The organism is Azospirillum sp. TSH64, assembly GCF_003116035.1.
Lineage (GTDB): Bacteria > Pseudomonadota > Alphaproteobacteria > Azospirillales > Azospirillaceae > Azospirillum.
Genome location: NZ_LGQW01000015.1, coordinates 4,487,596 through 4,545,266 on the forward strand (window position 1 = coordinate 4,487,596; position 57,671 = coordinate 4,545,266).

Annotated in this window: 49 protein-coding genes (1 of these 49 running past the window's edge); 42 read left to right on the top strand and 7 right to left on the bottom strand. The window is 68.4% G+C overall.

Annotated features, from left to right (window positions below; translation table 11 throughout):
• Positions 1-349 carry the 5' end (the start) of a glucose 1-dehydrogenase gene (locus TSH64_RS21715; protein WP_109448171.1) on the bottom strand. Its footprint begins 419 nt before the window's first position, so the window shows 349 of its 768 coding nt (coding positions 1-349); the start codon lies at positions 347-349; its stop codon lies off the left edge, out of view.
• A 149-nt stretch (positions 350-498) separates the two neighbouring features.
• Between TSH64_RS21715 and TSH64_RS21720 the strand changes: the two genes are divergently transcribed.
• Positions 499-1,194 (top strand): TetR/AcrR family transcriptional regulator, encoded by a 696-nt coding sequence (locus tag TSH64_RS21720; protein ID WP_109448173.1) that lies wholly within the window; start codon positions 499-501, stop codon positions 1,192-1,194.
• On the opposite strand, the gene TSH64_RS21725 is transcribed toward TSH64_RS21720, so the two are convergent.
• Positions 1,191-2,798 carry a class I adenylate-forming enzyme family protein gene (locus tag TSH64_RS21725; protein WP_109448175.1) on the bottom strand — a complete coding sequence of 536 codons (1,608 nt, stop codon included), beginning with the start codon at positions 2,796-2,798 and terminating at the stop codon, positions 1,191-1,193. The two genes, TSH64_RS21720 and TSH64_RS21725, sit on opposite strands and share 4 nt — an antisense overlap.
• Before the next feature lie 264 nt (positions 2,799-3,062).
• Here TSH64_RS21725 and TSH64_RS21730 point away from each other — a divergent pair, with 264 nt between their 5' ends.
• Positions 3,063-4,679 carry an alpha/beta hydrolase gene (locus tag TSH64_RS21730; protein ID WP_109448177.1) on the top strand — a complete coding sequence of 539 codons (1,617 nt, stop codon included), beginning with the start codon at positions 3,063-3,065 and terminating at the stop codon, positions 4,677-4,679.
• Between the two features lie 47 nt (positions 4,680-4,726).
• Here the strand turns inward: TSH64_RS21730 and TSH64_RS21735 are convergent, their stop codons facing one another.
• Complete coding sequence (locus tag TSH64_RS21735) at positions 4,727-5,602, bottom strand: IclR family transcriptional regulator (RefSeq protein WP_109448179.1); 876 nt, start codon at positions 5,600-5,602, stop codon at positions 4,727-4,729.
• Positions 5,603-5,968: 366 nt separating this feature from the next.
• On the opposite strand from TSH64_RS21735, the gene TSH64_RS21740 reads away from it, so the two are divergent.
• The 11 genes from TSH64_RS21740 to TSH64_RS21790 all read left to right on the top strand — a co-directional run bounded on the left by TSH64_RS21740 (position 5,969) and on the right by TSH64_RS21790 (position 17,260).
• Complete coding sequence (locus TSH64_RS21740) at positions 5,969-6,859, top strand: MBL fold metallo-hydrolase (protein WP_109448181.1); 891 nt, start codon at positions 5,969-5,971, stop codon at positions 6,857-6,859.
• Positions 6,860-6,896: 37 nt separating this feature from the next.
• On the top strand, positions 6,897-8,486 hold the full coding sequence (locus tag TSH64_RS21745) for an FAD-binding oxidoreductase (protein WP_109448183.1): 1,590 nt from the start codon (positions 6,897-6,899) through the stop codon (positions 8,484-8,486).
• A gap of 26 nt (positions 8,487-8,512) precedes the next feature.
• Complete coding sequence (locus TSH64_RS21750; protein ID WP_109448185.1) at positions 8,513-9,769, top strand: aconitase family protein; 1,257 nt, start codon at positions 8,513-8,515, stop codon at positions 9,767-9,769.
• An 8-nt stretch (positions 9,770-9,777) separates the two neighbouring features.
• Complete coding sequence (locus TSH64_RS21755) at positions 9,778-10,326, top strand: 3-isopropylmalate dehydratase (RefSeq protein WP_247873080.1); 549 nt, start codon at positions 9,778-9,780, stop codon at positions 10,324-10,326.
• Positions 10,310-11,170 (top strand): isocitrate lyase/PEP mutase family protein, encoded by an 861-nt coding sequence (locus TSH64_RS21760; RefSeq protein WP_236783811.1) that lies wholly within the window; start codon positions 10,310-10,312, stop codon positions 11,168-11,170. The genes TSH64_RS21755 and TSH64_RS21760 overlap by 17 nt, the downstream gene beginning before the upstream one ends.
• A 75-nt stretch (positions 11,171-11,245) precedes the next feature.
• Positions 11,246-12,379 carry an ABC transporter substrate-binding protein gene (locus TSH64_RS21765; protein WP_109448187.1) on the top strand — a complete coding sequence of 378 codons (1,134 nt, stop codon included), beginning with the start codon at positions 11,246-11,248 and terminating at the stop codon, positions 12,377-12,379.
• Positions 12,380-12,444: 65 nt separating this feature from the next.
• Complete coding sequence (locus TSH64_RS21770; RefSeq protein ID WP_109050985.1) at positions 12,445-13,323, top strand: branched-chain amino acid ABC transporter permease; 879 nt, start codon at positions 12,445-12,447, stop codon at positions 13,321-13,323.
• Complete coding sequence (locus TSH64_RS21775) at positions 13,320-14,336, top strand: branched-chain amino acid ABC transporter permease (protein WP_109448189.1); 1,017 nt, start codon at positions 13,320-13,322, stop codon at positions 14,334-14,336. Before TSH64_RS21770 ends, TSH64_RS21775 begins: the two co-directional genes overlap by 4 nt.
• Positions 14,333-15,124, top strand: coding sequence for an ABC transporter ATP-binding protein (locus TSH64_RS21780; RefSeq protein ID WP_109448191.1), 792 nt, complete (start codon positions 14,333-14,335; stop codon positions 15,122-15,124). Before TSH64_RS21775 ends, TSH64_RS21780 begins: the two co-directional genes overlap by 4 nt.
• The gene (locus TSH64_RS21785; protein ID WP_098736498.1) at positions 15,117-15,824 is read left to right on the top strand and encodes an ABC transporter ATP-binding protein; all 708 of its coding nucleotides are present in this window, start codon (positions 15,117-15,119) and stop codon (positions 15,822-15,824) included. Before TSH64_RS21780 ends, TSH64_RS21785 begins: the two co-directional genes overlap by 8 nt.
• Before the next feature lie 5 nt (positions 15,825-15,829).
• Entirely contained in the window at positions 15,830-17,260 is a 1,431-nt protein-coding gene (locus tag TSH64_RS21790; protein ID WP_109448193.1) for an FAD-binding oxidoreductase, read from the top strand.
• 16 nt (positions 17,261-17,276) lie between these two features.
• Here the strand turns inward: TSH64_RS21790 and TSH64_RS21795 are convergent, their stop codons facing one another.
• Both TSH64_RS21795 and TSH64_RS21800 read right to left on the bottom strand, forming a co-directional pair.
• Positions 17,277-18,083: a methyltransferase domain-containing protein gene (locus tag TSH64_RS21795; RefSeq protein WP_109452918.1), complete on the bottom strand. Its 807-nt coding sequence runs from the start codon at positions 18,081-18,083 to the stop codon at positions 17,277-17,279.
• Positions 18,084-18,273: 190 nt separating this feature from the next.
• Positions 18,274-19,470, bottom strand: a complete 1,197-nt coding sequence (locus TSH64_RS21800) for an MFS transporter (RefSeq protein WP_247873081.1) — start codon at positions 19,468-19,470, stop codon at positions 18,274-18,276.
• A gap of 153 nt (positions 19,471-19,623) precedes the next feature.
• Here TSH64_RS21800 and TSH64_RS21805 point away from each other — a divergent pair, with 153 nt between their 5' ends.
• From TSH64_RS21805 to TSH64_RS21865, 13 genes are all read left to right on the top strand, one after another.
• Positions 19,624-20,562: a LysR family transcriptional regulator gene (locus TSH64_RS21805; protein ID WP_109448197.1), complete on the top strand. Its 939-nt coding sequence runs from the start codon at positions 19,624-19,626 to the stop codon at positions 20,560-20,562.
• Between the two features lie 70 nt (positions 20,563-20,632).
• A complete protein-coding gene (gene ilvA / locus TSH64_RS21810) occupies positions 20,633-22,156 on the top strand; it encodes a threonine ammonia-lyase, biosynthetic (protein WP_109452920.1) in 1,524 nt (507 codons plus the stop codon).
• A 91-nt stretch (positions 22,157-22,247) separates the two neighbouring features.
• Positions 22,248-23,024, top strand: coding sequence for a FadR/GntR family transcriptional regulator (locus TSH64_RS21815; protein ID WP_109448199.1), 777 nt, complete (start codon positions 22,248-22,250; stop codon positions 23,022-23,024).
• Positions 23,025-23,299: 275 nt separating this feature from the next.
• The gene (locus tag TSH64_RS21820) at positions 23,300-24,499 is read left to right on the top strand and encodes a four-carbon acid sugar kinase family protein (protein ID WP_247873082.1); all 1,200 of its coding nucleotides are present in this window, start codon (positions 23,300-23,302) and stop codon (positions 24,497-24,499) included.
• Positions 24,496-25,530: a 4-hydroxythreonine-4-phosphate dehydrogenase PdxA gene (gene pdxA, locus TSH64_RS21825; protein WP_109448201.1), complete on the top strand. Its 1,035-nt coding sequence runs from the start codon at positions 24,496-24,498 to the stop codon at positions 25,528-25,530. Before TSH64_RS21820 ends, pdxA begins: the two co-directional genes overlap by 4 nt.
• An 11-nt stretch (positions 25,531-25,541) precedes the next feature.
• Positions 25,542-26,678 carry an iron-containing alcohol dehydrogenase gene (locus TSH64_RS21830; protein ID WP_109448203.1) on the top strand — a complete coding sequence of 379 codons (1,137 nt, stop codon included), beginning with the start codon at positions 25,542-25,544 and terminating at the stop codon, positions 26,676-26,678.
• A gap of 45 nt (positions 26,679-26,723) precedes the next feature.
• Positions 26,724-27,623: a dihydrodipicolinate synthase family protein gene (locus TSH64_RS21835; protein ID WP_109448205.1), complete on the top strand. Its 900-nt coding sequence runs from the start codon at positions 26,724-26,726 to the stop codon at positions 27,621-27,623.
• Positions 27,624-27,724: 101 nt separating this feature from the next.
• The gene (locus tag TSH64_RS21840; RefSeq protein WP_109448207.1) at positions 27,725-29,140 is read left to right on the top strand and encodes a sodium:solute symporter family protein; all 1,416 of its coding nucleotides are present in this window, start codon (positions 27,725-27,727) and stop codon (positions 29,138-29,140) included.
• 58 nt (positions 29,141-29,198) lie between these two features.
• A complete protein-coding gene (locus TSH64_RS21845; protein WP_109452924.1) occupies positions 29,199-30,416 on the top strand; it encodes an exo-alpha-sialidase in 1,218 nt (405 codons plus the stop codon).
• Positions 30,417-30,482: 66 nt separating this feature from the next.
• A complete protein-coding gene (locus TSH64_RS21850) occupies positions 30,483-31,247 on the top strand; it encodes a fumarylacetoacetate hydrolase family protein (RefSeq protein WP_109448209.1) in 765 nt (254 codons plus the stop codon).
• 14 nt (positions 31,248-31,261) lie between these two features.
• Positions 31,262-31,957 carry an SDR family oxidoreductase gene (locus TSH64_RS21855; RefSeq protein ID WP_199237630.1) on the top strand — a complete coding sequence of 232 codons (696 nt, stop codon included), beginning with the start codon at positions 31,262-31,264 and terminating at the stop codon, positions 31,955-31,957.
• 83 nt (positions 31,958-32,040) lie between these two features.
• A complete protein-coding gene (locus TSH64_RS21860; RefSeq protein ID WP_109448213.1) occupies positions 32,041-32,814 on the top strand; it encodes an SDR family NAD(P)-dependent oxidoreductase in 774 nt (257 codons plus the stop codon).
• Between the two features lie 141 nt (positions 32,815-32,955).
• Positions 32,956-34,428: an L-lactate permease gene (locus tag TSH64_RS21865; RefSeq protein ID WP_109448215.1), complete on the top strand. Its 1,473-nt coding sequence runs from the start codon at positions 32,956-32,958 to the stop codon at positions 34,426-34,428.
• A 4-nt stretch (positions 34,429-34,432) separates the two neighbouring features.
• On the opposite strand, the gene TSH64_RS21870 is transcribed toward TSH64_RS21865, so the two are convergent.
• On the bottom strand, positions 34,433-35,293 hold the full coding sequence (locus TSH64_RS21870; RefSeq protein ID WP_109448217.1) for a DMT family transporter: 861 nt from the start codon (positions 35,291-35,293) through the stop codon (positions 34,433-34,435).
• A 138-nt stretch (positions 35,294-35,431) separates the two neighbouring features.
• Between TSH64_RS21870 and TSH64_RS21875 the strand changes: the two genes are divergently transcribed.
• Positions 35,432-36,850: a PLP-dependent aminotransferase family protein gene (locus TSH64_RS21875; RefSeq protein ID WP_109448219.1), complete on the top strand. Its 1,419-nt coding sequence runs from the start codon at positions 35,432-35,434 to the stop codon at positions 36,848-36,850.
• On the opposite strand, the gene TSH64_RS21880 is transcribed toward TSH64_RS21875, so the two are convergent.
• Entirely contained in the window at positions 36,799-37,839 is a 1,041-nt protein-coding gene (locus TSH64_RS21880; protein ID WP_247873083.1) for a LysR family transcriptional regulator, read from the bottom strand. The genes TSH64_RS21875 and TSH64_RS21880 overlap by 52 nt on opposite strands.
• Positions 37,840-38,162: 323 nt before the next feature.
• Between TSH64_RS21880 and TSH64_RS21885 the strand changes: the two genes are divergently transcribed.
• The 15 genes from TSH64_RS21885 to TSH64_RS21955 all read left to right on the top strand — a co-directional run bounded on the left by TSH64_RS21885 (position 38,163) and on the right by TSH64_RS21955 (position 57,650).
• Positions 38,163-39,485 (top strand): ArgE/DapE family deacylase, encoded by a 1,323-nt coding sequence (locus TSH64_RS21885; RefSeq protein ID WP_109448221.1) that lies wholly within the window; start codon positions 38,163-38,165, stop codon positions 39,483-39,485.
• Positions 39,486-39,511: 26 nt separating this feature from the next.
• Positions 39,512-40,303 (top strand): class II aldolase/adducin family protein, encoded by a 792-nt coding sequence (locus TSH64_RS21890; protein WP_109452926.1) that lies wholly within the window; start codon positions 39,512-39,514, stop codon positions 40,301-40,303.
• 82 nt (positions 40,304-40,385) lie between these two features.
• Positions 40,386-42,041: an ABC transporter substrate-binding protein gene (locus TSH64_RS21895; RefSeq protein ID WP_109448223.1), complete on the top strand. Its 1,656-nt coding sequence runs from the start codon at positions 40,386-40,388 to the stop codon at positions 42,039-42,041.
• A 199-nt stretch (positions 42,042-42,240) separates the two neighbouring features.
• Positions 42,241-43,221 (top strand): ABC transporter permease, encoded by a 981-nt coding sequence (locus TSH64_RS21900; protein WP_109448225.1) that lies wholly within the window; start codon positions 42,241-42,243, stop codon positions 43,219-43,221.
• Positions 43,218-44,060, top strand: a complete 843-nt coding sequence (locus TSH64_RS21905) for an ABC transporter permease (RefSeq protein WP_109448228.1) — start codon at positions 43,218-43,220, stop codon at positions 44,058-44,060. The genes TSH64_RS21900 and TSH64_RS21905 overlap by 4 nt, the downstream gene beginning before the upstream one ends.
• Positions 44,061-44,064: 4 nt before the next feature.
• The gene (locus tag TSH64_RS21910) at positions 44,065-45,756 is read left to right on the top strand and encodes an ABC transporter ATP-binding protein (RefSeq protein WP_247873084.1); all 1,692 of its coding nucleotides are present in this window, start codon (positions 44,065-44,067) and stop codon (positions 45,754-45,756) included.
• Positions 45,757-46,749, top strand: coding sequence for a 2-dehydropantoate 2-reductase (locus TSH64_RS21915; RefSeq protein WP_109448230.1), 993 nt, complete (start codon positions 45,757-45,759; stop codon positions 46,747-46,749). It abuts the gene before it with no gap.
• Positions 46,750-46,802: 53 nt separating this feature from the next.
• On the top strand, positions 46,803-48,044 hold the full coding sequence (locus TSH64_RS21920; RefSeq protein WP_109448232.1) for a Zn-dependent hydrolase: 1,242 nt from the start codon (positions 46,803-46,805) through the stop codon (positions 48,042-48,044).
• A gap of 28 nt (positions 48,045-48,072) precedes the next feature.
• Positions 48,073-49,125 (top strand): histone deacetylase family protein, encoded by a 1,053-nt coding sequence (locus TSH64_RS21925; protein ID WP_109448234.1) that lies wholly within the window; start codon positions 48,073-48,075, stop codon positions 49,123-49,125.
• The gene (locus tag TSH64_RS21930) at positions 49,122-50,030 is read left to right on the top strand and encodes a DMT family transporter (RefSeq protein WP_109448236.1); all 909 of its coding nucleotides are present in this window, start codon (positions 49,122-49,124) and stop codon (positions 50,028-50,030) included. The genes TSH64_RS21925 and TSH64_RS21930 overlap by 4 nt, the downstream gene beginning before the upstream one ends.
• Positions 50,031-50,496: 466 nt before the next feature.
• Complete coding sequence (locus TSH64_RS21935; protein WP_247873085.1) at positions 50,497-51,981, top strand: sensor domain-containing diguanylate cyclase; 1,485 nt, start codon at positions 50,497-50,499, stop codon at positions 51,979-51,981.
• A gap of 293 nt (positions 51,982-52,274) precedes the next feature.
• The gene (locus tag TSH64_RS21940) at positions 52,275-53,156 is read left to right on the top strand and encodes a formate/nitrite transporter family protein (protein WP_109048921.1); all 882 of its coding nucleotides are present in this window, start codon (positions 52,275-52,277) and stop codon (positions 53,154-53,156) included.
• A gap of 75 nt (positions 53,157-53,231) precedes the next feature.
• Entirely contained in the window at positions 53,232-54,509 is a 1,278-nt protein-coding gene (gene eno, locus TSH64_RS21945; protein WP_109448240.1) for a phosphopyruvate hydratase, read from the top strand.
• 459 nt (positions 54,510-54,968) lie between these two features.
• Positions 54,969-56,411: a bifunctional enoyl-CoA hydratase/phosphate acetyltransferase gene (locus TSH64_RS21950; RefSeq protein ID WP_109448242.1), complete on the top strand. Its 1,443-nt coding sequence runs from the start codon at positions 54,969-54,971 to the stop codon at positions 56,409-56,411.
• Positions 56,412-56,423: 12 nt separating this feature from the next.
• Positions 56,424-57,650 (top strand): acetate/propionate family kinase, encoded by a 1,227-nt coding sequence (locus tag TSH64_RS21955; RefSeq protein ID WP_109448244.1) that lies wholly within the window; start codon positions 56,424-56,426, stop codon positions 57,648-57,650.
• Positions 57,651-57,671 lie beyond the last annotated feature (21 nt).

Genomic DNA, 57,671 nt, shown 5'->3' on the forward strand with positions numbered 1-57,671 from the left:
TGGTGTCGATCACCCGGTCCCACTCCTCCTCGCCCATGTCGAGGAAGGGGCGGGTGGCGGTGACGCCGGCATTGTTGACGAGGATGTCGATGCGGCCAAGCGCGCCCCATGCCTCCCCCACCGCGGCGGTGACGGAAGCGGGGTCGGTGACGTCCATGGCGACGACGACGGCGCTGCCGCCGGCAGCCTCGATGGCGGACCGCGTTTCGGCCAGCGCCTCGGTCCGCCGCGCGGCCAGCGCCACGCGGGCGCCCGCCTTCGCCAGCACACCGGCGAAGTGGCGGCCCAGGCCGCTGGAGGCTCCGGTGACCAGTGCCGTCCTGCCGGTCAGATCGATGGTGACGCTCATGCTTCCTCCCATGGTCGGGATCGTTTGGCGAGGCGGCGGGGCATGGCCCCTAACAGCACTCTTGAAAAATCGAGCGAGCGCTCGCTTTATATCCTTGGCGCCGACGATGTGCAAGAACGATCAGCATCGCAAACGATAGGACAGCCGGTATGAACAGCTTGCGCGACTTCCAGGCACGGCACGATCTGTCGATGGAGGCGCTGTGCGCCCGCATCCTGGAGCGGCACGCCGCGACCATCCGGGTGAAGAAGCCGGCGGTCGCCATCGGCAATCTGGCGCGCATCGTCGAAACCACGCTGATGCTGGCGAACCGCAAGGGCTTCCACTCCACCAGCCTGCGCGATCTGACCGAGCAGTCGGGGCTCAGCATGGGGGCGCTCTACGCCTATTTCGACAGCAAGGACACGCTGCTGATGATGATTCTGGGCCAGGTCGTCAGCGTGGTGGAGGAGGTGCTGGGCCACCCGCCCGACGGGCTGGCGAACGACCCGGCCGCCCGGCTGCGCTGGCTGCTCAGCACCCACCTGTTCCTGACCGAGACCATGTATCCCTGGTTCGTCTTCGCCTATATGGAGGCGAAATCCTTTCCCAAGGAGGGCCGAGACCTTGCCGTAACCAGCGAGATGCTGACGGAGAGCATGATCGCCGACGCGCTGGCCGACGGCGTCGCCCGCGGCCTGTTCGCCATGCCCGACGTGACAATGACGGCGGCGCTGATCAAACCGATGCTGCAGGACTGGTACGTGAAGCGCCCCAAGCACCGCCGCCGCGGCATCACGCCCGACCTCTATGCCGAGCAGTTGATCGCCTTCGTCGAGGCGGCGGTGGGGCTGAGGCGCTCTTAGGTCGTGGACACCTGATCGCGCAGCACCCGCTTGGTCACCTTGCCGTTGGCGTTGCGCGGCAGCGCATCGCCCAGCAGCGTGACGTAGTCGGGGACCTTATACTCGGCGAGGCTGGCGCGGCAGAAGTCGCGCACGTCCTCTTCGGTCAGGCTGCCCGACTTTGAAATGACGAAGACGTGGATCTTCTCGCCCAGCACCGGATCGGGATGGGCGACCACCGCCGCCTCCACCACGTCCGGATGGCGGACCAGCAGGTTTTCGACCTCCACGCTGTAGATCTTGTGGCCGCCGCGGTTGATGACATCGTTCTTGCGGTCATGGAGCCGCAGATAGCCGCGCCCGTCCAGCGTGCCGATGTCGCCGGACCGCCAATAGCCGTCGACGAAGCTGTCGCGGGTGGCGTCCTCGCGGTTCCAATAGCCGCGGATGGTCATGGGGCCGCGGATCCACACCTCCCCGCTCACCCCCGGCGGGCATTCGCGGCCCTGATCGTCGACGATGCGCAGGTCGCCGCAGGGCACGCACAGGCCGACCGAATCCAGGCAGGCGCGGGTATGGCCGATAGGGACGACGCTGATGATGGTGGCGCATTCCGTCGAACCGTAGGCGTTCAGCAGATGCAGGTCGGGCAGCCGCTCCGCCATCGCCTCCACCGTCGCTTCCGGCATCGGGGCGCCGCCGAAGCCGCCGATCCGCCAGGACGACAGGTCGTAGCGGCTGAAATCGGCGCGCAGCAGGCAGAGATTGTACATGGCCGGCACCAGCACGGTGGTGGTCATGCGCTCCCGGCTCGCCAGTTCCAGGAACCCGGCGACGTCGAAGGCGGGCATCATCACGGTGCAGCCGGCGACCCGGATCATCGCCATGACGACGGCGACCAGACCGGTGACGTGGGAGGCCGGAACCGCCAGCACCGCCCGCTCGCCCTCGCGATAGTCCCAGCATTCCTCGAAATGCATGGCGGAGTGGATGATGTTCACATGGGACAGCAACGCGCCCTTCGGCTTTCCGGTGGTGCCGGAGGTGTAGAGGATGACGGCGGTGTCCTCCTCCCGCTGCGGTTCCGCGGACCGTGGAAGGTCGGCGTCGGCTTCCAGCAGGACCTCGAAGGGCCGGCAGCCTTCCACCGCTCCGCCGGCGGAGAAGCGCGAGACGAGCGACGGCACCTCCACGGCGTCGGGCATCCGGTCGGCGAGGCCCGAGTCATGGATCAGGATGGAGGCGCCGCAGTCGTTCAGGATGCCGGCGATGCCCGGCCGCTGTTCCCGCGCGCTGACCGGCACCGCGACGATGCCGGCGCGGGCCGCCGCCAGCAGGGCGATGAGGAACTCCGCGCGGTTGGACAGGACCAATGCCATGCGGTCGCCTGGATTGGCGCCTTGCGCAAGCAGGGACGTGGCGGCGCGCGTCACCAGCCCGTCCAGCTGCCCATAGCTGTAACGCCGCTCCCCATCCACCAGCGCCTCGCCGTCCGGCCGGCGCAGGACAGCGGCGCGGAACATGGCATCGATGGTGGTAGGACGCTCACCGTAGCACGGTACGAGGCGCGTGCCGAAAAGCAGCTCGCGCCGTTTGGAAACGCCCATCCCGTCCGGCCAGGCCATGCCGTTCCTCCCTGACGATTCGATTGGATTTTCTGGATTCAGGCGGTGCCGAGGGCACGATGCTTTGCAGCCCCGTCGGCACCGCACTTGTCGGTGTTACGGAAATTATGTCATCCTGTGAACTGAGTGTCAAATAGCGACACCGTCAGTGCAGCGAACAGAAGGCCCGGCGCGAGCGGAGCCGACGCATTGCGCAGCAATCCCCCATTTCCCGCACATCATCGAAGAGCAGGCGCTGGACGCCGGCCAATCGGGAGGAAACCGATGTCGACACCCCATTACGTGACCCTCGCCGACAGCCAGATGCGCGTCTGGCGCAGCGGGTCCGGCCCGGACCTGTTGGTTCTTCCCGGCCTGATCGAAGCGGCCTCCGTCTGTGCGGACCGGCTGGCGGGGGCCCTGCCGGACTGGACCGTCACCGCGCTCGACCTGCCGGGAACCGGCGGATCGGTCACAAGCTGGGCGGACGACGTCACCGGATTGGCCCGCCTGATCGCCGATGCTGCCGGCCGTCTCGGCCTGACCGGCTGTCCGTTGCTGGCCTTCGACCTTGCCGCCCCCCTGGCGCGCGCCCTGCCCGCAACGGGGTGGCAGCCGGACGGCGTGTTGCTGGTCGACACCGCCGTGGCGGAGGGGTGGAGTGAGCGGGACTTGCGCCCCGCCCCACTGTCTCCCCGCGCGGATGGCACCCATCTGGCGGTGCTGTGGGCGCATCTGCGCGATGCCCATGTCCTGGAACCGCATGACGCCAGCCATCCGGCCAAAAGCGGCACTCCCTTGCCCGCTCCGCCTGAGCTGGATGCGATGCTGCGCAGCGCCGCCGTCGCACCGGACCGGTATGGGGCGCTGTGGTCGCTGTGCCTGGACGCCATGCGCGCGGAGACCGGCTCTGCCGCCGGGGAGAACCATGTCGATGGGCTGGCGGCGCTCGCCAACCGTCTGGCACCGATGGCCGCCAGCCGGAAAGCCGCCGCAACGTTGCCGGCCACCCGGCCTTTCACCGATCCGCTGCGGGTCTGGCACGATTATGCCGACACGCCCCATGGACGTGTCCATCTGCGCCGCGCCGGGCGCGGCCGGCCGATGCTGGCCTTCCAGTCGGCGCCGGGTTCGTCGGCCCCGCTGCTGCCGCTGCTGCACGGGCTGGCGGCGGAACGGGAGGTCATCGCCCCCGACTATCTCGGCAACGGCGAGTCCGGCAAGCCGGAGCGTGCAGTGGACATCGGCGTGCTGGCCGACGACATGCTGGCGCTGGCCGACGCATTGGGGCTGGACGGGTTCGACCTGTGGGGGACCCATACCGGCGCGCTGGTGGCTCTCGACCTGACGGTTCGTCATCCCGAGCGGATCGGCCGCGCCGTGCTGGAGGCGCCGGTGCTGATCCCGGCAGACTTCAGCGCCGACATCCTCGACCATTACTTCCCGGCGCTGGCCGCCGACCGCTGGGGACTGCATCTGCTCCAGGCCTGGAACATGCGGCGCGACATGTTCCTGTTCTGGCCGTGGTATCGGCAGGAGCGCGCCGCCGCCCGCGATATCGGCGTCCCCGCCGCGGAGGTGCTGCATGACTGGACCATGGGCCTGCTGGCGAGCGGCAGCCATTACGACCGCTCCTACCGCGCCGCGTTTCGCTACGACACGCGGGCGGCCCTGGTGCGCCTGACCCGTCCGGCCCTGATCTGCGCCGGTCCGGCCGACATGCTGGTCGAAGGTCTGGCGGAGGCGAAAACGCTCGCCCCGGCCGGAACGGAGGTCACGCCTACCCCCGCCACCGTCTGGTATCCCGGTCAGGGTGCCCAGGCGGTGCGCGAAACCATCGCCTGCTACGCCGCCTTTCTCGCTGGAAAGCCGGGCACGGTGGATCCGCACCCGGTGTCATAAGGCGATACTACGGCCGCCCCGCCTCAGCCGCCGATGGCGGAACCATCTCAGCCGCCGATGGCGGACTGGGCGCGGGCGGCACGGTGCAGCGGCGGGGCCGACAGCGAATAGAGGTTTGCCGAGATCTCCCGTACGGCATCGCGCATGTCGTCGAGGAAATTGGGCTGGCCGTTGCGGACGATGTGGGGGGTCAGGCCGGTCAGGCTGACGGCGGCGATCAGCCGGCCGTCCGGCTCGAACAGCGGCATGGCAATGGCGGCCAGCCCTTCGATCACGTCGTCGACCGCCACCGACCATCCGCGCTGCCGCACCTCCTCCAACTCCTTCGCCAGCTGGCGGGGGTCGGTGGTGGTGTGGGGGGTGAGGCGCGTGGTCCCGCGCGACAGCACACGGTCAACCTCCGCGTCCGGCAGATAGGCCAGCAGCACGCGCGGCGCCGCCCCGCAATTCATCGGCAGCTGCCCGCCGACGATCCACCAGCGCACCTCCACCGAGCGGTCGCTGTGGAACTGGTCCAGGCAGACGGCCGATCCGTCGTGATAGACCGACAGGAACACGGTGCTGCCGGTCGTCTTCGCCAGCCGCGACAGGATTGTGGAGGCGATCTGGCGCAGGTCTCGGCGTTCCGGCACCGCCCCGGCCAGCTTCAGGATCTCAAGCCCCAGGCTGTATTTCTGGCTCTGCGGGTCGAAGGCGGCGAAGCCGTCCTGTACCAGCGTCAGCAGGATGCGCCGCGCCGTCCCCTTGTCGAGCTTTGCGGCGCTGGCGACCTCCGTCAGGGTCAGCGTCGGGCCTTCCTGATAGAAGCTGCGCAGCACGGCCAGGGCCCGCGACACCGCGCGGACGCTGAGACCGCTCTTTTCCGTACCCAGCTCTGCGCCCTGGTTGTCCGCGCCCTGGTTGTCGTCCTGTTCGGTGTCCATACGTTCAAGCCCCTTATGGATGTCCCGCGTCTCGAGTCCAGGCGGAAACGCTGCTGTCCGACACAGCCGGCGGAAGACGGAGAAACCGTCGTCATCCCGCCGGGGTAGCAGCGCCGGCTAGCATTGATGGCCGGCACGGGGTTCCGCAACCCCTTTCCACCGTCCCTAACGTGATGCGCCGTCCGTGTCAAACAGTGACACCAATTTTGCCTGTTGACACGATCAAGCGCAAATGGTTTCCTTGCCAAACAAACAGAACAAGCGCGCCCCACCGCCTTTGCGGATGGCGGGCGCCCCATGCTCCGGCACGCCGCCGTCCCCCGATTTCCCGGACCGGCTGCCGGCATCCTGCACGAGGGGAGGACTATGCACACCATCGCCCTTGGTGCGTTCACGGTCACGCGGATCGAGGAAATGCTGACGCCGGGCTTCGATCCCGGCTTCCTGTTTCCAGCCTACGACGATGCGATCCTGACCCGGAACCCCGAACTGGCCGAACCGAACTTCCTCGACCCGGCATCAAAGCGCCTGATGTCGAGCATGCATTCCTGGCTGATCCGCACCGACCGCCACGTGATCCTGGTCGACACCGGCTGCGGCAACCACAAGGAACGCCACACGCCCGGCTTCGAGCGCTTCCACATGCTGGACAAGCCCTATCTGCGCAACCTCGCAGCAGCGGGCGTGCAGCCGGAGGACGTGACGTTGGTCATCAACACCCATCTGCACATCGACCATGTCGGCTGGAACACCCAGCTGGTCGACGGGCGCTGGGTCCCGACCTTCCCCAACGCCCGCTACATCTACGGTGCTGAGGAATTCAAGCACTGGCGCAGCCCCGAGGGCGGGCTGATCGGCATGCCGGGCAACGGCCCGGTGATGGAGGACAGCGTCCTGCCGGTCTGGGAAGCCGGACAGGTCGAACTGATCGACGACGGCGACCGCATCCTCGACGGGCTGTCGGTGGAGCTGGCTCCCGGCCACACCGCCGGCCAGATGTTCGTCCGGCTGGAGTCGGACCGGCACGCCGCCTACTTCACCGGCGACTGCCTGCACCAGCCGATGCAGGTGGCGCGGCCCGACTGGAACAGCCGCTTCTGCGAGGATCAGGCCCAGGCGGTGGCGACCCGCCGCCGGCTGCTGGACCATGCCGCCGACCGTGGCGCCCTGGTCTTCCCCGCCCATTTCGGCGCTCCCCACACCGGCTTCGTTCGCCGGACGGCCGAGACTTTCCGGTTCGAGCCGCTCGCGGCCTGATCAATTCAGCCCGATCATACCCGAAAGGGACATCCCCATGAGCATCGCCGCCCTCGACGGCCCGGCCACGCTGATCGACACCCTGCGCACGGCGCTTGGGCCCGACGGCCTGCTGGATGACGAGAAGAGCCGGACTTTCTACGCCAACGACGTGTTCTGGCAGCCGGGCATCGCGCCGCTCGCCATCGCCTTGCCGCGCGACCGCGACGCGGTCGCCGCCACCGTCCGCGCCGCCCATGAGGCGGGCGTGGCGGTGGTGCCGCGCGGCGGCGGCATGTCCTACACCAAGGGCTACCTGCCCGAAGGCCCAAATTCGGTCGTCATCGACAGCCGCCGGCTGAACCGCATCATCGAGCTGAACACCGACAGCCTGTATGTGACGGTCGAGACCGGTTGCACCTGGGCGGCGCTGAACGAGGCGCTGGAGGGAACCGGCCTGCGCACCGGCTATTGGGGGCCGCTGTCGGGCATCAACGCCACCATCGGCGGCGCCCTGTCGCAGAACAGCGCCTTCTTCGGCTCCGCCCTGCACGGCACCGTGGCGGAGAGCGTGCTGGGCGTCACCGTGGTGCTGGCCGACGGGCGCACCGTCACCACCGGGTCGGGCGGCCGCGTCGGCACCAAGCCCTTCACCCGCTCCGGCGGCCCCGACCTGACCGGCCTGTTCCTGGGCGACAACGGCGCCATGGGCTTCAAGGTCGCGGCGACGCTGCGGCTGCACCGCCGGCCGGAGCACACCGATTTCCTGTCCTTCGGCTTCGCCACCATGCAGGCGATGGCCGCAGCACAAGTGGAGATGGCGCGGGCGCGCTGCGTCTCGGAAGGCTTCGGCATCGACCGCACCAAGGTCGAGCATTCGGCCAGCGTCAACAAGCTGTCGGACGGGCTGAAGACGCTGGGCAACGTGGCGAAAGCCGGCAAGTCGCTGTTCCAGGGCGCCAAGGAGGCGCTGAGCGTCGCCACCGCCGGCACCGCCTTCCTCAAGGACCACAACTTCACCCTCCATCTGGTGGTTGAGGGGCGCAGCGAGACCCAGCTGCGCGAGGCGATGCAGACGGTGCGCGAGATCGGTGCCCGCCACGGCAAGGAGATCGAGAACAGCGTGCCCAAGGTCATGCGCTCCAAGCCCTTCGGGCCGGTGCGCGGCATGCTGGGGCGCGAGGGCCAGCGCTGGGTCCCGATCCACGCGATCTTCCCGCTGGGCGACGCCGACAGGGTGGTCGCCGCCAACGACGCCTTCTTCGCGGAAAAGCGCGGCTTCATGGAGCAGCACGGCATCATCTATTCGGTGATGACCATGACGGTCGGCAACGACTTCTTCCTGGAGCCGGCCTTCTACTGGACCGATGAGATCACGCCGCTGCATGCCGCCAGCCTGGGCGACGAGGTGGTCAAGCCCTGGCGCGACCGACCGGCCAACCCGGCGGCGCGCAACGCGGTGGCCGAGCTGCGCCGCGCGACGCAGGAGCTGTACTGCAGCCTCGGCGGCGTCAGCTGGCAGGTCGCCCGCGACTATCCGTTCCGCGAGATCGTGACCCCCGAAACCTGGTCGCTGCTGGAGGGCGTCAAGCGCGCCGTCGATCCGCAGGGACTGATGAATCCCGGTTCCCTCGGCCTCGGCCGCTGAGGACCGGGAGCGGAGACATCCACGCCATGGGCTACACCATCACCGAGAAGATTCTGGCACGCGCGGCGGGACTTCCCGCCGTCCGTGCCGGGCAGGACATCAAGGCGAAGCCGGACTTCGTGCTGGCCTACGACTTCCCCGGCTACACCGACGTCTATTTCAAGACGATGAAGGAGGATTTCGGCATCGAGCGGGTGGCCGAGCCGGAACGCTTCGGCATCTTCATCGACCACATGGTGCCGACCGCCACCGCCAAGGAGGAGGAGCTGCACATCAACACGCGCACCTGGTGCGCGGAGAACAATGTGCCGCTGTTCGAGCGCCACGGCATCGGCCATCAGGTCGCGGCCGAGGTCGGCTATGCGACGCCGGGCGCCTTCGTCGTCCATTTCGACGGCCATGTCAGCCAGCTCGGCACCTTCGGCACGCTCGCCATCGGGCTGCGCCGCAACGTGATGGAAGCCTTCGTCAGCGACACCGTGTCGATCCGCGTGCCCGATACGGTGCGGGTGAACCTGCGCGGCAGCTTGCGGCCCGGCGTGATGGCGCGCGACGTCTTCCACCATCTGGTGCGCCGTCTGGGGCCGAGTTCCTGTCGCTTCCAGGTGCTGGAGTTGGGCGGGCCGTCGGTGGCGGCGATGTCGACGGAGGGGCTTCAGACCATCACCGGGCTCGCCATGTTCACCGGCGCCCTGACGGCCATCGTCAATCCCGACCCGGTGCGGCTGGACTACGCCCTGCCGCGCGCCCGCAAAAAGCTGAAGCCGGTGTCGAGCGACCCGGACGCGCAGTATTCGGCGGTCCATGACATCGACCTGTCGGATCTGGAACCCATCGTCGTCGTCCCGCCGACCCCGGCGGACACCCGCGACCTGACCGAGTTCCTCGGGCTGGAGATCAATGCCGGCTATCTGGGGTCCTGCGCATCGGGCCGGCTGGAGGATCTGCGGGCGGCGGCCAAGGTGCTGGAGGGCCGGCGGGTCAAGACCGGCGTGTCGCTGCACATCGTGCCGACCAGCCAGGAGCTGATGGCGGCGGCGGCGCGCGAGGGTCTGGTTTCCACCCTGGTGGAAGCCGGGGCCTTCGTCTCCTCCCCCAGCTGCGACTATTGCTTCGGCCGCATCGCGACGATGACGGCGGGCCAGCGCGCGGTGTCGACCGGCACGCTGAACGTCCGCGGCCGCATGGGCAGCCCGGACTCCGAGATTTACCTTTGCAACGCCGCAGTGGTCGCCGCCTCCGCCATCGAGGGCCGGATCGCCGATCCGCGCCCGTACCTGTGAGGGCCGCCATGACGATGCCTGTTATGCGGGGCCGCGTCGCCTTCATCTTCGACGAGATGAATTTCGATGTCGACCAGATCGTCGGCGTCAAGAACATCAAGATCACCGACGTAGCCGAACTGGCGCAGGTCGCCATGCAGGCCTACGACCCGGACTTCGCCAAGTCGGTGCGGCCGGGCGACCTGTTGGTCGGCGCCGACAATTTCGGCTACGGCCATCCGCACTACCCGCCGATGAAGGCGATGCGTCATCTCGGCGTCACCGGGGTGATCGCAGAGTCCTTCTCACCCGGCTACTGGCGCGGCGAGGTCAGCATGGGTTTCCCGCAGGTGAGCTGCCCCGGGATCCTCGGCTTCGTCCGGCGCTGGGACGAGATCGAGGTGGACTGGGCGGCCGGCGTGGTCCGCAACCACACCCAAGGCACTGAAATTCCCTTCGAGCCGCTGCCGCAGGCGGATGCCGAGATGATCGAGGCCGGCGGCCTCGTCCCCTTCCTGAAGCGGCAGGCGGCCCAGCAACGCGAACAAAAGGATCATGCGCATGTCCCGGGGATCTGAATTCCGCAACCGCGTGCTGGCGCAGAAGACCGTCTGGTCGGCTGGCGCCTATGACGCCCTGTCCGCCCGCTTCATCGAGGCGGCCGGCTTCGACGCGCTGATGACCTCGGGCTTCGGCGTCTCGGCCTCCTTCCTCGGCCAGCCGGACGCCGAGCTTTACACCATGTCGGAAAACCTGACGGTGGTCCGCAACGTGGTGTCGGCGGTCAACGTTCCGGTCATCGCCGACATCGACACCGGATACGGCAACGCCATCAACGTGATGCGCACGATCCGCGAGTTCGAGGCGTCGGGCGTGTCCGCCGTCATCATGGAGGACCAGGTGGCACCCAAGCGCTGCCCGATCTGCGTCGGCGGGGTCGAGGTGATCCCGATGGACGAGGGCGTCGCCAAGATCCAGGCGGCGGTCGAGGCCCGGCGCGATCCCAACATGCTGATCATCGCCCGCACCGACGTGGTCGATCCGGCCGCCGCCATGGAGCGCGGGCGCGCCTATGTCGCCGCCGGCGCCGACATGATCCAGCCGATCAGCAAGTGCTTCAAGGACATCGACGGACTGCGCGCCATGCGCGAGGCGGTCGGCGTGCCGCTGTCGCTGCAGCTGCTGGGCTGGCTTGAAAAGCTGTCGGCCGACGAGGTCGAGGAGGTGGCCGGCATGGCGACCTACGCGCTGGTGCCGCTGATGACCGTCGCCTCGGCGCTGAAGGAGAATCTGGCGGCGCTGGCCGAACGCCGCTCCACCCGCGACCTGCCGCGCCCGGTGACCGACCACAACAGCTTCATCGACTTCATCGGCTTCCCGCAGATCGAGGAATTGCAGAAGCGCTACCTGAAGACCGCCTGACGATCCTTTGCCGGCGGGCACCGCCCGCCGGGGCCAAGGGCAACGCAAAAGACGACCAATCCACGGAGGAACCCCATGTTCGGTAGGCGCACTCTCCTTGCCGCCGCGGCGGCCCTGGCCCTGACCCTTCCCGCCTTCGGCGCACAGGCGCAGCAGCCCCCGGTCCGCATCGCCCTCATCGGGCCGATGAGCGGCACCGGCGCCTTCGAAGGCCAGCTCGGCCTGGAAGGCGCGCAGGCGATGGCCGCGGTGATCAACGCCAAGGGCGGCGTTGCCGGCGGCCGCAAGATCGAGCTGCTGACCTACGACGACAAGGGTTCCCCCGAGGATGGCGTCAGCGCCGCCAAGCGGGCGATGGAGCAGGACAACGTCGACATGATCATCGGCGGCTGGTTCAGCGCCGTCGCCCTGTCGATGAAGGAAGTGACTCGCGACAAGATCATTACCGTGATGACCAGCTCGCAGCACCCGAAGGTGACGGAGGAGGGGCACAAGTACCTGTTCCGCCTCAACGCCACCTCGGCGATGATGTCGGAATTCTATTCGAAGGCGATCTGCGACCGCATCAAGCCCAAGTCCATCGCCTTCATGAACGTCAACGACGATTGGGGCCGTCTGGAGCTGGACAACTACACCAAGCTGCTGACCGGTTGCGGCATCGAGGTGAAGGGGCACGAGTTCTACAACCGCACCGATACGGACTTCACCACCGCGCTGACCAAGCTGAAGTCGCTGAACGCCGACGCGATCTATGTCGCGGCGATCAACACCTCGCAGGGCGCCACCATCTACCGGCAGATCAAGCAGACCGGCTATCGCGGCAAGGTCATCGCCTCGGCCGGCAACATGAACCCGAAGCTGGTCGAGCTGTCCGGCAATTCGCTGGAGCAAGTCTATTCCGCCTCGCCCTTCACCGAGGACGGCGCCGCCCCGTCGCTGAAGCCGTGGCTGGACCAGTACCGCAAGGAGTACAAGAACGACCCGTCCTTCATCGCCGCACTCGGCGCCCAGGCGGTGCAGACCCTGGCCTTCGGCGTCGATGCCGCCGGTGGCGACCCGCGCGCCTACGACAAGATCGCCGCGGCCCTGAAGTCGCAGGCCGTCCCGACCGTGATGGGCGAGCTGCGCTTCTCCGACAAGGGTCAGGCGAGCCAGGCGATCCATCTGGTCCAGGTCCAGAAGAAGCAGATCGTCAGCGTCCGGGACTGAGTGGCGGCTGGTGAGAATCCCTCTCCCGACATGGGAGAGGGAGACCCCCGACAGGAAGATTCGACATGGATTTCACCGTCTTCGCCCAGCAGATCGCGAACGGCCTGGTCAACGGGATGGCCTATGTGCTCATCGCCACCGGGCTGACGCTGGTCTTCGGGGTGCTGCGCATCGTGAATTTCGCCCATGGCGAGTTCTACATGCTCGGCGCCTACATCACCTATTTCGTCGGCACCCTGTTCGGGCTCGACTACATCGCGGCGGCGGCGATCTCGGCCGTGGTTGTGGCGGGGCTCGGTGTCGCCGCCAACAAGCTGATCTTCTGGCCGCTGCGCCGCGACCATGAATTCACCATCCTGCTGTCCAGCTTGGGCCTCGCGCTGCTGATCGCCAACGGCGGCGAGCTGCTGTTCGGCGCCGATCCGAAATATGTCGAGAGCCCCTTCGCCGACGAAGTGCTGGACATCGGCACGGTGACGCTGACCCAGCAGCGCGTGCTGGTCTTCGCCGCCGCGGTGGTGGCGCTGATCGCGGTCTATCTGTTCATCCGCTATTCGCGCTTCGGCAAGATGATGCGGGCGACGGCGCAGAACCCGGACGGCGCGGCGCTGACCGGCATCAACATCGGGCTGGTCCACACCTACACCTTCGCGCTGGCCTGCGGGCTGGCGGCGCTGTCGGGCGCCCTGGTCGGCCCCACCGTGATGATCTTCCCGACCATCGGCAACTGGGCGGTCCTGAAGGGCTTCATCGTCGTCATCATGGGCGGCCTGGGCAGCGTCACCGGCGCCCTCTTCGCCGGCCTGCTGCTCGGCGTCATCGAATCGCTGGGCGGCGGCTACATCTCCCTCGGCTTCATGGAGGCGATCGGCTACGCGATGATCATCGCGGTCCTGCTGTGGCGCCCCAACGGCCTGTTCAGCACGGCGCGGGGTCTGCGATGAACACCAACTCTCACGGGCAATCCCTGGGCCAGCCCCTGGCGATTGCCGGCGGCGTCGCCGCCCTGGCCGTCCTGCCCTTCCTGGCCGGCAACGCCTATCTGGAACATCTGCTGGTTCTGTGGATGCTGTATGCGCTGCTCGCGCTCAGCCTCAACATCGTCATCGGCTATCTCGGCGAACTCACCTTCGGCCATGCCGCCTTCGTCGGCGTCGGCGCCTACACCTCGGCGATCCTGTCCACGCAACTCGGCCTGCCGCCGCTGCTGGGCCTGCCGCTGGCCGGGCTGGTCGCGGCTGGCTTCGGTCTGGTCATCGGCTATGCCGCGCTGCGCGTGGTCGGGCCGCAGTTCGCCATCCTGACGCTGGGCTTCGGCGCCATCCTGTTCACCATCACCAACCATTGGGTCGATCTGACGCGCGGGCCCATGGGCATCACCGACATCCCGCCGATGGCAATCGGTCCGCTGGCCTTCGACAGCGCCCGCCCGACCTATTATCTGGTGCTGGCGCTGGTGCTGGCGACCGCCTATCTCTGCCATGCGCTGGTGAGCAGCCGCACCGGCCGCGCCTTCCTGGCGGTGCGCGAGAATGCGCCGCTCGCCGCCTCGCTCGGCATCAACGTCTTCCACACCAAGCTGATGGGCTTCGTCGCCGCCACCGCCATCGCCGGCATCGGCGGCGCCATCTACGCCCACTACATCCGGGTCATCACCCCCGACATCATGGGCGTTCACAATGTTGCCGCCTTGATCATCGTCGTCATCATCGGCGGGCGCGGCACCATCCTGGGGCCGATCCTGGGGGCGCTGGTCTATATCGGCCTCCTGGAATCGCTGCGCGTCGCCGGCCCGCTGCGGATGGTCATCTTCGCGGCCCTGCTGACCGGCACCGTCGTCTTCCTGCCGGGCGGGCTGATCAGCCTGTGGCAGCGCTGGCGTAACGCCCACAAGTCGGAGAACAACTTGCCGGCCACGCCCACCGGCTTGCCCAGCACCGAGGGAGGTGCGAAATGAACGCAGCTGCCAACGCAGGCGAAATCCTCGCCGTCAGCAACCTGACCCGCATCTTCGGCGGCCTGACCGCGGTGCGCGACGTCACCATGACGGTTCAGGCCGGCGAGGTGGTCGGGTTGATCGGGCCGAACGGCGCCGGCAAGACGACGCTGTTCAACATGCTGGGCGGCTCGCTGCCGCCCTCATCCGGCAGCATCCGCTTCGCAGGCACCGACTGCACCGGCGCGCCGTCGCACGTCATGGGCCAGCGCGGCGTGTCGCGCACCTTCCAGATCACCAGCCTGTTCCCCAGCCTGACGGCGCTCGACAATGTGCGCAGCGCCGCCTACCGCACGACGCGGGCCGGCTGGGGGGCCGCCATCCTGCGCAGCCCCGCCTACCGGCGGGAAGAGGCGGAGCTGCGGCGCAAGGCGCTGGAGATCCTGGCCTTCTGCGATCTCGACCACCGCGCCGACACGCTGGCCGACGCCATGTCCTACGGCGAGCAGCGCCGGCTGGAGATCGCCATCGCGCTGGCCGCCGAGCCGCGCCTGCTCCTGCTCGACGAGCCGGCCGCCGGCATGAACCCGGAGGAGGGCCAGCGGCTGGTCGAGATGATCCGCCGCATCCGCGCCCGCGGCGTCACCGTTCTGCTGGTGGAGCATCACATGCGGGTGGTCGCCAGCGTCTGCGACCGGCTGGTCGTGCTGGACCATGGGGTGAAGATCGCCGAGGGACCGCCGGCCAAGGTGCTGAACGATCCGGAAGTGATCCGCGTGTATCTGGGACGGGAGCCGGTCGATGCTTAAGGTCGAAGGTCTGAAGGTCCGCTACGGCCACCGCGAGGCGGTCCACAACGTCTCCCTGACCGTCGAGGACGGGGAACTGGTGACGCTGGTCGGCTCCAACGGTGCCGGCAAGACGACGACGCTGAAGGCGATCTCCGCCCTGCTGCGGCCGAGCGGCGGGACGATCACCTTCGACGGCGAGCGCATCGACCGTCTGGCGCCGCATCAGGTGATCGAGCGCGGGCTGGTCCATGTGCCGGAGGGCCGCCAGCTTTTCCCCGAGATGACGGTGCTGGAGCATCTGGAGCTGGGCGCGCTCCGCGGCCGGCCTGGCAGCATGGGCTTCGCCGAGCGGCTGCGCTGGGTCTACGAGCTGTTCCCCATCCTGGCCGAACGCCGCACCCAGAAGGCCGGCACGATGAGCGGCGGGCAGCAGCAGCTGGTGGCCTTCGGCCGCGGCCTGATGGCGAACCCGAAATGCCTGATGCTGGACGAACCGACGCTGGGGCTGGCACCGATCATCGTCGACACGCTGGCCGACACCATCAGGAACCTGCATGGCACCGGCATCACCATCCTGCTGGTCGAACAGCGGGTGGATCTGGCCCTGCGTCTGGCCGACCGCGCCTATGTGCTGGAGACCGGGCGGGTGGTGATGGAGGACTCGGCCCAGACCCTGCTGGCCGACCCGCGAATCAAAACAGCATATCTCGGGCTGTGACGGGCATGTCCGGCAGGGATGTGGTTGAGCGGGCGCGGGCGATCCTGGGACCCGCCCATGTGCTGGTCGAGCCGGTCGACACGGCACCCTTCCTGGCAGACTGGCGCGGGCGCTACCGCGGTGCGGCGCTGGCCGTCGTCCGTCCGGCCGATGCGGCGCAGGTCGCGTCCATCGTCCGGCTGTGCGCAGAGACTGGCACGCCGCTGGTTCCCCAGGGCGGCAACACTGGCGTCGTCGGCGGCGCCATTCCCGACGGCAGCGGACGGAGCCTCGTCCTCTGCCTGTCGCGCCTCAACCGCATCCGCGAGGTCGATCCCATCGGCGACAGCCTGACGGTGGAGGCCGGCTGCACCCTGGCCACGGTCCAGGCCGCCGCCGAGGAGGCCGGGCGGCTGTTCCCGATGAGCCTGGGCAGCGAGGGCAGCTGCCAGATCGGCGGCACCATCGCCACCAACGCCGGCGGCACCGCCGTTCTGCGCTACGGCCCGATGCGCGACCTCGTGCTGGGGCTGGAGGTGGTGCTGCCCGACGGCACGCTGTGGAACGGGCTGCGGGCGCTGCGCAAGGACAACACCGGCTATGCCCTGAAGCACCTGTTCATCGGGGCGGAAGGCACGCTGGGCATTGTCACCGCGGCGACGTTGAAGCTTTTTCCCCGCCCGCAGAGCGTTGCCACCGGCTTCCTCGCCCTGCCCTCGCTGGACGCGGCCTTGCAGGTGTTCGCCCAATTGCGCGGTGCGCTGGGCGACCGGGTGACCACGGCGGAAATCCTGTCGGAGACGCAGATGGCCTCGGTGCTAGCGCATGTGCCGGGTACGGCCCGGCCGCTCGACACCGTCATGCCGTGGTATCTGCTGGTCGAGGTCACCGATCCGATGCAGGGGCTGGATCTCGCCGCCCGGCTGGAGGATCTGCTGGCAACCGGGCTGGAGGATGAACGCATCGCCGATGCGGCGGTGGCCCGCAGCCAGGCCCAGGCGAATGCGATGTGGATGCTGCGCCACAGCGTGTCGGAGGCCAACCGCAAGAGCGGCATCGTCGTCGGCCACGACACCGCGGTGCCGGTCGCCCGCATCCCCGACTTCGTCTCCCGCGCCACCATGGCCATCGAGAGGGTGCGGCCGGATGCCCGCGTGGTGGCGGTGGGGCATATCGGCGACGGCAACATCCATCTGGTCGCCATCCTGCCGGAGAACCTCCGCGCAACGGGCGAACCGCTGGACCGCATCGCCCAGGCGATCAGTTCCGCGGTCCATGAACAGGCAATCGCGCTCGGCGGCACCATCAGCGCCGAGCATGGCATCGGCCAGAGCATGCGCGACGCGCTCGCCGCCTTCAAGGGACCGGCGGAGATGGCGCTGATGCAGGGCATCAAGCAGCTGTTCGACCCGCTGGGAGTGATGAACCCGGGCAAGGTCGTGGCGGTCCGGCGCTGACGGTCCTACCGCCGGCTCAGGCCACCGCCGTTATCACATGGGCCTGAATTCTGCCGTCGATGGGTCCGTCGGCGAAATGCCGGGCGATGGCCTGGGCGGCGAGGTCCGTCACCTCGTCGAGACGGCTTGCATCCCGCGCCTCGATCTCCAGGCGCATGGGCGTTCCCTGGCAAAAGCCGGTCGCCGGATCGGCTGCCGTCGCCGCCCGGCTGCGCAGGGTCACGGTCTCGATCCCGATGTCGGTGAAGCCGGCTTTTTGGAGGTCGTCGCGGACCCGCCCGGTGTCGTGGTAGCCGTGCGGCGTCCGCGCCATGAAGCCGGGAGGATCGTCGGGAAAGGCCGCGGCGACGGCGGCGCTGACGACCGCAGCGATTTCGTTGTCCTCGATCCGGTCCCACACGCTGAACAGGAAGCGGCCTCCCGGCTTCAGCACCCGGCGTGCTTCGGCGAACCCCGCGGGCTTGTCGGGGAAGAACATCACGCCGAACTGGCAGACGAGCGCATCGAAGCTGTCGCTCTCGAAGGGCAGGCTCAGGGCGTTCGCCTGCCGCCATATCACCTGCGACGCATCCAGTTTCTGCGCCGCATGGTCGAGCATCGGCTGATTGAGGTCCGTCGCAACGAGTTCGACGCTTGCCGGCAGGGTCTGGACCAGGGCGCGCGTCACGATTCCGGTTCCGGCCGCCGTCTCCAGAATCCGCCCCTCCATCCCCGCAAGCCGCCGTGCCATATCGCTGGCATAGGGCTCGAACAGGAGGGGGCCGAGATAACGGTCATAAAGTGCGGGGATCGCCCCTGCGAATGCCTTGTCCACGTCAGCCATGTCGCCCCCCATTCCAGAATGCGGGATCGCTCAGCGTATTCCCGGCAGGCGATGAGGGCGACGGCCAATTGGGGGCGGATCCATGCTCCTTGGGTCCGGCACTCGACGAAATCGCAACAAAATGCCCCCCGGAGCCATGCGTTGCGGCATGGCTCCAAGGGACTTGCGGTCTTCCTGGAAAACGGCTGGTTCAGCGGTCCGACCGGGTGAGGAGCCGCAGGGCCAATGCTGCGGCCGAGGCGGCGGTGGCGACGGCGACAACGCCGTTCCAGCCCCAGGCGGCCAGGGCCTGGCTGCCCAGCGTGGCGCCGGCCGCCATGCCGATGAACATGCCGACCATCAGCACCGCGTTCAGGCGGCTGCGGGCGGCCGGGTCGATGCCGTAGACGATGGTCTGGTGGGCGATCAGCGAGGCTTGGACGCCCAGGTCGAAGCCGACGGCGCTCGCCACCAGCAGCCACAGGCGGCCACCCTCGGGCAGCAGCGGCGACAGTGCCATGGCGGCGAAGGACAGCACGGCCAGACCGGCACCCAGCCGGGTCATCAGCGCCGGACCGCGGCTGTCGGCGATGCGGCCGGCAATCGGCGCCACCAGCGCACCGGCCGCACCGGCCAGACCGAAGGCGCCCGCCGCGGCGGCCCCCAGATGGAACGGCGCGCCATGCAGCATCACCGCCAGGGTCGACCAGAAGGCGCTGAAGCCCAGCGACAGCAGCCCCTGCGCCATCGCCGCCCGGCGCAGGCCGGGATGACGGGCCCACAGCGTGACCAGCGACCCCAGCAATTCGCCATAGCCGAGATCGGTCGTCGGCGCAAAGCGCGGCAGCCCACGCCACAGTGCGGCACCCAGCAGGGCGATGCTGCCGGCGGCGGCGACGAACACGGCGCGCCAGCCGAACTGCTCGGCGATGACACCGCTGACCACCCGAGAGAGCAGGATGCCCAGCAACAGGCCGGTCATCACCGTGCCGACCACCCGGCCGCGATGCTCCGCCGGGGCCAGCGTCGCGGCGGCGGGAACGATGTCCTGCGCCAGCGTCGCCGAAAGCCCCATCACCAGGCTCGCCGCTAGCAATCCGCCGATGGACGGTGCGAAGCCCGCCGCCAGCAGGGCCGCGACCAGCACCGACACCTTCGCCAGGATGATCCGGCGACGGTCGAAGCGGTCGCCCAGCGGGGCCAGCAGCAGGATGCCGAAGGCATATCCCAGCTGGGTCAGCGTCGGCACCCAGCCGACCGTCCGGTCCGCCGCCCCGATGTCGGTGCCGAGCACGCCCAGCATCGGCTGGCTGTAATAGAGCGTCGCCGCCGCCAGACCGGCACCCGCGGCCATCAGGAACACCAGCGGCCGGCTCATCCCGCTGTCATGCGCGGGTGCCAGGGGCATCGCACTTGCCAGCGGCGTTGCATGCGCGGTTTGAATGGTTGTCATCGTTCGATCCCCTCAAGGGCAAACAGTGGCTTGGTTGAAGGGGAATATGACTGCGGATCGAAGGGGGCGGTAGCCGGACCGGGTGTAGATTTGCTATACGCATCACGTATGAGCAACGACCTCTCGACAATCGGCAGCGACCGCATCGCCCTGCTGGAGACCTTCGTCCGCATCGTGGAGGCGGGGAACCTGTCGGCCGCGGCCGCACAGCTGGGCAGCACCCAGCCAACGGTCAGCCGCCGCCTGCAACTGCTTGAGCGGACGCTTGGCGTCCGGCTGCTGCACCGCTCCACCCACCGGATGAACCTGACGGAGGACGGCACCCTCTGTTACGAGCGGGCCAAGGATCTGCTGGCCGGCTGGCAGATGCTGGAAAGCGATGTCCGGGGGGCAGACGACCAGCCGACCGGACATTTGCGGGTGCTGGCGCCGCATGCCTTCGGGCAGCAGCAGCTGATCGGGCCGGTGGCGGACTATCTGCGCCGCTATCCGCGGATGACGGTGGAGTGGCTCCTGCACGACCGCATGCCGGACTTCATCGCCGAGGGCATCGACTGCGCCATCCGGGTCGGCGAGATCTCAGACCCGTCGGTGGTCGCCCTGCGGCTGGCGGAGGTGCCGCGGATCGCCGTCGCCTCCCCCACCCTGCTTGGCGGGCGGCCGGTGCCGCAGCATCCGGACGAGCTGGCGGATCTGCCCTGGCTGGCGCTGCGCACCTTCTACCGGGGCGAGGTGACGCTGACCCATGCCGGGACCGGCGAGACGGTCAGCTTCCCAATCCGGCCGCGGCTGTCCACCGACGGGTTGCAGGCGATCCGCAACGCGGCCCTCCTCGGGCTGGGGGCGGCCATCGCCTCGCAATGGGCGCTGGTGGACGATCTGGCGGCGGGCCGGCTGGTGCAGCTGGCGCCGGACTGGCAGGCGCCCACCCTGCCCGTCAGCCTGGTCTATCATCCCGCCCGCCACCAGCCGGCCCGCCTGCGCCGCTTCATCGAGGTGATGCGCGTTGCCGTGCCCCTCGCCTTCCGCGCGGTGCAGGCACCATAGCGTCAAAAGGCGGCGGCATTGCCGCGGCTTTGCTATGGTGTCCGCGTCTTGTTCAGGAAGGCCGATGTTCATGCACGAGTATGTCCGCAAAATTCTCACCGCGCGCGTCTATGACGTGGCGATCGAAAGCCCGCTCGACCCGATGCCGCGGCTCTCGCAGCGCCTGAACAACACAGCCCTGCTGAAGCGCGAGGATCTGCAACCCGTCTTCTCCTTCAAGCTGCGCGGCGCCTACAACAAGATGGTCGGTCTTCCGCCGGAAGCGCGGGAGCGCGGGGTGGTGTGCGCATCGGCCGGCAACCATGCCCAGGGCGTGGCGCTGTCGGCGCAGAAGCTCAGCATCAAGGCGGTGATCGTCATGCCGCGGACGACGCCGGCCATCAAGGTCCAGGCGGTCAAGAGCCGCGGCGGCAAGGTCGTGCTGCATGGCGACGTCTTCGACGACGCCTATCTCCACGCCCGCCAGATCGAGGCCGACAAGGGTCTGACCTTCATCCACCCCTATGACGATCCCGACGTGATCGCCGGCCAGGGCACCGTCGGCATGGAAATCCTGCGTCAGCATCCGCACCCGCTGGATGCCATCTTCGTGCAGATCGGCGGCGGCGGGCTGGCCGCCGGGATCGCGGCTTACGTCAAGTTCCTGCGCCCGGACGTGAAGGTGATCGGCGTCGAGCCCGACGACGCGGCCAGCATGGGCGCCGCCATCGCGGCCGGAAAGCGCGTGCAGTTGGATCAGGTCGGGCTGTTCGCCGACGGCGTCGCCGTCCGTCAGGTCGGCAGCGAAACCTTCCGGCTGTGCAGCGAGCTGCTGGACGAGGTCATCACCGTCAACACCGACGAGATCTGCGCTGCCGTCAAGGACATCTTCGAGGATACCCGCGCCATCACCGAACCGTCGGGTGCGGTCGGGCTGGCCGGCCTGAAGAAATACGCCGAGCGCGAAGGGCTCCAGGGCAAGGGACTGGTGGCCATCGGCAGCGGCGCCAACATGAACTTCGACCGGCTGCGCCACATCGCCGAACGGGCGGAGATCGGCGAGCGGCGCGAGGCTCTGCTGGCCGTCACCATTCCGGAACGGCCCGGCGCCTACCGGCAATTCATCCAGGCGCTCGGCAAGCGGTCGATCACCGAGTTCAACTACCGCTATGCCGACGACCGCGAGGCACAGATCTTCGTCGGCGTCCAGCTGACCGAGGGCGATGCGGAAAAACGCCTGATCATCGACCTGCTGCGCGGCCTGGACTGCCCGGTTCTGGACATGAGCGACAACGAGATGGCGAAGCTCCATGTCCGCTACATGGTCGGCGGCCGGGTGCGCGGGTTGAAGGACGAACTGCTCTACCGCTTCCAGTTCCCGGAACGGCCGGGTGCCCTGCTGAAGTTCCTGAACGGGCTGGCGCAGGAGTGGAACATCTCGCTGTTCCATTACCGCAACCACGGCGCCGACTATGGCCGCGTGCTGGCCGGCATCCAGGTGCCGGAGAAAGACCGGACGCGGTTCCGGCGCTGCCTGGACGAGCTTGGCTATCCCTGTTGGGACGAGACCGGCAACCCGGCCTACCGGATGTTCCTGGCCGAACCGCAGGGCTGAGTCTCAAACCGCTCCCTAAAAGCTGGCAAGTTGGCTATTACATGTTTACAAATAGCTGACAGCACACAGGCGGCGGATGGGGAGCGACAGGATGGAGTCGAGTGAACACGGCGCGATGACCGTTGCGGTGTCGGATGGCGGGGAGGGCACGCCGCTGATCCGCACCCGCCAGACGCCGCTGGTCACGCGGATCTACCAGCTGCTGCTGGCCCAGATCAGCGCCGGCGATTTCAAGCCTGACGAGCGTCTGCCCGGCGAGAACGACCTTGCCGCCCGCTTCCAGGTGTCGCGCCCGGTGGTGCGGGAGGCATTGAAGCGGCTGCGCAACGACGGGCTGATCTATTCCCGCCAGGGCGCCGGCAGCTTCGTCCGGGTGGCGGCGGAGGAAAGCCAGCCGGTGCTTGGCTATGCGCCGGTGGAGACGATTGCCGACATCCAGCGCTGCTACGAGTTCCGCCTGACCATCGAGCCGGACCACGCCTATCACGCCGCCTTGCGCTGGAACGACGCGGCACTCGACCGCATCGCCGCGGCCTTGAGCCTGATGGACGATGCGACCCGCGCCCACCGGCACCGCGAGGATGCCGACTACGCCTTCCACACCGCCATCGCCGAGGCGACGAACAACCATTATTACATGTCGTCGATGCAGGCGCTGAAGGATCACATCTCCGTCGGCATGAAGTTCCATGGCGTGTCGCTGATGGGTCCGAGCTCCGGCCTGACCGGCGTGTATGACGAACACCGCGGCATCTTCGACGCCATCCGGCACCGGGACGGCGAAACCGCACGCCAGCGGATGCGCAAGCATCTGGAAGGGTCGCGTGACCGTGTGTTCGAAGGGCGGGCGCTGGACCTCTCGCTGTAAATCGCTGACCTGCAATTGCTTTTCTGGAGAACCGCACCGCCCAGCTGTCGCTGGCGCGTGCGGTCCGGCACGTCCCTGGCCTCTTGGCGCAACATGTAAACATGTATTGCCCTGCTACCCCGCCGCATCCCCTATTTTTGCCCTCAACAACATTACAACATATTGACATCTCCGCAGCGCTATGATGGAGTGGGTCATCGTCGAGGGCGGCGGGAGCGCCCGGCAGCTGACCATCGCAATGCGAGGGCCGCCGCTCACAAGGATGGGGACCACCCATGGACAGCATGGTTCCACAGGACGGATCGCCACAGGGCATCCAGACGGCGGCCGGATCATCGGCAACGCCGCATCCGTGCCTGATCGCCGACGACCTGACCGGGGCGCTCGACACCGCCGCGCAGTTCGCCGCGGTCACCGGTCCGATCCCTGTGTACTGGCAGAGCCTGCCCTATCCCACGCTGCCGACAGAACTCGCTTTCGACAGCGGCACGCGTGAGGCGACACGGGACGAGGCCCGCCGCCGGGTCGCTTCCATCGCCGCCGGCCTGCCGCGCAGCCCCGGCTCGCTGCATTACGCCAAGCTCGACAGCCTGTTGCGCGGCCATGCCGGGGCGGAGATCGCCGCCTGGATCGCGGCCACAGCCCCCGATCATGTCATCGTTGCCCCCGCCTTCCCCTATCAGGGGCGCATCACGCGCGGCGGCATCCAGCTTGCCCGCGGCGATGACGCCCGGAGCTGGACGCCCGTGGCCAGCGACCTGCGCGCCGATCTGGAGCAGGAAGGCTTTGCGGTCCAGCCCTGCTGCCCCGGCGCGGCGGTACCGGCGGGCGTCAGCCTGTGGGATGCGGAGACCGATGCCGATCTCGACGCCGTCGCCGCTGCCGGCCTTGCGCTGAACGAGCGCGTGCTGTGGTGCGGCAGCAGCGGGCTGGCCGGTGCGCTGGCCCGGCAGTTGGGAGCAGCCGTCGCCGACACTGACACGCTGCGGCTGCCACTCCCGATCCTCGGCCTGTTCGGCACCAATCATCCGGCGATGACGGCGCAGATCGACGCCTGTCCGGAGCATGTGCTGGCGCTGCCCGACGGCGGCTCCACCTCGGCCACGGTGCTGGCCCAGCGGCTGGACCGCGACGACATCGCGCTCGCCACCCTCGCCCTGCCCGGCGGGTTGGCGCGGAGCGACGCGGCACAGCGGATCGAACGGGAATTCGCCCGGCTGGTCCGCCGGCTCGACCCGCCCGGCACGCTGCTGGTGGCCGGTGGCGAGACCCTGCGCGGCCTCTGCCTCGCCCTGGACGCCGACCGGCTGGACCTCGACGGCCATGTCTGGCCGGGGGTGCCCTGCTCCATCCTGCGCGGCGGACGCTTCGACGGGGTCCGCGTCATTTCAAAATCGGGCGCGTTCGGCGACCCGTCACTGCTGCGCCGGCTGCTTGCGCTGGCTGCGCCGCTTCATCAGGGAGAACAAGCATGACACCGCATCTGGCCATCACCATGGGCGATCCGGCCGGCGTCGGGCCGGAGATCATCGTGAAGGCCTGCGCGCGTCTGAAGGACCGGCTGGCCGACGGCTCGCTGCGCCTGCTGGTCATCGGCAGCAACCCCGCCCTCCATGCGGCGCGCGATGCGCTGGGCAGCGACCTCGACTTCCCCGAAGTGACCGACGTGAACGGCGAGTGGCCGGCGCTGGCCTGCCTCCAGGCCGGACCGGAGGGCGAGCCGATCCGTCCCGGCGTGCTGTCGATCGACGGCGGCCGCTTCGCCTATCTGGCGGTGGAGCGCGCGGTGCGGCTGGCCGAAGCCGGCCGCATCCACGGCATCGTCACCGCACCCCTGAACAAGGAGGCGATGAACAAGGCCGGCTATCACTTCGCCGGGCACACCGACCTGCTGGCCGAACTGACCGGCGCGCGCGGCTCGGTGATGATGCTGGCCCACGGCAACATGCGGGTCAGCCACGTCACCACCCACATCGCGCTGGAGGACGTGCCGAAGAAGCTGACGCCGGAACGGCTGCGCTACGTCATCGACCGCACCGACGAGACCCTGGCCGGGCTCGGTCTGCCGCGCCGCCGCATCGCGATCGCCGCGCTGAACCCGCATGCCGGCGAAGGCGGGCTGTTCGGCCGCCAGGACATCGAGGTGACAGAGCCGGTCATCAAGCAATGCGTTGCCGACGGGCTGGACGTGGTCGGGCCGGTGCCCGGCGACACCATCTTCGTCAAGCTGCGCGCCGGCCAGTATGACGCGGTGGTCGCCATGTACCACGACCAGGGCCACATCCCGGTCAAGCTGCTGGGCTTCAACGTCAATCCGGAGACCGGCACCTGGGATGCGCTGAGCGGCGTCAACATCACGCTCGGCCTGCCGATCATCCGCACCTCCGTCGACCACGGCACCGCCTTCGACATCGCCGGCAAGGGCATCGCCAACGAGCTGAGCCTGATCGAGGCCATCGACTACGCCGAGAAGCTGGCCGCCGCCCGCGTGCGCGTCGCCGCCTGAGGAACCCGATCATGAACACCATCGACCTGACCACGCCCATCGACCTGCTCCGCCCGCCCCGCGTCGCCTTCGGCGCCGGCACGGCGGCTGAGACCGGCCGCTGGGTGCGCGAGCGCGGCCTGACCCGCATTTTGGTTGTCGCCGACGCCTTCAACGCGGCGCGGGTGGACCGGCTGGGCCTGGAAGGTGAGGTCACCGTCTTCGCCGACATCAAGCCGGAACCAGACATTCCCAACCTTGAGGCGCTGCTCGCCGTCGCCGAACGGGTGGAGCCGCAGGTGGTGATCGGCTTCGGCGGCGGCAGCGCCATGGATCTGGCGAAGCTGGCCGCCGTCCTGCCCGGCAGCGGACAGACCATCCGCGACGTGGTCGGGCCGGAGAAGGTGGCGGCCAAGCGCGCCGTCCTGGTGCAGGTTCCGACCACAGCCGGCACCGGCAGCGAGGTCGGCACCCGCGCGCTGGTCACCGACCCGGCGACGATGAGCAAGCTGGCTGTGCAGAGCGTCCATATGCTGGCCGACGTCGCGGTGGTCGATCCCGACCTGACGCTGAGCGTGCCGGCCGCGGTGACCGCCGCCACCGGCGTCGATGCGCTGGCCCATTGCGTGGAGGCCTACACCAACCGCAAGGCCCATCCGCTGATCGACCTCTATGCGCTGGAAGGCATCCGGCTGGTCGGCCGCTTCCTGCCGCGCGCCATCGCCGACGGCGGCGACCGCGAGGCGCGGGCCGGCCTGTCGCTGGCGTCGTTCTATGGCGGCATCTGCCTGGGTCCGGTCAACACCGCCGCCGGCCATGCCGTCGCCTATCCGCTGGGCACCCGCCACCACATCCCGCACGGCGCCGCCAACGCGCTGATCTTCCCGCATGTGCTGGCCTTCAACGCGCCGGCCGTCCCGGCCAAGACCGCCGCCGTTCTGGAAGCGCTGGGTCTGCCGGCGGCCACCGATCCGGCCGCGGTGTTCAAGGCCGCGCACGATTGGTGCGTGAAGCTCGGCTGCACCATGCGGCTGTCGGCGTTCGGCGTGCCCGAGGCCGACTTGGCCGCCATGGCCGAGGAGGCGCACGCCATCCGCCGGCTGCTCGACAACAACCCGCGCGATCTCAGCCGCGAGGACATCCTGGGCATGTACCGCGCCGCCGCCTGACGGCGCGGCGCCAGCCCTCATCCCGTTCGTGAAAAGGCCAATCCCATGAGCAAGACCAGCGGCAAGATCGGCGGACCTTTCGTCGCGATCGTCACCCCCTTCGACGACGACGAGCGCGTCGAATTCGCAGCGCTGCGACGACAGGTGAAGCGGCAGGCGTCCGCCGGAAACGGTGTCTTCTGCGCCGGCACCAACGGCGAATTCTACGCCCTGTCCTTCGACGAGAAGCTGGCGGTGGCGGAGACCTGCGTCGAGGCCGCCGACGGCAAGGTGCCGGTGCTGGCCCATATCGGCGAGATCTCCACCAACCAGACCATCGCGCTGGGCAAAGCGGTCGAACGACTGGGCGTCAAGGCGGTCTCCGCCATCACGCCGTCCTTCATCGCCTGCTCGCAGGCCGAGCTGGTGGAGCATTACCGCCGGGTCGCCGACGCGCTGACGGTGCCGGTCTACCTCTACAACATCCCGGCTCGCACTGGGAACACGCTGGAGCCGGTGACCGCCCGTATCCTGGCCGACCACCCCAACATCATCGGCATCAAGGACAGCGCCGGCTCGCAGGAGAGCCTGGACGGCTTCCTCGCCATCGCGCGCGAGCGTGACGATTTCGACGTGCTGGTCGGCCCGGATTCGCTGGTGCTGCATGGACTGCGCAACGGTGCGGCCGGCTGCATCTCCGGCCTCGGCAACATCGCGCCGGTAACGCTCAACGGCATCCACGCCGCCTTCGTGGCCGGCGACGATGCCGCGGCCGACAGGCACCAGACCCATTTCAGCACGCTCCGCAAGGAGCTTTACGCGCTGGGCTTCCCGCCGGCGATGGTCAAGCGCGCGCTCCGCAGCGCCATGCCCGAGGTCGGTTTCAGCCGCGCCCCGGTGCTGGTCGCCGACGAGGTGGACGCCAAGGTCAAGGCCATCGCGGCACGCTACGCCGAAGCGGTGTGACGCTGTTCCACGCCGCATGGCGCCGCGACGCAACAGGCCGGCGCCAAATCCCCGAACAACACTGAAGGCGGATCCATCCGCCCGTTAGGGAGACACCGTCCATGAACCATTTCACCAGTGGAGAAAGTGCGCTCATCCTGGGGATCGTCGTCCTCTACATCCTCTTCACCTCCTGGCTGACCATCCGGCTGCGCAGCCGCAACAACGGCGAGTTCATGAACGCCGCGCGGTCGATGCCGGCAGCCGTCGTCGGCGTCCTGCTGATGTCCGAGTTCATCGGCGCCAAATCCACCGTCGGCACGGCGCAGGAAGCCTTCAGCTCCGGCATGGCGTCGGCCTGGTCGGTGCTGGGGGCCTCCATCGGCTTCCTGCTGTTCGGCCTGTTCTTCGCCAAGCGCATCTACGGGTCGGGCGAATACACCATCTCCGCCGCCATCGCGAAATATTACGGCACCTCCACCATGCGGACGGTGTCGATCATCATGATGTATGCGCTGCTGCTGGTGAATGTCGGCAATTACGTCAGCGGTGCCGCCGCCCTGTCCACCGTCATGAACCTCAATCTGACCTGGGCGATGGTCATCATCGCGGTGGTCAGCACCTTCTATTACGTGTTCGGCGGGCTGAAGGGCATCGCCTACGTCACCATCCTGCACAGCGCGCTGAAGCTGCTGGGCATTGCGCTCCTGCTGGGCACCGCGCTGTCGCTCAGCGGCGGCATCGGCCCGATGGTCGAGAAGCTGCCGGCCCACTATTTCACCATCGACGGCACCATCGGCATGCCGACGATCTTCGCCTGGGTCATCGGCACCGTCGGCGCCATCTTCTCCACCCAGTTCGTCATCCAGGCGATCTCGTCCAACCGCAGCGCCGGCGAGGCCCAGCGCTCCGCCTTCTATGCCGCGATCTTCTGCCTGCCGCTCGGCATCATGCTGGCGCTGATCGGCGTGACCGCGCATTACCTCCATCCCGACATGAAGAGCCTGTACGCGCTGCCGGTGTTCCTCGACGCCATGCATCCGCTGATGGCCGCCATCGTCACCACCTCGCTCGTCGCTTCGGTCTTCGTCAGCGTCAGCACGGTGGCGCTCGCCATCGCCTCGCTGGCGGTGCGCGACTTCTACGTGCCGTGGAAGAAGCCGACGCCGGAGCAGGAATTCCGCACCACCCGCATCCTGTCTCTCATCATCGGTTTCCTGCCGCTGATCTTCGTCTTCTTCGTGCCGGAAATCCTGAAGCTGTCCTTCTTCACCCGGGCGCTGCGCCTGTCGATCACGGTCGTCGCCATGATCGGCTTCTTCCTGCCGCTGTTCGCCAGCAACCTGGGCGCCACGCTGGGCCTGCTGGGCGCCACCGTCAGCACCACCGTCTGGTACGTGATGGGCAATCCCTACGGCATCGACAACATGTACATCGCCCTGCTGACGCCGATGCTGGTGATGGCGGTTGAGCGCCTGGTCCGCGGCCGCAGCGCCCCGGCGATGGTCGCCGCCCCGCCGCAGGCCGACGCAGGGTGACCGCCATAGGCTGACCGTTTCCCCAGCTTGCCCCTTCCCCAGTTTGCATGTGACCGACATGACCACACCCTCGACCCTGCCCTCCACCACCGACCGCGGGCGCGTTGCGCCCGTGGACGGGGACGCCGGGCGCCGCGACGCCTATCTGCCGTCGCCCTGCGTCCAGAACCATGCCGCCAACATCGTTGTGCTCGGCAACGGCGATCTCGGTTGCGTCTGGTTCGGCGGCACCCAGGAAGGCATCCCCGACATCTCGATCTATTTCTCGCGGCTGCCCCGGGGCTCCGACCGTTGGACCGATCCGGTCAAGCTGTCGGACGACCCGACCCGCTCGGAACAGAACCCGGTGCTGTTCCCGGCGCCGGACGGCACGCTGTGGCTGTTCTACACCGCGCAAATCTCCGGCAACCAGGACACCGCCGTCGTGCGCTGCCGCAGCTCCGCCGACCATGGGCAAAGCTGGGGTGCGATCCGCACCCTGTTCGAGGGCAACGGCGGCGACGGCATCTTCATCCGCCAGCCGGTTGTGGTGCTGCCGAACGGCGACTGGCTGCTGCCGACCTTCCTCTGCCACGGCACGCCGGGTGAGAAGTGGGTGGGCGACAACGACACCAGCGCCGTCCGCATCTCGTCCGACCGCGGTGAAAGCTGGACCGAGCATCCGGTGCCGGATAGCGTCGGCTGCGTCCATATGAGCGTCGTGCCGTTGCGCGACGGCACGCTGGCCGCCTTCTACCGCAGCCGCTGGGCCGACCATGTCTATCGCAGCGTCTCTACCGACAATGGGCGGACGTGGAGCGTGCCGGTTCCGACCGAACTGCCCAACAACAACTCCTCCATCCAGGTGACGGCGCTGGCCGACGGCCGGCTCGCCATCGTCTTCAACGAATCCAGTGCGGAAAACGCGACCGAGCGCCGCGCCTCGCTCTATGACGAGATCGAAGACGACGTCCCGGCCGGTGGCGCCGCTGCCACCGCCGTCGCCGCAAAGCCGGCGCAGGCGCCCGCCCGCAAGGCCTTCTGGGGCGCTCCCCGTGCGCCGCTGACGCTGGCCCTGTCGGAGGATGGCGGGCTGACCTGGCCGCTGCGCCGGAACCTGGAGGTCGGTGACGGCTACTGCATGACCAACAATTCCAAGGACAGTCTGAACCGGGAATTCTCCTACCCGTCGGTCACCCAGACGACGGAGGGCGACCTGCATGTCGCCTTCACCTATTTCCGGCAGGCCATCAAATACAGCCGCGTCTCGCCCGTCTGGGTGGGCGGCGGCAACTGACCGGCGATGGGGGCGCCAGCCGGCGTCCCCGCCCGCCCGATTCCTCATTTTCCGGGGACTTGTCCCATGACCATGACCGCCGAGGCCGTTCTTGAAGCCGCCGGCGCGCTGCTCGCCGCGCGCCGCGACAATCGCCCGCTCGACGCCCTGCCGCCGGCGGCGATGCCCGCCGACAAGGCCGATGCCTACGCCATCCAGACCGAGGTCGCCCGCGGCATCGGCCCGGTGACCGGCTGGAAGGTCGGCGCGTCGGCCCCCGACGCCGAACCGTCGAGCGCGCCCATCCATTCCGACACGCTGTTCTTCGACACGGAAACGCTGCCCGCCGCGATGTTCCATTTCATCGGGATCGAGGCGGAGATCGTCTATCGCCTGAAAAGCGACCTGCCCGCCCGTGACGAGCCCTGGACGCGGGACGAGGTGCTGGACGCCGTCGGCTCCATTCATCCGGCCTTCGAGATCTGCGACACCCGCTTCACCGCCTACGGATCGCAGGGGCCGCTCGTCTCGCTGGCCGATCAGGGCAACCACGGTGCGCTGATCGTCGGCGCTGCCACGGCGGACTGGCGCCGCATCGATCCGGTGACCCAACCTCTGACGCTGGACATCGACGGCGAGCGCAGGATCGACACGGTCGGCGGCAACAAGGCCGGCGACCCGATCCGCCTGCTGGCCTGGCTCGCCAATGTCGGCGCCCAGCCGTTCGGCGGCCTGCATGCCGGCGACACGGTGACCACCGGGTCCTGCACCGGCACCATCTTCATCCAGCCCGGCAGCCGCGCCGTCGCCGACTTCCCCGGCCTCGGCCGCATCGCCCTGACCGTGGCATGAGGGAGGGAGCCGGGATGAACACGGAAAGCCCTCGCCGGCGCGCCCTCGTCACCGGCGTCAGTTCGGGAATCGGTGCCGCCATCGCCGAACGGCTGTTGCAGGATGGCTGGCTGGTCGAGGGCATGAGCCGGTCGGCCCCCACCATCGACCACCCGAACCTGCGCTTCACCCCGGCCGACCTGATGGCGCCGGACTCCGTGGCAAAGGCGCTGGCCGCTCTGCCGGCCGTCAATGCGCTGGTCCATGCCGCCGGTGTCATGCGGGTCGGCAAGCTGGGCGACGTTGCCGGGGACGATGCGAGGGCGATGTGGCGCCTGCATGTGGAGGCCGCGACGCAGCTGGTCGAGCATGTCGCCCCGCATCTGGCGGACGGCGGTGGCCGGATCGTCCTGATCGGCAGCCGCACGGCGCACGGGGCGGCAGGCCGCAGCCAGTATGCGGCGACCAAAGCGGCGATGGTCGGGCTTGCCCGTTCGTGGGCTTTGGAACTGGCGCCGCGCGGCGTCACGGTGAATGTGGTGGCACCGGGGGCGACCGACACACCGATGCTGAAGGATCCGAACCGCACCGGCGTGCCGCCGAAGCTTCCGCCCATCGGCCGCTTCATCAAGCCGGAGGAGGTGGCGGCGCTCACCGCCTTCCTGCTGTCCGACGCCGCGGCGGCCATCACCGGTCAGCAGATCCTCGTCTGCGGCGGAGCGTCGCTTTAGGCTGGAGCGCGGGCGACCATCGACCCGGACGGTTTCCGGCTATATGGTTGCCACGCACTTCCGTCACGAGGAAAGATCGAACGATGTCGAACACCGCCGCGAAGATAGCAATCGTCACCGGCGCCACCTCCGGATTCGGCGACGCCATCGCCCGGCGGCTGGTGGCGGAGGGCTGGCGGATCGTCGCCACCGGGCGGCGCCAGGACCGGCTGGACGCCTTGGTCGAGGCGCTGGGCGGGCGGGATGTCGTCCATCCGCTGTGCTTCGACATCCGCGACGAGGAAGCGACCAGCGCCGCCCTGGCCACCCTGCCCGACGCCTTCGCCGACATCTCCGTCCTGGTCAACAATGCCGGGCTGGCGCTCGGCACCGGGGCGGCGCAGGACTGCGACCTCGACCAGTGGCGGACGATGATCGACACAAACATCACTGGGCTGGTGACGATCACCCGGCTGCTGCTGGCCCGGCTGATCGCCCAGCGCGGGCTGATCGTCAACCTCGCGTCGGTCGCGTCCAACTGGCCTTATCCCGGCGGCAATGTCTATGGCGGCACCAAGGCCTTCGTGCGGCAGTTCTCGCTCGGCCTGCGCAGCGACCTGTCGGCCCAGGGCGTGCGCGTGACCTCCATCGAGCCGGGTCTGGCGGAAAGCGAGTTCACCCTGGTGCGCACCGGCGGCAACAAGGACGCCTACGACGCGCTTTATGCCGGAGCCAACCCGCTCCAGCCCGAGGACATCGCCGAGACTGTGCGCTGGGTGGTCTCGCTTCCCGCGCACGTCAACATCAACAGCGTGGAGATCATGCCGGTCAGCCAGTCCTGGGCGCCCTTCAAGATCCACCGCGACACGCCGGCCTGACGCGTCTGCCAGCATCCTTCGCAACCATTCGGCGCCATTGCCGGCGCCGAATGGTTGCGCCACCGCAGATATACTAGTATCCAATGGCCCCGGCCAGGATTAGCGCCGGAACTCCCCCTTCCGGAACGCGTCTGGCCGATCATGATTCTTGCCTTCCACATGATGCCGCTCGTCGGCACGATCCTGCTGCTTGCCTCCCGCCGGATCAGCTTGCTGTCCGCCGGGATCGCCGGCATGGCGCTGGCACTCGTCACGATGGTCGCCCCGATGATTATGGCGCAGCCCTCGGCCGGTCCGGTGCTGGGTCTGGCCGCCGTCAAGGCAGGGGAAGGGGCATGGCTGGCATGGCACGCGATGTCGATCATCGCCGCCGGACTGCTGTTCCACCGTGCCTTCGAGGCGCGCGGCACGCGGACGGCCGCGGTCGCCCAGGATAACCGACGGCGCGCCGTCTTCGTCGCCTGCTTTTTGGTCGGTCCCTTCGCAGAGTCGGTGACGGGGTTCGGCGTCGGGCTGGTGGTGGCGCTCGCCATGCTGCGCAGCCTGGGGCTGCCGCCGGTGCAGTCGGCGGCGCTTGGCCTGTTCAGTCAGGTCCTGGCCGCCTGGGGCGCGATGGGCGTCGGCAGCCGGGTCGGGGCCGAACTGATCGGCGTGTCCTTCACCGAGCTTGGAACCGCCAGCGCCCTCTTGATGGCGATCGTGCTGCCCTGTCTCCTGCCGGTGTTCTGGGGGTTGATCCAGTCGTCGGGGCTGCGCTCCAGCCTGCGGGAGCGGGCGACCGACGTCGCCCTTCTGCTCTGTCTGGCCGGGCTGATCTGGCTGACCAACCGGTTCGTCGCGCCGGAACTCGGCGGCGGGCTGGCGACCGCCGTCCTGCTGCTGATGGTGGAGGGGCCGCGGCTGCTGCGCAGCGGCACCGGCGTCCGCGAACTGGCCGAGCGGCTCTGGCCCTATGGGCTGCTGATCGCCGGGCTGATGGCGACCCGCCTGCTGCCGCCGCTGTCGGACTGGACCGGGCAATGGTTGGTGCTCGACCCGTTCGGCGGCCTCGCCCCACTGGCACTGCTGCGCCATCCGGCGACCTGGCTGGTGCTGATCGCCGGCATCCTGCTGGCCGGCCTGCCGAGGGCCGAGGCCGGAAAGGTGGTGCGCAGCGCCCTTCGCGCCGCCCTGGTGCCGATGGCGGCGACGCTGGTCTTCGTCGAGTTCGCCACCTTCATGGCGGCCTCGGGCGGCGCGGCGATGTTCGGCAATGCCTGGCGCGAGGTGGCCGGACGTTTCGCCGTGCTGGCCAGCCCGGTCTTCGGTGCCGCGGCCGGCATGCTGACCGGCTCCAACACGGCGTCGAACGCCCTGATGATGCACATCCAGCTGAGCCTTGCCGCTGAAAGCGGCCTGCCCTCCATCCTGATCGCGGCGGTCCAGACGGTTGCCGGCAGCATCTGCACCATGCTGACCCCCGGCCGCATCGTGCTGGCCGCCGGTCTGGTCGGGCTGGAGCGGTCGGAGGGGGCGATCTACCGCCGCGCCCTGCCGATCGGGCTGGCGACCATCCTCGCCCTGCTGGCCGTCATCGTCGCGATGACCGGGTTCAAGGCAGGCGGGCTGGTTTAGGCGATCAGGCGAACCGCTTCGCCCCGGCGACGCAGAGCACGACCAGCCCGGTCGCGGCGATCATCGTCCAGGCGACCGGCTCGTGCAGAAGAAGCCCGGCCAACAGCAGGCCGAAGGCGGGCTGGAGCAACTGCAACTGCCCGACGCCGGCAATGCCGCCCAATGCCAGCCCGCGATACCAGAAGACGAAGCCGACCAGCATGCTGAACACCGACACATAACCGAGCCCGATCCAGGCCGGCACGGCGACACCGCTCCAATCGTCCGGCATGGTCGCAAGAGCCGCCCCCGCCATCAGGGGCAGCGCCAGCACGAGCGCCCAGGAGATCACCTGCCAGCCGCCCAGCCGGCGCGACAGGGTCGCTCCCTCGGCATAGCCGAGCCCACAGAGCAGGATCGCCAGGATCATCAGCAGGTCGCCGGTCAGCGACGCCCCGCCGCCCTGCCACAGAGCGAAGCCTGCGACGGTGAGACTGCCCGCCGTCGAGAACAGCCAGAAGGCCGGCCGCGGCTGCTCCCTCCCCCGCAGCACGCCGAACAGGGCGGTGGCGAGCGGCAGCAGGCCGATGAAGACGATGGACTGCGCCGAGGTGATGTGCTGGAGCGCCAGCGCGGTCAGCAGGGGAAAGCCGGCGACAACGCCGAGCGCCACGATGGCGAGAGAGGGCAGGTCGCGCCGTGCCGGCCAGGTCTGCCGGAGCAGCGCCAGCAGCGCAGCCGCCAGGGCTGCTGCGATCACCGCCCGCGCCGCGGTCAGGAACAGCGGCGTGAAGCCGCCGACCGCGACGCGCGTCGCCGGCAGCGAACCGCTGAAAATGATCACGCCGAGCAGCCCGCTGCCCCATCCCGCCGTCGACGTCCGCATCCCGCTTTCCTTCCGCACCCCAGAATTCGCAGCACGATCCTAGCGCGATGGCCTCTGGCGGAAACAGGGACAGTCCCATACAATTCCGCCAAACTGTATTGGTTCATAGATCAATACACTTCTCTGCGGTGGGGCATCATGGGCAGGACCGGCACGCGCACCGGCGAGGTGATGGAGGCGATCCGCCGCAGGATGGCGAGCCGCCAGCTGTCTCCGGGGGAAAAGCTGCCATCGATCCGCAGCTTCGCCGCCACCATGGGCGTGTCGCCCTCGACCGTGGTGGAGGCTTATGACCGGCTTGCGGCGGACGGCGCGATCCAGTCGCGGCCTGGATCGGGCTTCTACGTGTCGGGTGCCATGCCGCCGCTGGCATTGGTCGAGGCCGAACCGCAGCGCGACCGTGCCATCGATCCCTTCTGGGTCTCGCGGCAGTCGCTCGATGCCGGGGCGGAGATGTTGAAGCCGGGATGCGGCTGGCTACCGGCCGACTGGATGCCGAACGCGGCGATCCGCCGGGCGATCCGCCAGCTCGCGCGGGCGGATGACGGGCTGCTGGCGGATTATGGCGGCACGCGCGGATCGCTGCCGCTGCGCCGGCTGCTGGCCCGCCAGTTCGCGGACGAAGGGATCGCCGCCGGTGCCGACCAGATCCTGCTGACCGCCTCCGGCACACAGGCCATCGACCTGATCTGCCGCCTGCTGCTGCGGCCGGGCGACACGGTGCTGATCGACGACCCCTGCTATTTCAATTTCCAGGCGCTGCTGCGCGCCCATCGGGCGCGGGTCGTCGGCGTGCCCTATACCCGCAACGGGCCGGATGCGGAGCTGTTCGCCCAGGCGCTGGCGGCGCACCGGCCGCGCCTCTACATCACCAACTCCGCCCTTCAGAATCCGACCGGCGCCACGATGACGCCGCAGACCGCCCATCGCCTGCTCTGCGCCGCCGCGGCCCACGACCCTGCCGCACAGGACCTGACCATCGTCGAGGACGACATCTTCGCCGGCTTCGAGCCCGAGCCGTCTCCCCGCCTCGCGGCACTGGACGGGCTGGCCCGCGTGATCCGGATCGGCAGTTTTTCCAAGACGCTGTCAGCCTCGATCCGCTGCGGCTACATCGCGGCGCGGCTGGACTGGGTGGAGGCGCTGGTCGATCTGCAGGTGGCGACGAACTTCGGCGGCCCCAGCCCGGCTGCGGCCGAACTCGTCCTCGCCACCCTGAACGACGGCAATTACCGCAAGCATCTCGACGGGCTGCGCCGGCGTCTGGCACGGGCACGGCGCGAAACGGCCACCCGTCTGGAAGCGATGGGCCTGACACCATGGCTGATGCCGCGCGGTGGCTTCTATCTCTGGTGCAGCCTGCCCGATGGACGGAACGCCGCCGACGTCGCCCGCGCGGCCTTGCGCGAGGATGTCGTGCTCGCGCCCGGCGACGTGTTCAGCGTCTCGCACTCCGCATCGGGATTTCTGCGCTTCAACGTCGCCCAGATGGGCGATCCGCGCATCTACGATGTCCTGGACCGCGCAATGGCGAACACTTCGTCCCCCGCTCTTTGAGTGGGACTGTTCTCCTCGGCCACCCCGGCAAGCTCCCTGGCCGGCGCGGTGGCCAGAGCGGTCTGAAGATAGTCGAGGAAAGCCCGCTCGGCGCGGTTCAGCTTGGCCTGCTCGTTCCAGATCAGGTGCACGTTGACCGGCGCGATGCCCTCATAGGGCGGCAGTTCCCACAGCAGACCGTCGGCCACGTCGCGGGCGGCGATGTGTTCGGGCAGCGGGCCGATGCCGAGACCGCAGACGATCATCCGCCGCACTTCCTCCAGATTGGCCGACGACGCGACGACGCGGCCGGCGAAGCCCTCCCGCGCGCGGAACAGGGTCAGGGGCGACAGGGCGCCGTCGATCTGGTCGGAGGTGAAGGAGACGAAACTCTCGTGGCGCAGTTCGGCGATGTCGATGTCGCGCTGGCCGAACAGGCGGAAATCCGGGCCGCAATAGAGACGGTAGGTCTGGCGCAGGAAGACCTGGGCCGACAGTCCGGGGATCGGTTCGCGCAGCAGGCAGATCGCCATGGCGCCGACCCGCTGCTGCAACGCGATGTGCGCGTCGGCCGACGCCATGACGTCGATGCGGAAGGTCACCAACGGGTACATGCGGTGGAATTCCCGCAGTGAGCGGTCGAGCAGCGGGGTCTGGATCCGGCTGGTCATCAGGATATGGACATGGCCGCTCACCTCGTCCTTGGCGTCGCGCACCAGCGCGCCGAGACGGGACACCGTGGCGTGGATCGTCACCGCCTCGTCATAGACCTGTTCGCCGGCGGCGGTGACGGCGAAGCGGCCGGGACCGCGGTCGATCAGGGTACGGCCAAGCTGCTCCTCCAGCCGCTTCAGCGCGAGGCTGACCGCCGGCTGCGTCAAAAACAGGCGGACGGCGGCCTTGGTGATGCTGCCTTCCTGCACGATCACCATGAAGGTGCGCAGCAGGTTCCAGTCCATCTGCTGGCCCAGCCGGGCCAGGGCCTGCCGTTCCGCCTCGGTTTCGTTCACCGTCCCGCCCTCCCGATCGCTGCCCAATTCCGGTGCATCGCTGTTGCCGCCCAAATTCTACGCACATGAGTGCGTTGTGAGCAACTGCGGCATAAATCAGATTCATGGGCGAAATGAAAAATGCTTATTTGCCTGATCGATTGGATGCCTTCCTAATCGACACATGGCGGCCTTCAAACATCGCCACGCCGGACACTGCATAATGCACCGTTATGGCGGCCATATCCATTTGGGATAGGCCGCAACGCAACAGCTTCGTCTTTTTCCACCCGCCCGTGCATCCGTGCCGCAGCAGCGAAATGGATTCGGGCAAAGGATTTAGAATGACACGAGATACGGCAGACCGTCTCGACCATGTGTTGCCGGACCCCGGCCTGCGCGCCGCGATCCTCGACGCCGCCGACGCGGCGCAGGGCGATTGCGTGTCGCACCTGTCCGACCTCGTCCGCCAGCCGTCGCTGCTGGGGGACGAGTCCGGGGCGCAGGCGCTGATGGCCGACCGCTTCGCCGCGCTCGGGTTGGAGGTCGACCGCTTCGACATCGACGAGCAGGCGATTTCCCGCATGCCGGGCTTCTCGCCGCCGGTTCTCCCCGGCGCCTATGCCGGCCGCGAGAATGTCGTCGGCGTGCACAAGCCGCGCGAATCGAAAGGCCGCTCGCTGATCCTGAACGGCCATATCGACGTGGTGCCGACCGGCCCGGCGGAATTGTGGACCACCCCGCCCTTCGAGCCGCGGATCGCCGACGGACGGCTTTATGGCCGCGGGGCCGGCGACATGAAGGCCGGCATCGCCGCCTTCACCGCCGCCTTCTCAGCATTGCGCACGCTGGGCTACCAGCCGGCCGCGCCGGTCTATCTCCAGTCGGTGATCGAGGAGGAATGCACCGGCAACGGCGCTCTCGCCTGCCTGCATCGCGGCTATCGCGCCGACGCCGCCGTGATCCCGGAGCCGTTCAACCACTCCATCTCCATCGCCCAGGTCGGCGTGATGTGGGTGCGGCTGGTGCTGACCGGCACGCCGGCCCATGTGCTGGACACCTCGGCCGGGGTGAACGCCATCGAGGCGGCCTATGCGCTGGCGGCGCATCTGAAGGCGCTGGAGGTGCGGTGGAACGAGCCGTCCTGCCGCCATCCCGCCTTCTGCGGCCATGCCCATCCCGTCAACATCAATCTCGGCCGGATCAAGGGCGGTGAGTGGCCGTCGTCAGTCCCGACGCGCTGCGCGCTCGACCTCCGGCTCGGCTTCTTCCCCGGGCAGGAGCCGGAGGCGGTCCGCGCCGAGGTGAACCGGGCGGTGGAGCAGGCGCGCTCCACCGACCCGGCCCTGTCCGGCGTCGGCATCGAGCTGCAGTGGAACGGCTTCCAGGCCGCCGGCTGCGAGATCGACCCGGCCCACCCGCTGGTGACCATGCTGGCCGACAGCCATCGCGCCGTGCGCGGCGGCGATCCGGAGCTGGTGGCGCTGACCTGCACGACCGATGCGCGATTCTTCCAGCTCTATGGCGACACACCGGCCACCTGCTACGGGCCGGAGGCGACGCGCATCCACGGCATCGACGAATCGGTGTCGCTGGACAGCCTGCGCGACGTGACCCGCGTGCTGGCGCTGTTCATCGCCGGCTGGTGCGGCCTGGAACCTGTTTGATCCCTTTGCCTGACGAGACCCGCAAGATGATCGCCAAGACGCTGACCGCAACCGCCGCCCATGCTCCCCGCGCCAGCGGCACCTATTCCGACGTGGAGTGGAAGGCGCGCACCGATCTGGCCGCCGCCTACAAGCTGTTCGACCGGCTGGGCATGACCGACCTGATCTACACCCACATGTCGGCCCGGATTCCGGACACGCCGGACCATTTCCTGATCAACCCCTATGGCCTGATGTTTCACGAGGTGACGCCCGACAACCTCGTGAAGGTCGACATCGACGGCAATCTGGTCGACGGGCGCGACGGCGACGAGATCAACCCGGCCGGCTTCACCATCCACAGCGCGGTGCACCACGCCCGCCCGGACGTCGGCGCGGTCATCCATCTGCACACCGACGCCGGCATGGCGGTCAGCGCCCAGGCCGACGGGCTGCTGCCGATCACCCAGCATTCGCTGCGCTGGTACAACCGCATCGCCTACCACACCTACGAGGGCATCGCGCTGGATCTGGCGGAGCGGGAACGGCTGGTCGCCGATCTGGGCAACCATCACAGCATGATCCTGCGCAACCATGGCCTGCTGACCGTCGGCCAGGACGTCGCCGAGGCGGCGGTGCTGATGTACTACCTGGAGCAGGCCTGCAAGCAGCAGATCATGGCGATGGCCGGCGGCCGTCCACTGATCTACCCGTCGCCGGAGGTCTGCGAGCACACCGCCCAGCAGTATGAGCGTGCCTATCCGCGCGCCGGCGTCCTGGAATGGGATTCGCTGCTGCGCTGGCTGGACGGCACCACCGGCCCGACCGGGCCGCGCTGATCCTCCCGACTTTCCCAAAAGAAGAACGAAGACGACAGGGTCGCATTCGACAACGACACCATCTGGAGACGAGGACACCCGCATGACACGACGCCTTTCCGGTATCCCCGCCAGCATCCAGCGCGGCTTCCGCCGCAGCGTCCACCGCGCCGCCGCCGCCGGCTTGCTGGCCGCCGTCCTCACCATCCCCGGCACCGCGGCGCTGGTCGCCGCCCCGGCCATGGCCCAGGAAACGCCGGTCCGCGGCGGTGTCCTCAACTCCATCGTCCAGCCGGAGCCGCCGACCCTGATGCTGGGCCTGAACCAGCAGGGTCCGACCCAGACCGTCGCCGGCAAGATCTATCAGGGCCTGCTGACCTACGACCGCAAGCTCAACCCGCTGCCGTCGCTGGCCGAGAGCTGGACCGTGTCGCCGGACGGCCTGACCTACACCTTCAAGCTGTTCCAGAACGTCAAGTGGCACGACGGCAAGCCGTTCAGCGCCAACGACGTGGTGTTCTCCACCTCCAAGTTCCTGATGGAGGTCCACCCGCGCGCCCGCGCCGCGTTCAGCCGCTGCGAGTCGATCAAGGCGCTGGACGACCACACCGTCGAGTTCAAGCTGAAGGAGCCGTTCCCGGCCTTCATCCAGGCCTTCGAGGTGTCATCGGCCCCCATCGTGCCGGCCCACATCTATGAGGGCAGCGATTACCGCACCAACCCGGCCAACACCACCCCCATCGGCACCGGCCCATTCAAGCTGAAGGAATGGGTGAAGGGCAGCTACATCCAGCTCGTCCGCAACGAAGATTATTACAAGAAGGACCTGCCCTATCTCGACGGCATCACTTTCCGTGTAATCCCGGACGCCGCCAGCCGCTCGCTGGCGCTGGAAAGCGGGCAGGTGCAGCAGACCCAGTACAGCGACCTGGAGCCCTTCGAGGTTCCGCGCATGAAGACCCTGCCCAACGTGACGCTGACCACCGCCGGTTACGAGTTCGTGGCGCCGATGGCGTGGCTGGAGATCAACCACCGCGTCAAGCCGCTGGACGACAAGCGCTTCCGCAAGGCCATCGCCTACGCCATCGACCGCAAGTTCATCCGCGACAAGATCTGGTTCGGCCTCGGCCGCGTGCCGACCGGCCCGATCAACTCGGTGGTCAAGTTCTACGACCCCAAGGTCACGACCTACGAGCCCAACCTCGACAAGGCCAAGGCCCTGCTCGACGAGATGGGGCTGAAGCCCGACGGCAAGGGCGTGCGCGCCACCGTCAAGCTGATGCCGATGCCCTATGGCGAGACCTGGACCCGGCTGGGCGAGTATCTGAAGCAGGCGCTGGGCAAGGTCGGCGTTTCCGTGGTCCTGGAAAGCACCGACGCCGCCGGCTGGGCGCAGCGCGTCGCCAACTGGGATTACGAGATCACCACCAACTTCCTCTACCAGTACGGCGACCCGGCGCTGGGCGTGGCCCGCACCTACATCTCGTCGAACATCCGCAAGGGCGTGCTGTTCACCAACACCATGGGCTATTCCAACCCGAAGGTGGACGAACTGTTCGACCAAGCCTCGCGCGAGAACGACCCCGCCAAGCGCCAGGAGCAGTACAGCGAGGTCCAGCGCATCCTGTCCGACGATCTGCCGGTGGTCTGGCTGCTGGAGATGGAATTCCCGACCTTCCTCGACAAGCGTGTGAAGAACGCCAACACGACGGCCATCGGTGTCAACGACACCTATGAAAGCGTCTGGCTGGCGAAGTGAGTTGATTTCCCCCGCTATCCCCTCTCCCCCCTGGGGAGGGGGGATAGGGTGAGGGGGACGCGCTGCAAGCCCTCCCCGAGAATCCACGCTATGCCTCCCCCTCACCCCGCCCCTCTCCCCGGGGGGGAGAGGGGGAATCTTCGTCGGCGTATGAGCGGGAGAGAGGCCAGAGCGCGGCAATTGAAATAGGACCACGCCCATGCTGGGATTCGCCCAACTCTTCGCGAGCCGCCTCGTCAAGGCCGCCGCGATCCTGATCGCCATCGTGGTGATGAACTTCTTTCTCGTCCATGCCGCCCCCGGCGACCCGGCCATGGTGATGGCGGGCGAGGCGGGAGCCGCCGACGAAAAGTTCGTGACGCAGCTGCGCGAGCAGTTCGGGCTCGACCGGCCGATCTACGAACAGCTCGGCACCTATATCGGCAAGGTCGTGCAGGGCGATCTCGGCTTCTCCTACCGCCAGCAGCGGCCCGTCTGGGACATCCTGGCGGAACGGCTGCCGGCCACCCTGGTTCTGACGCTGACCGCCTTCATCCTGGCGCTCGCCGCCGGCGTGGCGCTCGGCACGCTGGCGGCGGTCACCGTCGGCACCTGGGCCGACAGCGCCATCACCGTCATCGCACTCCTCGCCTACGCCACGCCGATCTACTGGATCGGGCTGATGCTGAGCCTCCTGTTCTCCATCCAGCTCGGCTGGCTGCCGGCCTTCGGCTACGAGACCATCGGCGCCGGCTATACCGGATTGGCGCATGTGGCGGACGTGGCGGTCCACCTGATCCTGCCGGTCATCACGCTGGCGCTGTTCTACATGGCGGGCTATGCGCGCCTGACCCGCGCCTCGATGCTGGAGGTGCGCAGCCTCGATTTCGTCAAGACGGCGAAGGCCAAGGGACTGACGCAGGGCCGCATCGTCACCCGCCACGTCCTGCGCAACGCCATCCTGCCGGTCATCACCGTCGCCGGCATCCAGGCCGGCCAGCTGGTCGGCGGCTCCATCCTGATCGAGACGGTGTTCGCCTGGCCCGGCATCGGCCGGCTGGCCTTCGAGGCGGTGCTTCAGCGCGACTATCAGGTGCTGCTGGGCATCTTCCTGGTCACGTCGATCATGGTGATCCTCTTCAACATCCTGACCGACATCCTCTACGGCCTCGTCGATCCGCGCATCCAGGTGTCGCAATGATGAATTCCGATTTCTGGCGGGCCTTCGCCCGCAACAAGGGTGCTGTCCTGGGGCTGGCGATCCTGATCGCCATCGTGGTTCTGGCCGCCTTCGCCTCGGTCTTCTTCCCCGGCGACCCGTGGGAGATGGCGACGGCGCCCTTCCAGCCGCCGCTGTCGGAGGATGCGCTGCTGGGCTCCGACATGCTGGGCCGCGACATCGCATCCGGCATCGCCCACGGGGCGCGGGTTTCGCTGCTGATCGGCCTGACCTCCACGGCGGCGGCGCTCGCCATCGGCGTCACGCTGGGGGCGCTGGCCGGCTTCCATGGCGGCAAGGTGGACGACGCCATCATGCGCTTCACCGAGCTGTTCCAGACCATTCCGAACTTCGTTCTGGCCGTGGTGCTGGTCGCCATCTTCACCCCCAGCCTGACCACCATCGTGCTCGCCATCGCCATCGTCAGCTGGCCGCCGCTGGCCCGTCTGGCCCGCGCCGAATTCCTCAGCCTGCGCTCGCGCGAATTCGTCCAAGCCGCCATCACCACCGGCCAGAGCAACAGCACCATCATCCTGCGCCAGATCCTGCCGAACAGCCTGTCGCCGATCATCGTGTCGGCCTCGCTGATGGTGGCGACCGCCATCCTGCTGGAAAGCTCGCTGAGCTTCCTCGGCCTCGGCGATCCCAACGCGATGAGCTGGGGCTACATGATCGGCGCCGCTCGCACGGTGATCCGGCAGGCCTGGTGGATGAGCGTCTTCCCCGGCCTCGCCATCGTGCTGACCGTGCTGGCGCTGAACCTCGTCGGCGAGGGGCTGAACGACGCCCTGAACCCGAAGCTCGCCCGGTCGCGGGGGTGATCCGATGAGCCAGTTCAACGTTATGCGCACCCCGCCGGAGACCGCCGCCATGAACACCCCCCTGTTGGATGTGCGCGGGCTCAGCATCGCGCTGCCGCCGGGCGCCGACCGCCCGCTGGCGGTGGACAACCTGACCTTCACCCTGAATCCCGACGAGATCCTCTGCGTGGTCGGCGAGTCCGGCTCCGGTAAGTCGATGACCGCGCACGCCATGATGGGGCTGCTGCCGGCTCCCCATGTCCGGGTATCCGGCGGCAGCCTGCTGTTCAAGGGCAAGGACGTGCTGGCCATGCCGGAGGCGGAGCAGCGCAGCCTTCGCGGCGGCCGCATCGCCATGGTGTTCCAGGAGCCGATGACGGCGCTGAACCCGCTGATGCGAGTCGGCCGCCAGATCGGCGAGAGCTTGCGCGAGCACACCGCCCTGCCCGCCCCCGCCCGCCGCGCCCGCGTGGTCGAACTGCTGGACCAGGTCGGGCTGCCCAACCCGGCCGAACTGGCCGAAGCCTATCCTTTCCGCCTGTCGGGCGGCCAGCGCCAGCGCGTGATGATCGCCATGGCGCTGGCCTGCCAGCCCGACATCCTGATCGCCGACGAGCCGACCACCGCCCTGGACGTCACCACCCAGAAGCAGATCCTCGACCTGATCCGCTCGATCCAGGCCGAACGCCACATGGGCATGATGTTCATCACCCATGATTTCGGCGTGGTGGCGGAGATCGCGCACCGGGTGGCGGTGATGCGCCACGGCAAGCTGGTCGAATATGGCGCGGCATCGGACGTGCTGAACCGGCCGCAGCACCCCTACACCCGGCAGCTGATCGCTTCGGTCCCGCACTACATCGAGCATCGCGACGACCATGCCAAGACGGGCGCACCGCTGCTGGTCGCCGACAAGGTGCGCAAGGTGTTCAACGTCGGCGGCGGGCTGTTCAAGAAGTCCAAGCAGGTGGTGGCCGGCGACGACCTGTCGCTGACCATCCACCCCGGCGAGACCGTCGGTCTGGTCGGCGAATCCGGGTCGGGCAAATCGACGCTCGGCCGCTCCATCGTCGGGCTGATCAAGCCGGATTCGGGGCGCATCCTGTTCGAGGGCACCGACCTGCTGGCGCTCGACCGCAAGGGCTTCCGGCCCTACCGCCGGGCGGTGCAGATGGTGTTCCAGGACCCCTACGCCTCGCTGAACCCGCGCCACCGCGTCGGCGACATCGTGGCGCAAGGCCCGGTGGCCTTCGGCGAGGACCGCGGCAAGGCACTGGCCCGCGCACGGGAACTGCTGGCGATGGTTGGGCTAGACGGTTCGGCCGCCGACCGCTTCCCGCACGAGTTCTCCGGCGGCCAGCGCCAGCGCATCGGCATCGCCCGCGCGCTCGCCATGGAGCCGAAGCTGCTGGTGGCGGACGAGCCGGTGTCGGCGCTCGACGTGTCGGTGCAGGGGCAGGTGCTGGACCTGCTGGACGACATCCGCAGGCGGCTGAATCTCGCCATGCTCTTCATCACCCACGATCTGCGGGTGGCGGCCCAGGTCTGCGACACCATCGCGGTGATGCGCCGCGGCAAGATCGTGGAGATGGGCACTGCGCGGGAGGTCTTCACCCATCCGCGCGACGCCTACACACGCAGCCTGCTCGACGCCATTCCCGGCAAGGCCTGGCACATCCCGGACGACCTGCAAAACGTCCCGGCAGGAGCGCACTGAATGAAGGTCGCCATCATCGGGGCCGGCGCCGTCGGCGGTCTGCTGGCCGCCCGGCTGGGCGCCACCGACGCCGAGGTAACGCTGGTCGCCCGGCCGAACGCCGCATCCGCCATCCGCCGCAACGGCCTGACCATGGTGACGCCGCTGAACCGCGTCGCCCGGCTAAGCCCGCGCGTCACCGACGACAGCCTGTCGCTGGGACCGCAGGATCTGGTGTTCCTCTGCGTCAAGGCCCATGCGCTGCGCGGCACCATCGACACGCTGACGCCGCTGCTGGGGCCGGAGACCGCAATCGTGCCGATGGTCAACGGCATCCCCTGGTGGTATCCGCACCGCCAGCCGGAGCCGCTGGCCGACCGGCCGCTCGCCAGCGTCGATCCCGACGGGCTGCTGTGGCGCACCATCGACCCCGACCGGGTGGTGGGGGCGACCAGCTTCGTCGCGGTGGAGGGCGACGGTCCCTGCCGCATCCGCCATGTCAGCGACCAGCGCTTCGTGTTCGGCGATGCCGGCGGCGATCTTGGGGGCCGCGACAATCCGGCGGTCGACCGCATCGTGACGCTGTTCGGGCAGGCGGGATTCCAGCCGGCGAAGACCGCCGACATCCGGCAGGCGATCTGGGTGAAGCTGTGGGGAAACCTCGCCTTCAATCCCTTGAGCGTGCTGACCGGATCGACGCTGGGCCGGCTGTGCAACGACCCCGGCACGCGGGAAACCGGCCGCGCCATGATGCTGGAGGCCAAGGCGGTGGCGGAAAAGCTGGGCGTGGTCTTCACCACAAGCGTGGACGAACGCATCGCCATGGCCGCCGGCGTCGGCGACTTCAAGACCTCGATGCTGCAGGACTATGAGGCCGGCAGGCGCCTGGAGCTGGATGCGATCCTGGGATCGGCGATCGAGCTGGCGGAGCGGTGCGGCGTGGACGTGCCGATGCTGCGTGCCGTGCTGGCGATGGTCGACCTCCGGGCACGGGAAAGGCGCGAAGCGGCCTGACCGCTCTCCCCGCTCCCCCCTGCCTTCAACGAAAAATTCTGCGTGGAGTTTCCATGTCCCTCCCCTCCAATCTGCCCATCGACGGCCAGCGCCTGTGGGACAGCCTCGCCGAGATGGCGAAGATCGGCGCCACCGCCAAGGGCGGCAGCTGCCGCCTCGCCTTGTCGGACGAGGACAAGGCCGGCCGCGATCTGTTCGTCTCCTGGTGCGAGGCCGCCGGCTGCACCGTGACCGTCGACCGCATCGGCAACATCTTCGCCCGCCGCAAGGGCCGCGACGACAGCTTGGCCCCGGTGGTGATGGGCAGCCATCTCGACACCCAGCCGACCGGCGGGCGCTTCGACGGCGTGTTCGGCGTTCTGGCGGCGCTGGAGGTGGTGCGCTCGCTGAACGACCGCGGGGTGGAGACGCTGCACCCGGTCGAGGTCGCGGTGTGGACCAACGAGGAGGGCTCGCGCTTTTCGCCGCCGATGATGGGATCGGGCGTCGTCACCGGCGTCTTCACGCTGGACGAGATTCTCGACAAGGTGGCGCAGGACGGCGCGCGGCTGGGCGACGAGCTGGTCCGCACCGGCTATGACGGCGAGGCTCCGGTCGACCACCCGATGCACGCCTATCTGGAGGCCCACATCGAACAGGGGCCGGTGCTGGAGGTCGAGGGCAAGGAGATCGGCGTCGTCACCGGCGCGCAGGGCCAGCGCTGGTACGAGGTGACGGTGACGGGTGTCGAGGCCCATGCCGGCCCGACGCCGATGCGCCTGCGCCGCGACGCGCTGGTCGCCGCCTCGGCGATGGTGCAGGCGGTGCAGCGGGTCGGGCTGGAGACGGCGGGCGACCCCTGCGCCACCGTCGGCATCCTCGACGTCCACCCGCATTCGCGCAACGTCATCCCCGGCCGCGTCTTCTTCACCGTCGACCTGCGCCATCCGAACGCCGACACGCTGGCCGACATGGACCGGCGCTTCCGCGCCGCCGTCGCGGCGATTGCCGAGCAGAACGGGGTGGGCGCCGAGATCGCCGATTTCTGGCATTTCCCGCCGACGCCCTTCGCCAAGCCGCTGGTCGACCGGGTGCGCGAGGCGGCAAGCGGCTTCGGCTTCAGCCATCGCGACATCGTGTCGGGCGCCGGCCATGACGCGGTCTATGTCGCGGGCAAGGTGCCGACGGCGATGATCTTCATCCCCTGCGAGGACGGCATCAGCCACAACGAGGTAGAGAACATCGCCCCCGCCGACGGTGCCCGCGGTGCTGCCGTGCTGTTCGAAACGCTGGTCGCCACGGCTGGAAAGCCCTGAGCCTGTCCGCTCTCCGGAGAGTTCCCCCATGAAGTTCGTCCATCACCCCGACGCCGCCCTGCACCGCCCCGCCACCTACTTCAACAAGGGCCTGCTGCGCGCCCTGCCGGAGAAGCCGGAACGGGTCGGCGCGCTGGCCTCGCTGATCGAAAAGCGCGGCGAGACGCTGATCCTGCCCGACGATTACGGCTCCGCCCCACGTGCCGCCGTCCACACCCCCGCCTATCTCGCCTTCCTGGAGACGGCGCATGCGCGCTGGGTGGCGGCGGGCGACATGGGCGACGTCGTGCTGCCCAACGTCCACCGGATGCAGGCGGCCCCCAACTACCCCACCGGCATCGTCGGGCAGGCCGGCTGGCACATGTTCGACACCGCCTGCCCGATCGGCGAGGGCACCTGGGCCGCCACCTGCGCCGCGACCAACGCCGCCATCCACGCGGCGAAGCTGGTCGCCACCGGGGCCGACAGTGCGGCCTATGCCCTGTGCCGGCCGCCGGGGCACCATGCCACCCGCGACATGGCCGGCGGGTTCTGCTACCTGAACCATGTCGCCGTCGCAGCGGAGTCGGTTCTGCCGCTGCTGCGCGCCCAGGGCCGCCCGGCGCGGGTGGCGATCATCGATGTGGACGTCCATCACGGCAACGGCACGCAGGACATTTTCTACGAGCGCGACGACGTGTTCTTCGTCTCGGTCCACGGCGACCCGGCCGAGTTCTATCCGCACATGGCCGGTTATGCGCAGGAACGCGGCATCGGCCGCGGCGAGGGCTATAACCTGAACCTGCCGTTGCCCATCGGCAGCGACGAGGCGACGGTGCTTGCGACCATCGGCGACGGCCTGGATGCGATCCGGCGGTTCGCGCCGGAGATGCTGTTCGTCTCGCTGGGCTTCGACACCTTCATCAACGACCCGCTGGCCGCCTTCGGCGTCACCACGCCGGGCTTCGCCCGCATGGGCGCGCTGCTCGCCGCAGCCGGACTGCCGACGGTTCTGGTGCAGGAGGGCGGCTACGCCATCGACGATCTGTCGGCCAACCTGTCGAGCTTCCTGGATGGGTTCGAGGGCAAGACCGTCGCATGACCGCCGTCGCCGCCAGCGGCGCCGGCCGCGATCCCGTCAAATATCTGCTGATCGCCGTCATCAGCCTGTTCTGGGGCCTGAACTGGCCGGCGGTGAAGACCATCCTGACGCAGATGCCGATCTTCAGCCTGCGGGCCATCGGCTTCACCGCCGGGGCGGTGCTGCTGCTGGGGGCGGCACGACTGGCCGGACACCGGCTGCGGGTGGAACGGGGGGAATGGCCGGCGCTGGTGGCGGCGGGGCTGTGCAACGTGCTGGTCTTCAACCTGTGCACGGCGCTGGGCCAGAGCCTGATGGCGACTTCGCAGGCGGCCATCGTCGCCTTCACCATGCCGGTGTGGGCAACCCTGCTGGCGATCCCGCTGCTGGGCGAGCGGCCGGGGCCGCGCCAGATCGTCGGGCTGGCCTGCGGGCTTGCCGGTCTGCTGGTCCTGCTGGGGCCGGCAGCGCTGTCGGCGCCCCCGTCGCAATTGGCCGGCCCAGCGGTGATGCTGGTGTCGGCGCTGGCCTGGGCGCTGGGCACCATCGTGATGAAGCGGCGGGTCTGGAGCACCCACCCGATGGTCATCACCGGCTGGCAGTATGTGTTGTGCGCCCCGCCGATGATCCTTCTGGCGGCGACGGAGACGAGGCCGGCGCCGTCCGAAATCCACCCCGAGGTCTGGGTCGGCTTCGCCTGGCACATCGTCTGTTCGCTCTGCGCGGCGCAGGCCCTGTGGTACGTCACCGTCCGCCGCCTGACGGTGGGAGAGGCGGCGGTCAGCACCCTGCTGATCCCGGTGGTGGGCGTGAGCGGCGCCGTGCTGCTGCTGGGCGATCCGGTGACGCTGCGGCTGGCGGCGGCGCTGGTGCTGATCCTGGCCGCCGTTGCCTGCGTGTTGGGGCCGAAGCCGGCCGGGCGCTGACGGTCCGCTCGGCAGAGCTGCCGCTTCCCCAAGCCAGAGACAAGTCGAAGTTGCGCGCCGCCCCGCGATATCCAGGAGCTGGATTTGCCCTGACCGGCCTTCCGAGCGGATCGGCGGAAGCCTCCGCCTAAGGCGCAGTCGAATATTACAGGCGCCCCGGTGCGCCGTCCGCTATGCAGGCGTCATCCCGGCTGACCTGCAACAATGCATTCGTATGAATTTAACGTTTACGCCCGTATGCTGTCGACGATCTCCACCTTGAGTTCCCTTTGCCATGGGCGCCGCAGCCTGCACCAGCCACCTGTCGGATCGTCATTGGTCTACGAATGATTTGTCGGCCTTTTGCCTGATCTCCGATCCGGTTTGGGTCATCGATCTGCAAACAGGCGATATCTTGTGGACCAATCGGGCGGCTTGCGACCTTTGGGATGTCCGGTCGGTCCGGGAACCGGCCGCTGTCGGCGGTTTGCCCGAAACGGTCCGGCGGAGCCTGCCCGATTATGCCCGGCGCCTGTCGGACGGCGGGCGGATCGGTGAGCGCTGGACGGTCGGCACCGGGGGAGACGGCCGGGGAAAGGACGGGAGTGCCGAGACCGTCCTGGCCTGCGACTGTTCGGGGCTCCGCCTGACGGACGGGCGTCTGGCGATGCTCGTCCATGCAAGGCCGCTTGCAGGGATGGAGCCGACGCCTGCGCCGAAGCTGCACCTGTCGCGGATGGTCGAGAATCTGCCGATGGCCGCCGCCTATGTCGAGGGCGAGCGGATTTTCGTCAACCACGCGGCGGAACGGCTGATCGGCTTCCGGCAGGACGAGTTGCCGACGATGGAGGCATGGTTCAAGTCGGCCTATCTCGGCCGGGACCGGGAAATTCGTCAACGCTACGATGCCGCGCGGCAGGCGGAGGCCTCGGTGCTGACCGAATTGCAGGTGACCCGCAAGGACGGCGCCCGCCGCTGGATCCGTTTCTTCGCCTATCTCACCCATGGCGGAGAGGTGTGGCTGATGGAAGACGTGACCGACCAGCGCGCCACACTGGAGGCATTGCATCAGGAACGTGCCGTCCTGCAAAGCCTGATCGATTCGATGCCCGACATCGTCTTCTTCAAGGACCGCGACGGCGTCTTCCTGAACTACAACCGTGCCTTCCTCGATTATGTCGGCTGGCACCTCAATTCGAATGGCCGCCTGCGCGACATCGATATGGTCGATGGCGATGCGGCGGAGCGTCGCCGGCAGACCGACCTGCGCGCCATGCGGGAGGGGATGACCCGCGGCGAGGAGTGGTTCGTCTATCCCGATGGCCGGCGCCGGCTGATGGAAACGCTCAAAACCGCCTGCCGCGACCCGCAGGGCACCATCCTGGGCGTCGTCGGCATCTCCCGCGACATCACCGGCCGGCGGGAGATGGAGGAGATGCTTCGCCGCAGCGAAGCGGAAAAGGACCATCTCGCCAACCATGACCCGCTGACCGGCCTGCCCAACCGCCGGCTGTTCTTCGCCCGCACGGACTCGGCACTCGCCCACGCCCAGCGCATCGGCCAGCCGCTTGCCCTGCTGTTCATCGACCTCGACGGCTTCAAGCCGGTGAACGACCGGCTGGGTCACGATGCCGGCGATCGGGTGCTGCGGGTGACGGCGGAACGGCTGACGGCATGCCTGCGCACATCCGACCTCGTGGCGCGCATCGGCGGCGACGAATTCACTGTGCTGCTGGAAGGCCCTGGGTCGCTCCGCGATGTGGAGCACGTCGCCGGCAAGCTGATCCAGGCGGTGTCGGCGGAGATCGAACTCGGCCGCGACACCCTGTCGGTGGGCGCCAGCATCGGCATCGCGCTGTATCCGCGGGATGCGGGCAACGCCCAGGATCTGCTGAAGGCCGCCGACGATGCGCTCTACCAGGCCAAGCATGCCGGCCGGGGCCGATTCATCGTCTGCGGACACCCTCGCTGAGCCGTCGGCAGGGCCATGATGTAGCAACACTACAGAAGCGCACGCGACGCGGGATCCAACAGCTCCACGCTTTAAAAGCCTTGTTTTCTGTGACCTTCCTCTCAATTACCGCCCCTCCCCTGCGACCGAATTGCTCAGGCGACGCGCTTGCCAGCCTCCTCCCGACAGGAGTATGTAGTAAAGCTACATGGCGGGAGCGAAACCGGCCCCTGGCCGCGATTTTGACAGCGGCAGGGCCCGGCGCCCTCCCCCGACGGGCCAGCACCGATGCGCGGCAGCGAGGACATCGACCGATGAACATGGACAGCAAGGATGTGGGAGGCTGGAGCCAGCCCACCCCGCAAACTCTCGACGCACTGATGCCCGACGCCATCGCGCTCGCCGCCGAAAACCTCGGCGTCAAGAAGGCACATTACGACACTCCCACCCTGTTCGCCCTGGCGGTTCTCGCCGGTGCCTTCATCGCCATGGGCGGCCTGTTCGCCACCGTCACCATGTCGGGTGCCGAAGGCATGCTGCCCTATGGGGTGACCCGGCTGCTGGGCGGTCTGGTCTTTTCGATGGGGCTGATCCTGGTGATCGTCGGCGGTGCGCAGCTGTTCACCGGCGACGCGCTGATGGTGATGGCCTGGGCCAGCGGCCGGCTGCATGCCCGCGAGATGATGCGGGTGTGGACGACGGTGTGGATCGGCAATTTCGTCGGCGCCGCCGGCACCGCCCTGCTGGTCTTCCTGTCGGGACAATACACCTTCGGCCATGGCGCGGTCGGCGCCTCGGCCCTGTATTTCGCGGTTGCGAAGAGTTCGCTGCCGACGACCCAGGCCTTCTTCCTCGGCATCCTGTGCAACGTGCTGGTCTGCTTGGCCGTCTGGCTGGCGCTGGGCGCGCGCAGCGTCGGCGACAAGATCCTGGCGATCACCTTCCCGGTCGCCGCCTTCGTCGCCGCCGGCTTCGAGCACTGCGTCGCCAACATGTATTTCGTCCCGCTCGGCCTGCTGATCGAATGGGGGGCGCCGGACAGCTTCTGGCACGACCTCGGCCGCGCCGCGCCGTCCATCCCGGTCGGCCATTATCTGGTCAACCTCGCCGCGGTCACGCTCGGCAACTGGATCGGCGGAGCGGTGATGGTGGGTGCCGTCTACTGGTTCATCTACCGGCGTCCCAAGCTGCGCTGAGCGCGGGTCCTTTAAGCACCTTTCCCGACACGTCTGCGAACTGTCATTCCCTCAAGAAACGGGACATCCCTTCCCATGAGCGCCATCACCGAAATCCGCGCCCGCGAAATCCTGGACAGCCGCGGCAATCCCACCGTCGAAGTCGACGTCAGCCTTGAGACCGGCGCCTTCGGCCGCGCCGCGGTACCGTCGGGCGCCTCCACCGGCGCCCATGAGGCGGTCGAGCTGCGCGACGGCGACAAGTCCCGCTTCGGCGGCAAGGGCGTACTGAAGGCCGTCCAGTCGGTCAATAGCGAGTTGTCCAAGGCGCTGACCGGCATGGATGCCGCCGACCAGCGCGTGCTCGACATGACCATGATCGAGATCGACGGCACCGAGAACAAGAGCCGCCTCGGCGCCAACGCCATCCTGGGCGTGTCGCTGGCGGTCGCCCGCGCCGCCGCCGAAGATGCCGGCCTGCCGCTCTACCGCTATGTCGGCGGCGCCTTCGCCTCGCTGCTGCCGGTGCCGATGATGAACATCATCAATGGCGGCGCCCATGCCGACAACCCCATCGACATCCAGGAGTTCATGATCATGCCGGTGGGCGCCGAGACCGGCGCCGACGCCATCCGCATGGGCTCCGAGATCTTCCAGTCGCTGAAGAAGAAGCTGAAGGACGCCGGCCACAACACCAATGTCGGCGACGAGGGCGGCTTCGCCCCCAACATCGGCTCGACCGACGAGGCGCTCGGCTTCGTCATGAAGGCCATCGAGGCCGCCGGCTACAAGCCGGGCGACGACGTCATGCTGGCGCTCGACGCCGCCTCGACCGAGTTCTTCAAGAACGGCAAGTATGAGCTGGCCGGCGAAGGCAAGTCGCTGTCGCCGGAACAGATGGTCGCCTACTGGGCCGATCTGGCCGGCCGCTACCCGATCATCTCGATCGAGGACGGCATGGCGGAAGACGACTGGGAAGGCTGGAAGGCGCTGACCGACGCCATCGGCAGCAAGGTGCAGTTGGTCGGCGACGACCTGTTCGTCACCAACCCCAAGCGTCTGGCCCAGGGCATCAAACAGGGTGTCGCCAACTCGATCCTGGTGAAGGTGAACCAGATCGGCACGCTGTCGGAGACGCTGGAAGCGGTCGATATGGCGCACAAGGCCGGCTACACCGCCGTCCTGTCGCACCGTTCGGGCGAGACCGAGGACAGCACCATCGCCGATCTGGCGGTCGCCACCAACTGCGGCCAGATCAAGACCGGCTCGCTCAGCCGTTCGGACCGCTTGGCCAAGTACAACCAACTGATCCGCATCGAGGAGCAGCTTGGTGTCGCTGCCCGCTTCGCCGGCCGCGGCATCCTGAAGGCCTGAGTTTCCCGAGCTTCCTGAAGTCCCCTGCCCGGCAATCCTCCGCCCCCCTCTCCTGCCCCCGGAGAGGCGATCACGGCGGCAGGGACCGCCCCTGAAGGGACTTCATGGACGGGCGGCGGGCGCCCCGATCGCTGAGACGTCCCGCCGTAGTACCCCCTCCTCCCGTCTCTCCCCGGGAGGAGGGGGAAGCCCCGCCCGGCCATCCCGCAGAACTCGGCCTTGAGCCACCTGCGGCATAGTGTCAAGGGCCGGGCTTTTCGATGGTTCCATGTTGCGATGCACAGTTAATATATTAATATATCGATGGTTCCCGGCGCGGCGCAGAACGCTGGCGCAAAACGGGCGACGAGTTCGGACGACACACTGGACGGCCACCCTTTCCGTCCTCTCCCGACGCCGCCCCATCGGACCGTAGAAAACGGGCCGCTCGCTCGACCCGGTCAACCGGAGTGTTCAAAAATGCGTGCCAGTGGTGAAGCTTCCGGCAACGGCGCCTGCGCCGTCGTCGAGAATGTGACCTTCGACGAAATCCAGATCGGCCAGTCGGCCAGCCTGTCCCGTCAGCTGACGCTGATGGATGTGGAGCTGTTCGCCACCGTGTCGGGCAACATCAACCCGGCCCATCTCGACCCGAAATTCGCCGCCGACAGCCGGTTCCAGAAGGTGATCGGTCCCGGCATGTGGTCGGGTTCGCTGATCTCGGGTGTGCTGGGCACCTATCTGCCGGGCGCCGGCTCGCTCTATGCCGGCCAGAGCCTGCAGTTCCGCCGCCCGGTCGGCCTGGGCGACATCGTCACCGCCACCGTCACCGTGATCGAGAAGCGTCCGGCCAAGAACGTCGTCGTCTTCGACTGCGTCTGCACCAACCAGGATGGCGAGATCGTCGTGCTGGGCACCGCCGAGGTGATCGCCCCGACCCAGAAGGTCATCCGCCCGGCGCATGAGCTGCCGCAGATCCAGATGATCCGCCACGACAAGCACGACGCCCTGCTCGCCAAATGCGACGAGCTGCCGCCGGTGGTCACCGCCGTCGCCTATCCCTGCGATGTCAGCTCGCTGCAGGGCGCCGTCGAGGCGGCAGAGGCCGGGCTGATCGAGCCGATCCTGGTCGGGCCGGAAGCGCTCATCCGCAAGGTCGCCGCGGCCGGCGGGCTCGACATCGCCCGTTACCGCATCGTCGACGCCGCCCACAGCCGCGCCGCTGCCGCCGCCGCCGTGGCGCTGGCCCGCACCGGCGAGGCCGAAGCGGTGATGAAGGGCAGCCTGCACACCGACGAGCTGATGGGCGAGGTGGTGAAGAAGGAGACCGGCCTGCGCACCGCCAGCCGGATCAGCCACGTCTTCCTGATGAATGTGCCGACCTACTCCAAGACGCTGCTGATCACCGACGCGGCGATCAACATCTACCCGACGCTGGAGGACAAGGTCCACATCGTCCAGAACGCCATCGACCTCGCCAAGGTGCTGGGCGTCGCCACCCCGCGCGTCGCCATCCTGTCGGCGGTCGAGACGATCAACCCGAAGATCAACACCACGCTGGAAGCCGCCGCGCTGTGCAAGATGGCCGACCGCGGCCAGATCACCGGTGGCATCCTGGACGGCCCGCTGGCCTTCGACAACGCCATCTCCGCCGAGGCGGCGCGCACCAAAGGCATCACTTCCCCGGTCGCCGGCCAGCCGGACATCCTGCTTGCCCCCGATCTGGAGGCCGGCAACATGCTGGTCAAGCAGCTGTCGTTCCTGGCGAATGCCGACCTCGCCGGCATCGTGCTGGGCGCCAAGGTGCCGGTCATCCTCACCAGCCGCGCCGACAATGTGCGGGCCCGGCTCGCCTCCTGCGCCGTCGCCTCGCTGGTCGCCGCCGCCAAACGCCAGCCGAAGCTCGCGCTGGCCGCCGAATAGGACATCCCCGTCATGGTCGCACTGTCAAATTCCAGCGAGGACGCCTGCCTCGTCATCAATGCGGGTTCCTCCAGCCTGAAATTTTGCGTCTTCCAGGGTGGCAGCGCCACCGAGATCGAGCCGGTCGTCACCGGCCAGATCTCCGGCATCGGCACCGCTCCCCGCTTCGAGGCGAAGGACGCCGCCCGCCACAAGATCGCCGACCACAGCTGGGCCGCCGGTGAGAATCCGGGCCGCCCGGAGCTGCTCCACCATCTGCTCGACTGGATCGGCGACACGCTGAAGGGCGCCACTTTGGTGGCCGCCGGCCACCGCGTCGTCCATGGCGGCACCCGCTTCTCGGCACCCGTGCGCGTCACCCCGGCGGTGCTCGACCAGCTGGAGGAGCTGATCCCGCTCGCTCCCCTGCATGAGCCGCACAACATCGCCGCCATGCGGGCGCTGGCCCAGGTCTATCCGTCGCTGCCGCAGGTCGCCTGCTTCGACACTGCTTTCCACCAGACCCAGCCCTGGCAGTCGCAGACCTTCGCCATCCCGCGCGAACTGACGGCGGAGGGCATCCGCCGCTACGGCTTCCACGGGTTGAGCTACGAGTACATCGCCCACCGCCTGCCCCAGGTGGCGCCGGAACTGGCCGACGCTCATGTGGTGGTCTGCCATCTCGGCAGCGGCGCCAGCCTGTGCGCCATGCGCGGCGGGCACAGCGTCGACACCACGATGGGATTCACCGCGCTGGACGGCGTGCCGATGGGCACCCGGCCGGGCACCATCGATCCCGGCGTGCTGATCTATCTGATGCGCGAGAAGGGCTACGGCGCCGACGAGCTGGAGAAGCTGCTCTACCACAAGTCGGGCATGCTGGGCGTCTCGGGCCTCTCCAACGACATGCGCGACCTGGAAAACTCCGACCTGCCGGCGGCTGCCGAGGCGGTGGAGCTGTTCTGCCACAACGTCGCCAAGCAGGTGGCGGCACTGGCCGGCTCGATGGGCGGGCTGGACGCGGTGGTCTTCACCGCCGGCGTCGGCGAGAACTCCACACTGGTGCGGTCGCGGGTGGTGGAGAAGCTGTCCTGGCTCGGCGTCGCCATCGACCCGGCGGCCAATCGGGCGAAGGCGACCCGCATCTCCGCCCAGGAGAGCCGCGTGCCGGTCTTCATCATCCCGACCGACGAGGAACGGATGATCGCCCGCCACACGCTGGGCGTGATTGCAGCAGAGCAGTTGGAACGGGCGGCGTAAGCGCAGCAGACGCCGGCAATT

Coding starts and splice junctions, on each gene's coding strand:
- TSH64_RS21720 (WP_109448173.1), top strand. CDS start 499: ATGAACAGCTTGCGCGACTTCCAGGCACGGCACGATCTGTCGATGGAG.
- TSH64_RS21725 (WP_109448175.1), bottom strand. CDS start 2,798: ATGGCCTGGCCGGACGGGATGGGCGTTTCCAAACGGCGCGAGCTGCTT.
- TSH64_RS21730 (WP_109448177.1), top strand. CDS start 3,063: ATGTCGACACCCCATTACGTGACCCTCGCCGACAGCCAGATGCGCGTC.
- TSH64_RS21735 (WP_109448179.1), bottom strand. CDS start 5,602: ATGGACACCGAACAGGACGACAACCAGGGCGCGGACAACCAGGGCGCA.
- TSH64_RS21740 (WP_109448181.1), top strand. CDS start 5,969: ATGCACACCATCGCCCTTGGTGCGTTCACGGTCACGCGGATCGAGGAA.
- TSH64_RS21745 (WP_109448183.1), top strand. CDS start 6,897: ATGAGCATCGCCGCCCTCGACGGCCCGGCCACGCTGATCGACACCCTG.
- TSH64_RS21750 (WP_109448185.1), top strand. CDS start 8,513: ATGGGCTACACCATCACCGAGAAGATTCTGGCACGCGCGGCGGGACTT.
- TSH64_RS21755 (WP_247873080.1), top strand. CDS start 9,778: ATGACGATGCCTGTTATGCGGGGCCGCGTCGCCTTCATCTTCGACGAG.
- TSH64_RS21760 (WP_236783811.1), top strand. CDS start 10,310: ATGTCCCGGGGATCTGAATTCCGCAACCGCGTGCTGGCGCAGAAGACC.
- TSH64_RS21765 (WP_109448187.1), top strand. CDS start 11,246: ATGTTCGGTAGGCGCACTCTCCTTGCCGCCGCGGCGGCCCTGGCCCTG.
- TSH64_RS21770 (WP_109050985.1), top strand. CDS start 12,445: ATGGATTTCACCGTCTTCGCCCAGCAGATCGCGAACGGCCTGGTCAAC.
- TSH64_RS21775 (WP_109448189.1), top strand. CDS start 13,320: ATGAACACCAACTCTCACGGGCAATCCCTGGGCCAGCCCCTGGCGATT.
- TSH64_RS21780 (WP_109448191.1), top strand. CDS start 14,333: ATGAACGCAGCTGCCAACGCAGGCGAAATCCTCGCCGTCAGCAACCTG.
- TSH64_RS21785 (WP_098736498.1), top strand. CDS start 15,117: ATGCTTAAGGTCGAAGGTCTGAAGGTCCGCTACGGCCACCGCGAGGCG.
- TSH64_RS21790 (WP_109448193.1), top strand. CDS start 15,830: ATGTCCGGCAGGGATGTGGTTGAGCGGGCGCGGGCGATCCTGGGACCC.
- TSH64_RS21795 (WP_109452918.1), bottom strand. CDS start 18,083: ATGGCTGACGTGGACAAGGCATTCGCAGGGGCGATCCCCGCACTTTAT.
- TSH64_RS21800 (WP_247873081.1), bottom strand. CDS start 19,470: ATGCCCCTGGCACCCGCGCATGACAGCGGGATGAGCCGGCCGCTGGTG.
- TSH64_RS21805 (WP_109448197.1), top strand. CDS start 19,624: ATGAGCAACGACCTCTCGACAATCGGCAGCGACCGCATCGCCCTGCTG.
- ilvA (WP_109452920.1), top strand. CDS start 20,633: ATGCACGAGTATGTCCGCAAAATTCTCACCGCGCGCGTCTATGACGTG.
- TSH64_RS21815 (WP_109448199.1), top strand. CDS start 22,248: ATGGAGTCGAGTGAACACGGCGCGATGACCGTTGCGGTGTCGGATGGC.
- TSH64_RS21820 (WP_247873082.1), top strand. CDS start 23,300: ATGGACAGCATGGTTCCACAGGACGGATCGCCACAGGGCATCCAGACG.
- pdxA (WP_109448201.1), top strand. CDS start 24,496: ATGACACCGCATCTGGCCATCACCATGGGCGATCCGGCCGGCGTCGGG.
- TSH64_RS21830 (WP_109448203.1), top strand. CDS start 25,542: ATGAACACCATCGACCTGACCACGCCCATCGACCTGCTCCGCCCGCCC.
- TSH64_RS21835 (WP_109448205.1), top strand. CDS start 26,724: ATGAGCAAGACCAGCGGCAAGATCGGCGGACCTTTCGTCGCGATCGTC.
- TSH64_RS21840 (WP_109448207.1), top strand. CDS start 27,725: ATGAACCATTTCACCAGTGGAGAAAGTGCGCTCATCCTGGGGATCGTC.
- TSH64_RS21845 (WP_109452924.1), top strand. CDS start 29,199: ATGACCACACCCTCGACCCTGCCCTCCACCACCGACCGCGGGCGCGTT.
- TSH64_RS21850 (WP_109448209.1), top strand. CDS start 30,483: ATGACCATGACCGCCGAGGCCGTTCTTGAAGCCGCCGGCGCGCTGCTC.
- TSH64_RS21855 (WP_199237630.1), top strand. CDS start 31,262: ATGAACACGGAAAGCCCTCGCCGGCGCGCCCTCGTCACCGGCGTCAGT.
- TSH64_RS21860 (WP_109448213.1), top strand. CDS start 32,041: ATGTCGAACACCGCCGCGAAGATAGCAATCGTCACCGGCGCCACCTCC.
- TSH64_RS21865 (WP_109448215.1), top strand. CDS start 32,956: ATGATTCTTGCCTTCCACATGATGCCGCTCGTCGGCACGATCCTGCTG.
- TSH64_RS21870 (WP_109448217.1), bottom strand. CDS start 35,293: ATGCGGACGTCGACGGCGGGATGGGGCAGCGGGCTGCTCGGCGTGATC.
- TSH64_RS21875 (WP_109448219.1), top strand. CDS start 35,432: ATGGGCAGGACCGGCACGCGCACCGGCGAGGTGATGGAGGCGATCCGC.
- TSH64_RS21885 (WP_109448221.1), top strand. CDS start 38,163: ATGACACGAGATACGGCAGACCGTCTCGACCATGTGTTGCCGGACCCC.
- TSH64_RS21890 (WP_109452926.1), top strand. CDS start 39,512: ATGATCGCCAAGACGCTGACCGCAACCGCCGCCCATGCTCCCCGCGCC.
- TSH64_RS21895 (WP_109448223.1), top strand. CDS start 40,386: ATGACACGACGCCTTTCCGGTATCCCCGCCAGCATCCAGCGCGGCTTC.
- TSH64_RS21900 (WP_109448225.1), top strand. CDS start 42,241: ATGCTGGGATTCGCCCAACTCTTCGCGAGCCGCCTCGTCAAGGCCGCC.
- TSH64_RS21905 (WP_109448228.1), top strand. CDS start 43,218: ATGATGAATTCCGATTTCTGGCGGGCCTTCGCCCGCAACAAGGGTGCT.
- TSH64_RS21910 (WP_247873084.1), top strand. CDS start 44,065: ATGAGCCAGTTCAACGTTATGCGCACCCCGCCGGAGACCGCCGCCATG.
- TSH64_RS21915 (WP_109448230.1), top strand. CDS start 45,757: ATGAAGGTCGCCATCATCGGGGCCGGCGCCGTCGGCGGTCTGCTGGCC.
- TSH64_RS21920 (WP_109448232.1), top strand. CDS start 46,803: ATGTCCCTCCCCTCCAATCTGCCCATCGACGGCCAGCGCCTGTGGGAC.
- TSH64_RS21925 (WP_109448234.1), top strand. CDS start 48,073: ATGAAGTTCGTCCATCACCCCGACGCCGCCCTGCACCGCCCCGCCACC.
- TSH64_RS21930 (WP_109448236.1), top strand. CDS start 49,122: ATGACCGCCGTCGCCGCCAGCGGCGCCGGCCGCGATCCCGTCAAATAT.
- TSH64_RS21940 (WP_109048921.1), top strand. CDS start 52,275: ATGAACATGGACAGCAAGGATGTGGGAGGCTGGAGCCAGCCCACCCCG.
- eno (WP_109448240.1), top strand. CDS start 53,232: ATGAGCGCCATCACCGAAATCCGCGCCCGCGAAATCCTGGACAGCCGC.
- TSH64_RS21950 (WP_109448242.1), top strand. CDS start 54,969: ATGCGTGCCAGTGGTGAAGCTTCCGGCAACGGCGCCTGCGCCGTCGTC.
- TSH64_RS21955 (WP_109448244.1), top strand. CDS start 56,424: ATGGTCGCACTGTCAAATTCCAGCGAGGACGCCTGCCTCGTCATCAAT.